The following is a 57,671-nucleotide window of genomic DNA, read 5'->3' as shown; positions in this document are numbered from 1 at the left end:
TCACCCCGGCAGAGGGCATCGAGGCATTGGACTCGCTGCTGGCCGCCGGCCGGGCCCGCACCGGCGTCGCCAGGCTGCGCGCCGACCGGGCTCTGATCGCGTTCCCGGAGATCCGCGGCATCAGCTACTTCACCCGGGTGGTCGACGAGCTGGACTCGGCGGGCGATCTCGGCGACTGGGCCGGACCCGACGCGCTTGCCGACCTCGACGCGGCCGAGGCGCAGCGGGTGGTGACCGAGCGGATGCGCGCGCGGATCGCGGCGGTGATGGGCTACGCTGACCGGTCAGCTGTCGATCCCGCCGTGCCGCTGACGGAGCTGGGGCTGGACTCCCTGATGGCGGTGCGGATCCGCAACGGCGCGCGGGCCGACTTCGGCGTGGAACCGCCGGTGGCACTGATCTTGCAGGGGGCGTCCCTGCACGACCTGACCGTCGACCTGATGCGCCAACTCGGGCTCTCGGGCCCCGACCAGACGCTGGAAAACCAAAAAAGCATGGCCACCGTTCGCGACCGGGCGCAGCAGCGCGCGGCAGCGCGACATGGAGCCGCGATACGGCGGCGGCCCAAGCCTGGACTACACGGAGGACAAGACCTGTGAGCACACCCGACAACGCCATCGCGGTAGTCGGCATGGCCGGCAGATTCCCGGGCGCGAACGATCTGTCGACCTTCTGGAGCAATCTTCGGCGCGGCAAGGAGTCGATCGTCACCCTGTCGGAACAGGAACTGCGCGACGCGGGGGTCAGCGACAAGACGCTGGCCGACCCGGCATACGTGCGCCGCGCACCGCTACTGGACGGGATCGACGAATTCGACGCGGACTTCTTCGGATTCCCCCCGCTGGCCGCGCAGGTGCTCGACCCGCAACACCGGCTGTTCCTGCAATGCGCGTGGCATGCGCTCGAGGACGCCGGGTGTGACCCCGCCCAGTTCGACGGCTCGATCGGCGTGTACGGAACCAGCTCTCCCAGCGGCTATCTGCTACACAACCTGCTGTCGCATCGAGACCCGAACGCGGTGCTGGCCGAGGGGCTCAACTTCGACCAGTTCAGCCTGTTCCTGCAAAACGACAAAGATTTCCTGGCGACGCGGATATCGCATGCGTTCAACCTGCGCGGCCCGAGCATCGCGGTCCAAACCGCCTGCTCGTCTTCGCTGGTCGCCGTGCACCTGGCCTGCCTGAGCCTGCTGTCCGGCGAGTGCGACATGGCACTGGCCGGCGGGTCCTCGTTGTGCATCCCGCACCGTGTCGGTTACTGGAACTCGCCGGGATCGATGGTGTCGGCGGTCGGCCATTGCCGGCCCTTCGACGTGCGCGCCGACGGCACCGTCTTCGGCAGCGGTGTGGCGATGGTGGCGCTCAAGCCGTTGCAGGCGGCCATCGACGCCGGCGACCGCATTCACGCCGTCATCCGCGGATCGGCGATCAACAACGACGGATCGGCGAAAATGGGCTACGCGGCCCCCAATCCGGCCGCCCAGGCCGACGTCATCGCCGAAGCCCACGCGGTGGCCGGCGTCGATTCCTCGACCATCAGCTATGTCGAGTGCCACGGAACCGGCACCCCGCTCGGTGATCCTATCGAAATCCAAGGGCTGCGAACGGCATTCGAGGTTTCTGAAACGGCCCGCCCAGGGCCATGCGTACTGGGGTCGGTCAAGTCGAACATCGGCCACCTGGAGGTCGCCGCCGGAATCGCGGGTCTGATCAAGACGATCCTGTGCCTGAAGCACCGGGCGATTCCTGCGACACTGCACTACACCAGCCCCAACCCGGAACTGCGGCTGGACGAGACCCCGTTCACGGTGCAAAGCAAGTACGGCCCCTGGGAGTCCGATGGTGTGCTGCGGGCCGGGGTCAGCTCGTTTGGGGTCGGCGGCACCAACGCGCACGTCGTCTTAGAACAGGCCCCAAAGGAAGCACCAGCGGTTCCGGCTCACCCCGCGCCGGCCGGGCCGCAAGTGCTGCTGCTGTCGGCGAAAAGCGCGGCAGCGCTTGGGGAGTCGCGCAACACCCTGGCCGCCGCGCTAGAACGGCCGGACGCACCGGACCTGTCCGACGTGGCCTACACGCTCACCCGGCGCCGCAAGCACACTGTCACGATGGCCGCCGTCGTCCACGACCGTGAGCACGCGGTCAAGGTGCTGCGGGCGGCCGAGCACGACAACGTCTTCGTCGCCGAATCCGGCACGGACGGCGCCCCTGAAACAACCACGTCAGACCGCGTCGTTTTCCTCTTCCCGGGCCAGGGCGCGCAGCACGTCGGCATGGCGAAAGGGCTTTACGACACCGAGCCCGTCTTCGCCGAACATTTCGATGCCTGCGCCGCCGGATTCCGCCGCGAGATGGACATCGATCTATACGCCGAGGTGTTCAGCGGGACCGCAACGGATCTGGAGCGCATCGACCGATCGCAACCGGCACTGTTCACCGTGGAGTACGCGCTCGCCAAGCTGGTCGACAGCTACGGGGTGCGTGCGGGCGCCTACATCGGCTACAGCACCGGCGAATACATCGCGGCCACCCTGGCCGGGGTATTCGACGTCGAGACCGCGATCAAGACCGTCGCGTTGCGGGCCCGCCTGATGCATGAGTCACCGCCCGGCGCCATGGTCGCGGTGGCGGTCGGCCCCGACGAGGTCGCGCAGTACCTCTCGCCGGGGGTGGAGCTCTCGGCGGTCAACGATCCCGGCAACTGCGTGGTCGCCGGCCCCAAGGACGCGATCCGCGAGTTCACCCAACGTCTCAACGAGGCCGGGATACCGGTTCGCCGGGTCCGCGCGACCCACGCGTTTCACACCAGCTCGATGGATCCGATGTTGGAAGAATTCCAGGCATTCCTGTCCCGGCAGCAGCTGCGTGCCCCGCGCACGCCGCTGCTGAGCAACCTCACCGGAACCTGGCTGACCGAGCAGCAGGTCACCGACCCGGCCACCTGGGCACGTCAGATCAGCTCCCCGATCAGGTTCGCCGACGAACTCGACGTGGTGCTGACAGATCCGGGTCGAGTCCTCGTCGAGGTCGGTCCCGGCGGCAGCCTTACCGGTTCGGCAATACGGCATCCGAAGTGGTCGGCTGGGCATCGCGCCGTCCGGCTCATGCGTCATCCGATTCAGAACGCCGATGACCGCGACACCTTCCTGCGCGCGCTGGGTGAGCTCTGGTCAGCCGGAATCGACGTCGACTGGACGCCGCGGCGTGCGGCCCAGCCGCAGCTGGTTTCCCTGCCCGGCTATCCGTTTGCCCGCCAACGGCATTGGGTGGAGCCCAAGCACATGGTCTGGTCGCAGGTTCCCGCCGCGAGTAACGGCTCACCGGTAGGTGCGGGGACTGGTGCCGGCACCGTCGAAGTGGCGCAGAACGGAGAGTTGCAGACCGAGACCACGTTGCGGCGCATCTGGGAACAGTGCATGGGCGTCAGCTCCATCGATCGAAACGCCAATTTCTTTGACATGGGCGGCGATTCCCTGATGGCCATCAGCATCGCGATGTCCGCCGCCAACGAGGGCCTGACCATTACACCGCAGGACCTTTACGAATACCCGACCTTGGCCACGCTGGCGGCCGCTGTCGACGCCTCCTTCGCGGCCAGCGGGTTAGCGAAACCCGCTGAGCCCCAGGCGCATCCGGCGGTTCCGCCGAACCTGGCGTACTTCCTCGACCGTGGGCTGCGTGACACCGGCCGCTGGCGCATCCCGCTGATCCTGCGGCTCGACCCCAAGATCGGCCTGGAAGACGTCCGGGCAGTGCTGACCGCGGTGGCCAACCACCACGACGCGTTGCGGCTGCAGCTCGTCGACAAGGCCGGAATGTGGGAGCAGCACATCGCATCACCCGCGGAGTTCACCCGGCTCTCGACCGCGTCACTTCCCGACGACGTGTCCGCCGGCAGCCCGCAGGAGCGGACTGCGGTGTCCGCCATCGTGGCCGAACTGGCTGCCCGCCAAGACCTCTCGGACGCGCCGCTGACTGCCGTGCACATCACCGCCGGGCACGGCGGTCCGCACTACCTGGGCCTCAGCCTGCACGAGACGGTCAGCGACGACGCGTCGCTGCAGATCCTGGGCAACGACATCGTCGCCGCGTTCGGCCGGCGGCTGGCGGGCGAGGAGGTCACGCTGGAGCCGGTCACCACCGGGTGGCGGGAGTGGTCGGTGCGCTGCGCGGCCCTCGCCACCCATCCGGCGGCCCTCGACACTCGCTCCTTCTGGATCGAGAACTCCAGCAAGGTGACCTTGTGGCTGACCGACGCCCTGGGGGCTGCGGAAACCACGCAACCACCGAGCGCCGATGACCTGATGAGGTCGTCGACCACGCTGAACTTCGAGCAGACATCCGAGCTCGATGACGCTCGGCGCCGGTTCCGGCGCTCGATCCAGGAGATCGTGCTGGCCGGGCTCGGCCGAACGATAGCCAAGACGGTCGGTGACGGTGTGGTCGCCGTGGAACTCGAGGGCGACGGGCGCTCGGTGCTGCGACCGGACGTCGACCTGCGCAGAACCGTGGGTTGGTTCACGACGTACTACCCGATTCCACTGGCATGCGCGAACGGGCAAGGCGCGTCGGCGATTCGGCAGCTCGACGCCGTTCACGACACGCTGCAATCCGTTCCGCACTACGGAATCGGATACGGGCTGCTGCGGTACCTGTATGCGCCGACCGGACGCGTGCTCGGTGCGCAGCGCACGCCCGACATCCACTTCCGTTATGCGGGCGTCATTCCCGAGTTGCCGAGCACCGATGCACCGGTACAGTTCGACTCCGACATGACGATGCCCGTACGCGAGACGATCCCTGGGTTGGGCCACGCGATCGAACTCCGGGCTTATCGCTCCGGTGGCTCATTGCATCTCGATTGGTGGTATGACGCCCGCCGCATCCCGGCAGCAACGGTAGAAACGCTGGCGCGGACCTTCCCGGCCACACTGAGCGAGCTGATCCAGGAGGCCATAGCGGCCGATCATGACGAGATCGAAACGGTCGGGGCACCCGAACCGGGCGCCCTGGTGGACTTGTCCAGCCTGGATGCGGGCTGAGGAGGATCGGAATGCGCAACAACGACATGGCTGTAGTGGTCCGCGGGATTCGCAAGGCGTTCGGCTCGGTAGTGGCCCTCGATGACATCAGTTTCGAAGTGGGCCGCGGCGAAGTGATCGGGCTGCTCGGTCCCAACGGAGCCGGCAAGACCACCATGGTGGACATCTTGTCGACGCTGACCCGGCCCGATGGCGGCTCGGCGACGGTCGCCGGCCACGACGTCGTTTCCGATCCGGCCGGTGTGCGCCGCTCGATCATGGTCACCGGACAGCAGGTGGCCGTCGACGACGCGCTGACCGGTGAGCAGAACCTGGTGTTGTTCGGTCGCCTGTACGGGCTGAGCAAGTCTGCGGCACATCGCAGGTCGCAGGAACTGCTCGAGCAGTTCGGGCTCATGCACGCCGCGAAGCGGCGGGTGAGCACCTATTCGGGCGGGATGCGTCGGCGCATAGATATCGCGTGCGGATTGGTGGTCCAGCCGCAAGTGGCGTTCCTCGACGAGCCCACCACAGGGCTGGACCCAAGAAGCCGGCAAGCCATTTGGGATCTGGTGGCCACCTTCAAGAAGCTCGGCGTCGCCACCTTGTTGACGACGCAGTATCTCGAGGAGGCGGATGCGCTCAGCGACCGGATCATTTTGATCGACCACGGCACGATCATCGCCGAGGGCACCGCGAATGAGCTAAAGCACTGTGCCGGCGACACATTCTGCGAAATCGTGCCGCGAGATCTCAAGGACCTGGACGCTATCGTCGCGGCGCTCGGTTCACTGTTGCCCGAGCAGAGCAGGGCCATTCTGACACCCGAATCAGACCGGATTACCATGCCGGCGCCCGGCGGCACGCGCACCCTGATCGAGGCCGCGCGCCGACTCGACGAGGCGAACATCGAGCTGGCCGACATCGCGCTGCGCCGGCCATCGCTCGATGACGTATTCCTGTCCATGACAACAGATCCCAGCGAATCTCTGAGTCATCTAGCGTCTGCGGCCATGCGATGAGCGTCCCCGCGGCAGTTCCGGCCTCAGCACCGGCCTTCGAGGGGTTCAGCCCAACCGTGGGGAAGCTAAACCAGTCGACGCTTCGGCAATGGAGGGTGCTCATAAGCCGCTTGTTCTTGCGCACGAACATCGGCGAGTTATTCACCACCGCCGGCGCGCCCGTGGTTTTCATGGTGGGCTTCTACATACCCTTCGCCATACCGTGGAACCACTTCGTCGGGGGTGCAAGCTCCGGCGTCGCCAGTAACCTTGGGCAATACATCACGCCATTGGTCACACTGCAGGCCATCTCGTTCGCCGCCATCGGGTCGGGCTTCCGGGCGGCAACCGACTCTCTGCTGGGTGTCAATAGACGGTTTAGCTCGATGCCGATCGCCCCGGTGACGCCGGTGCTTGCCCGCGCGACGGTCTCGGTGTACCGGTGCTCCATCGGTTTGGCGGTATCGCTGGTCTGCGGCTATGTGATCGGCTTCCGGTTTCACCGCGGGGCCCTCTATATCGTCGGCTTTTGCCTCTTGGTGCTTGCGATCGGGGCGGTGCTGTCATTCGGCACTGACCTGCTTGGCACAGTTACCAAGAACCCCGACGCCATGCTGCCCCTGCTGACCTTGCCCATTTTGATCTTCGGACTACTGTCGGTCGGCCTCATGCCGTTGAGGCTGTTTCCTCGGTGGATCCACCCGTTTGTCCGCAACCAACCGATCTCGCAGTTCGTTGAGGCGATGCGGGCGCTCGCCGGGGATACCACCAAAAGAGTCTTACCGGTGACGTGGCCTGTCATGGCACCAACGTTGGCGTGGATCGTCGGTTTCACACTGTTCTTGGTGCCCATGTCCATCGTCGTTTTGTCCAGGCGGCGATGATGCCCGTGACAACTGAGGAAGTCGGGCTCGCGCCGGCGCGCTCGCAGGACCCGGAGAACTCTGTTCGCCTGCTCATTGAGCAAACTCTCTTGCAGACCAAACGGTTGCTCATTCGGTGGGCGCGTGACTATGTCACCGTCGTCGGAGCGATCGTGTTGCCGATTCTGTTCATGGTGGTGTTGAACATCGTGCTCGGCAACCTGGCTTACGCCGTGACCCACGACAGCGGGCTCTACAGCATTGTTCCGCTCATCTCGATCGGTGCCGCGATCACTGGCTCAACATTTGTCGCGATAGACCTGATGCGCGAGCGCTCCATGGGTTTGCTTTCCCGATTGTGGGTGGTGCCGGTGCACCGGGCATCGGGCCTGATCGCTCGAATCCTGGCAAACGCGATTCGGACTCTGTTCACCACTCTCGTGATGCTGGGCACGGGGGTTGTCTTGGGTTTCCGGTTTCGCCAGGGCATGATCGCGAGCCTCATGTGGGTGAGTGTCCCGGTAATACTTGGCATCGCAATCGCCGCTATCGTCACCACCGTCGCGCTCTACACTGCGCAGACCGTAGTGGTCGAAGGCGTTGAGCTGGTGCAAGCAATCGCGATTTTCTTCTCCACCGGTCTGGTACCGCTCAACTCATATCCAAGCTGGATTCAGCCGGTCGTCGCCCATCAGCCAGTGAGCTATGCCATCGCGGCGATGCGAGGATATGCGATGGGCGGTCCGGTCCTGTCTCCGATGATCGGGATGTTGTTGTGGACCATAGGTATTTGCGTCGCATGCGCGGTACCCATGGCTATCGGCTATCGACGTGCCAGCACGCACTGACCGAGTGTGCGCTCGCCCGGCATGCAATGACCAGTAGGGGGTCTCGAGGTGTTTTCCGGATCCGTGATTCGAAAGCTGTCACACAGTGAGGAAATCTTCGCGCAGTACGAAGTTTTCACTTCGATGACAATCCAGCTGCGCGGCGCTGTCGACGTCGACGCGCTGTCGGATGCTTTCGATGCCCTCCTCGAGGCCCACCCGGTCTTGGCGGGTCACCTCGAGCCAAGCGCTGATGGCGGTTGGAATCTGGTTGCCGACGACATGCTCCACTCCGGGATCTACGTAGTCGACGGCATCAACGGGGCGTCGTCGGGTAACTCGCAAATCCGGCTCGACCAGAGTGTGTCGTTGATGGATTCGCGGCTGACCCTCAGCGAGGGAGGGGCCGAGCTGACCCTATATGTCCATCACAGCATGGCCGATGGTCACCATGGGGCCGCTCTCGTCGATGAGCTGTTCTCCCGGTACACCGACGCGGTAACTACAGGTGATCCCGGTCCGATAATCCCGCAGTCCGCGCCGCTGCCCATGGAGATCCTGCTGGCGCAGCGGGGCGTCAAAAAGCAAGGGCTATCGGGAGCCGAGCGTTTCTTGCCGGTGATGTTCGCCTATGAGCTCCCTGACACCACCAAGGCGGCTGTTCTCGCCGATCCTGGATCGCCCCAAGCTGTTCCAGTCAGCAGACTCCTGCTCTCCAAGCTTGAGACATCGGACCTCGTTGCGTTCGGCCGTGAGCATCGACTCAGCATCAACGCTGTGGTCGCGGCGGCTATCCTGCTGACCGAGTGGCGGCTGCGCAATACCCCGCATGTCCCGATTCCCTACGTCTACCCCGTCGACTTACGATTTCTACTTGCGCCGCCGGTGGCCCCGACCGAAAGCACGAACCTGCTCGGGGCGGCCTCCTACCTTGCAGAGATCGGCCCGGATACCGACATCGTAGATCTCGCAAGCGATATCGTTGCCACCCTGCGCGCCGATTTGGCCAATGGTGTGATCCAGCAATCGGGGCTCCACTTCGGCACGGCATTCGAAGGAACTCCTGCCGGGCTGCCGCCACTTGTCTTCTGCACTGACGCCACCGCGTTCCCAACTATGCGTACACCGCCGGGTCTCGAGCTGAAAGACATTCGGGGCCAGTTCTATTGCTCCATCAGCGTGCCTCTCGATCTGTATTCGTGTGGCGTCTACGACGGGCAACTGATCGTCGAGCATCATGGGCACCTAGCCGAACCCGAAAAGTCGCTCGAGATGATACGTTCCATGTTGCGCACTGTTCCCTCCGAATATGGCTGGGTCATGGAATAGCCGGAAGTTAACCGCCGCAGATCGATTCGTCAACCACCCTGGGGGCTGGCGTCCTGTGGATGATGCGGGTAGAGCCAGCGTTGTAAGATAGCCGGTTTGCCGACCACGTCGGCTCGGCGCCTGATCTGCCTCATTGAGCCAGTCCAACGGATTGTGTCGACCAATTCCTTTCCGGTGGGGCACAGGAGATCAGCGGGCGCGGTGATGCCGGCGGCAATGGTGTCAGGCTGAATGAAGAGGAGACGATCGCCGCGGCTACCTTCGCTACTGATCCCTCGGGCACTTGACACTGCTGTGGCTCCAGCAGGCGGATTCGATTGGGGGACATGCCATGTCAGTGGACCGCTCCGGCCTACGTCGTCGGACTGGACGAGGTGTTCTTCGACCACTGCGGCTCTAACGGCGAGTGGATGCCTTGCGTCGCAACATTCTTGGATTCCGCATCCCTTTCCATCACCGACTGCGTTCACTACTGCACCGCCGCGGCGCGACGCCGGAAACGGCACTACCTTGTCTGGTGTGCCAAAAAGTTCGGCGTGTCATAACGGCGTCCAGCGTGCTGCATCACGCCGTCGCTTCCTGATGATCACAACGAAGCTCACTTTCATTTGCGGGACGGGCGTGTTCGCTAACGTGGAAAAAGGCCAACGCCAATCGTATTAGCCCGAATTTGCCGCCAATCGTCGTACCAGCGAATGCGGGCATCTGTTACGATCCTGCGGTGCAGTGGCCGCCTCAGAACATGTTGAGCCGGTGGGCCCGGGTCACGCTGACCTGGTAATGAGCCGGAGCGGGCCTGAGGATCGCCACGGCCATACTTGAGTCCGCGCCGACACCATCGGTTCCGTTCAGCGACCGGCCAAATGGCCAATACTTCAATAACCACGGATTGGCTAGTGAGGAGATGACAGGATGGACGTGGCAGGCGCATTCATGCGACTGATGGACGTTTTGCGGAAACTCACGAGCGCTGTAGCCCAACTGATTTACCGACCGACCGGCTCGGCGGCGGAAGAATACCATAAGTGGTACTACAGCAACTTGGTGTGGAATCAGACTACGTGGTTGGGCGTCCAATGCTGGAAGTCCGTGAGCGATATGTGGAATTACCAGGAGATCCTGTTCGACTTGAAGCCCTCGCTGGTCATCGAGTTCGGCAGCCGCTACGGCGGCTCGGCGCTGTTCTTCGCGGACGTCATGAGACACACCGGCCAACCGTTCAAAGTGGTTTCCGTGGACATCTCACACAAAGCCCTCGATCCAATGGCGCGGCGGGATCCCGACATTCTGTTCATTGAGTCCTCATCCACTGTCCCAGCCGTTGCCGAGCACGTCGAACGACTCAAAGGCGAGTACCGCGGAAATATCTTCGCCATCCTCGACAGCGACCACTCCATGGATCACGTACTGGCCGAGATGAAGCTGCTGCGGCCCCTACTCTCCTCCGGCGACTACCTGGTAGTCGAAGACTCCGATATCAATGGGCATCCCGTCCTCCCGGGGTTCGGACCCGGCCCATACGAGGCCATCGAGGCTTACGAACGTGAATTCCCAAACGATTACAAGCATGACGCGGCGAGAGAGAACAAGTTCGGCTGGACATCTGCTCCTAACGGATTCTTGATCCGCAACTAAGCCGTCAGCCACCAGAATTGGATGGCCGAGGCCGTATGCGCGGCACGAGTCGGGCACGCGAGCGACCGGCGCGGCGGGTGATCCGTTCGGTCGCGGACGCCAATTGCGCTGTGCCGAATAGAGCATCCGGGTGCATCGTACGGTCGAGAATAGCGCCGTGGGCATTGTCGACGGGTCTGGGCGCCCTAGCCGAATGCCGTCGACATGCTCGGTCATCGGCTAACCGACCGGCCGACCGGCCGGCTCGCTGGATAGAGCCGGAACGCAACCCGCGTCTCGCAGCGACGCCCTCACGGGCGCAACGAGTTTGTCGCCCACAAACGCGCGGCGCAGACAACCCGAAGCCCCGTGACGCGTGCGGCTGAGGTGATCAGCCGCCGCGGCGCCGAACAGCTGAAGGGCCGCGGTATCAACGGTATCAACGGTATCAACGGTATCAACGGTATCAACGGTATCAATATCGGACATGGCGGCGGAGGCGTGGCGGACCGCTCTGGCGGCGATCGGACTGACCATTTGGATCTAGACCAGCAATCTGTCATGTCATACTCCGCATATGGCATTCAAAGACCGCGTGTACGACGTGGTTCTCCCGGTCGGCTGGAAGCTGAATCAGAAGGCCCAGAAGTATATTTACCCCTCTTTCACCAAACGCGTCGCCACCGATGATCTGGTGTTCCTCAACATGGGCTATGAAGAGGATCCACCGATGACGATACCGCTGGAGCCCTCTGACGAGCCCGACCGGTACTCCATCCAGCTTTACCACCGTGTTGCGACCCAGGTGGATCTCACTGGCAAACGAGTGCTGGAGGTCGGTGCCGGACACGGCGGCGGAGCCTCATACCTCACGCGTACCCTGCACCCGGCGTCGTACACCGGATTGGACCTGAACCCGGCCGGCATTGCGTTTTGCCAGAAGAAACACGACGTTCCCGGCCTCGATTTCGTGCAGGGCGATGCCCAGAACCTGCCCTTCGCCGACGAATCGTTCGACGCCGTGATCAACATCGAATCCTCGCTCTACTACCCCGATTTCCCCCGTTTCCTCGACGAAGTGGCGCGGGTCCTGCGCCCGGGAGGACATTTCCTGTACACCGATTTCCGGCTCCCGTTTGGCATTGCCGCCTGGGAGGCGGCGCTGGCCAACCCGCCGATGCGAATTGTTTCGCAGACCGAGATCAATGATGAGATCCTGCGCGGATACGAGAAATTGTCGCCGTCGTTGAAGGCGCTCTACGATCGCAATACGCCGCGGCTCCTAAGGGGTGTATACGCAAAGCTTTTCGCGGTCGATGGCAAGACCACACATCCCCTGAAAAGCTGGGGATTCTCTTACCGCGTCTATTGCTTAGCCAAAGCCTGAGGCGGCGTCGAAGTCATTGACGCTGGACCAGCGGCTGACCCAGGCTCGTCTTCGAAGCCGCTGATGCTCCGTCGCCGCAACAGCGGCTTTTCTCGGCGGTGACGTCGCGCGCCTGCGATCAGCGCCATGGAGGCATCCGCCGGTAATGTTGTCCGCCAACGCTTTTGGCAGTTCCGGTAAGAGGCGCCGGGGACGACTACCGAGTCGCCCCCGGGCCGACTAAGCTCCGGCCGCTATGCCGCCGGTGTCGCCGCTTCTTCCTGGGCCAGCGTGTCCGCCAGGTGCTGGGCCAAGGCGCGCGCGGTGTTGTGTGTCGCGATGACCTTGGGAGACAGGCGTATCCCGGCCTCGGCTTCAATATGGGTACGCATCTCGAGCATGCCCAGCGAGTCCAGCCCGTACTCGAGGAATGGACGGTCGGCGTCGACTGTGCGACGCAGGATCACGCTAGCCTGCTCGACTATCAGACGCCGCAGCCGGGCGGGCCATTCATCTTGCGGCACCGACATCAGCTCGGTTCGGAATTTGCTTGGGCCCCTTGAGCCTTGGCCAGCGGATTGGAACATTTCACCCCATGGGCTGCGCCGGACGAGGTCGGGTAGCCATGGTGCCCCGATGATGGGGATGTATCCGGTGTATGCGCGGTCATAGCGCAGCAAGGTTTCGAAGGCGTACGCACCTTCGTCCGGGGTGATCATGACTTCGCCACCCTCGGCCAGGAACGTGGCGCGGCCGACCTCTGCCCACGCACCCCACGCGATCGCGCAGACCGGCAGTCCTTGCGCACGGCGCCAGTGAGCGAAGGCGTCGACCCAGCTGTTGGCCGCGGCGTAGGCACCCTGCCCGGGCGAGCCCAACAGGGCCGCGCCCGAGGAGAACAAACAGAACCAGTCCAGCGGCTGCCCGCTCATGGCGCGGTGCAGGTTCCAAGATCCGAAAACCTTGGGGGACCAGTCGCGGTCGATCAGCTCATCGGTGATGTTGGTCAGCGTGGCGTCCTCGACCACCGCGGCCGAATGCAGCACGCCGCGTACCGGAAGCCCGGTGGCGGTTGCCACACTCACCAGGCGGTCACCGGTCTCAGGTTCGGCGATATTGCCGCACTCCACCACGATGTCGGCACCGGCCGCGCGGAGACTCTCGATGGCCTGCCGCGCCTTGGGGTTTGGCTGGGAGCGAGCGGTCAGCACGATCCGGCCGCAGCCCGCCGCAGCCATTTTTGAGGCGAAGAAAAGGCCGAGGCCCCCTAAGCCACCGGTGATGATGTAGGCCCCGTCGCGCCGGAAGACCGGCACCCGCTCCGGGGGCACCACAGCACTGCTGCGCCCGCTGCGCGGCATGTCGAGCAGCAGCTTGCCGGTGTGCTCGGCATTGCTCATTGCCCGGATGGCGTTGGCCGCGTCGGCCAACGGGTAGTGCGTGCACTCCGGTGCGCTCAGCACACCATCTGCGGTGAGTTTGAACACCGTGGTGAGCAACTCGCGCACCCGGTCGGGCTGCAGGACGGACATCAGCGCCAGGTCCAGATAGTAGAACGTCAAGCCGCGACGGAACGGGTACAGACCCAGCCGGGTGTTGCCGTACACGTCGGCTTTGCCGATTTCGACGAACCGCCCACCGAACGCCAGCAGCTCCAGCCCCGCGCGCTGGGCCGCGCCGGTCAGGGAGTTCAGCACGATATCCACCCCGTACCCGCCGGTGTCGCGCCGGATTTGATCGGCGAACTCGACGCTGCGGGAGTCGTAGACGTGCTCGATGCCCATGTCGTGCAGCATGGCGCGCTTGCGCGGATTGCCGGCGGTCGCGAAGATCTCCGCGCCGGCAGCACGCGCAATCGAAATGGCCGCCTGCCCCACGCCACCGGTTGCGGAGTGGATCAGCACCTTGTCACCGGCCTTGATCCCGGCCAGGTCGTGCAGCCCGTACCAGGCGGTGGCGTTGGCGGTGGCTGCCGCGATCGCCTGCTCGTCGCCCAGGCCGGGCGGAAGCGTGACGGCCAGGTTGGCGTTGCAGGTGAGGAAGTTACGCCAGCAGCCGCCTTCGGAAAAGCCGCCGACCCGGTCACCGACCTGGTGGTCGACCACCCCTTCCCCGACTGCCGTCACCACACCCACGAAATCCATGCCCAACTGCGGCTCGCGGTCGTCGATGATGGGGAACTTGCCGAACGCGATAAGAACGTCGGCGAAGTTGATGCTCGAGTGGGTGACAGCCACCTCGATCTGCCCGGGCCCGGGCGGGATGCGGTCACACGCGGCGAGTTCCAGTGTTTGCAGGTCGCCGGGCGTACGGACGTGCAGCCGCACACCGTCGCGTTCATGGTCGACGATGGTGGTTTGCCGCTCGTCATGGCTCAGCGGGCTGGGGTACAGGCGCGCCACATACCAGTCACCATCGCGCCAGGCGGTCTCGTCCTCATCGGAGCCTCCCAGCAGTTGCTGGGCCACCTTTTCGACGTCGGTGTTCTCGTCCACGTCGATCTGGGTGGTCCGCAACAGCGGATGCTCACTGCTGATCACCCGCAGCAAGCCACGCAGCCCGGCCTGTTCCAGGTTCGCCTCGTCGTCCGACCGAACTATCTGGGCTTGCCTGGTCACGACGAACAGGCGAGGAAGCTCACCCTCCAATTCGGCGAGTTCCCGGGTGATCCGAACGAGATGACGCACCCGCTCGCGGCCCTCCAGCAGGCTGTCGTTGTCCGGCTCGCCGCCGCGTGGCCCACAGAGGACCACCACACCGTCGACGGAACGCGCCCGCAGTTGACCGCCGAGCTTTTCGATGCTGGCCGTCAGATCGGCCTCCCTCGGCCAGTGCAGGGTGGCGCATTCGGTGCCTTGGGGGCCATGGGATTTCAGCGCGTCCGTCAATGCGGACGCCAACATGTCCGCGTCGTCGGAGGTGTCGATCAGCAGCCATGATCCCGCCTCGGCCGCGGTGGCCTCGGGCAGGGTCCGCTGCTGCCACGCCAGGGTCAGCAGCCGCTCGCTGAGCACGCGGTTGCGCTCGGCGCTTTCGGACGTGCCGGTTCCCATGTGCAGGCCACGCACGGCCAGCAGGACGGTCCCGTGCTCGTCCAACACGTCGAGGTCAGCCTCGCCCCCAGTGACCCCGGCCTTGGTCAGCCGGGTGTAGCAATAGCGGGCATTGCGGGTTGGTCCATAGATACGCACGCTGCGCACACCCAACGGCAACAGCAGACCACCGCTGCCGGCGGCTTCGACGCCAGCACCGACTGACTGGAAACAGGCATCCAGCAGCGCGGGGTGGACGCGGTAGGCGCCCTGCTGGAAGCGGATCGAGGCGGGCAACCCGACCTCCGCCAACACGGTGCCGGCTCCCGCCTCCGCAGTGTGCGCGGTGGCCAGACCACTGAACGCGGAACCCAACTGAACGCCACGCTTGGCGAACGATTCCCGCATCTCGGCCCCGTTCACACTGGACGGATGCGCCGCCAGCAGGGCGGCCATGTCGTACGCCGGCGTCGGAGATTCGTCCTCGACCGCATGCAGCGTCGCGGTGGCGTGCCGCGTACTCTCACCGTCCTGATTGGATGCCACCGCGAAGTTGACGACACCTGGCGCATCCACCGACGCGATTGCGTCGACCGGGGTCTGCTCGTCGAGCAAAAGCATTTGCTCGAAGGCGATGTCGCGGACCTCCGACGCTTCGCCGAAAACCTCTCCCGCCGCGGCCAACGCCATCTCACAGTAGGCGGCGCCGGGCAGGGCGGCGACGTTATGCACCTGGTGGTCGCTAAGCCAGGACAACGTCGCAGTACCGATGTCAGCCTGCCAGACATGGCGCTCCGGCTGCTCGGTCAGCCGCACATGGGAGCCCAGCAGCGGATGCACGGTAATGGTGCAGGCGCCTTGTGCCCGCTGTTCCTGCCCTTCGCCTTCGATGAACAAGTGCGGGTGGGTCCACGCCGGCAACGGCGTATCGACCAGCCGGCCCGTGGGATACAACACCGAAAAGTCCACGGCGGCACCAGCGCTGTGCAGATCAGTCAGCAACCCGCGCAGCCCCAGGGGCAGCGGCTGCTCGCGCCGCATGCCCGCCAGGGCCGCCGCCGACATGTCGAGACTATGGGCGGTCTGGTCGACGGCGCGGGTCAGCAACGGGTGAGGTGACAGTTCGGCGAAGACCCGGTAGCCGTCCTCCAGCGCAGCCTGCACCGCGGCGGCGAATTGAACCGTGTTCCGCAGATTGTCCACCCAGTACCGGCCATCGCACACCGGTTGCTCGCGCGGGTCGAACAGCGTCGCCGAGTAGTACGGAACCTTGGGTGCCATCGGTTTGAGATCGGCCAATGCTGCGGCCAAGTCGTCAAGGATCGGGTCGACTTGAGGTGAATGCGATGCGACATCGACGGCCACCTCCCGCGCCATCACGTCACGCTGCTCCCACCGTGCGACGAGATCGCGCACCGTTTCGGTGGCGCCACCGATCACCGTCGACTGCGGCGAGGCCACCACCGATACCGCGACATCATCGATTCCGCGCGCCATCAGCTCCGAATTCACTTGCTTGGCAGGCAATTCCACCGACGCCATCGCGCCGGCCCCGGAAATGCGGCACATCAACTTCGAGCGGCGGCAGATAACGCGCGCCCCATCTTCCAGCGACAGCGCTCCAGCGACCACGGCCGCAGCCGCTTCGCCCAGCGAGTGTCCGACCACCGCGCCCGGGCGGACCCCGTAGGACTGCTCCATCGTGGCGGCCAACGCGGTCTGCATCGCAAAGATGGTCGGCTGCACCTTATCGATCCCGGTCACCGTCTCCGGCGCCGTCATGGCCTCGGTGACCGAAAAACCCGATTCTTCGGCGATGACCGGCTCGAGCGCCGCGATGGTGGCTGCAAAAACCGGTTCGCTGGACAGCAGGTCGACGCCCATCGCCGCCCACTGCGACCCCTGCCCGGAAAATACCCACACCGGTCCGCGATCGCCGTGCCCCACCGCGGCCTCATACGGGAGCTCGCCATCGGCCACCTCCCGCAAACCCTGGACCAGCTCGGGCAGACCGCTGGCCACCACCGCGGTGCGCACCGGCCGGTGCGCGCGCCGCCGCGCCAGCGTGTAAGCCACATCCGACGGCACTACGGAGTCCTGGTGTGCTTCCACCCATTCGGCAAGCCGGCGTGCGGTTTGTCGCAGCCCGTCGGTGGAGCTGGATGAGATGGGGAACAGTAGCGGGCCCCCCGCCTCGGCCGCCGGCGCGGAAGCTTCTGCGGGGACTGGTGCCTGTGCTGGTGCTTGCGCTGGTGCTTGTTCCAGGATGGCGTGCACGTTGGTTCCCGACATCCCGAACGAGGACACCGCGACCCGTTTCGGCGCGTGGCCGTCGCCATTGGGCCATGGCGTAACCGCCTGCGGCACAAAGAGTCCCGTCTCGATCCCGGCAAGCTCATCGGGAAGCCGGTTGAAGTGCAGCAGCGGCGGCAGCACCCCGTGCTGCATGGACAGAATGGCCTTGATCAGCCCGATCGCCCCCGCCGCGGCCGTGCTGTGGCCCATGTTGCTCTTGGCCGATCCGAGCGCACAACGGGTGCCGGCGCCGTACACCCGCGCCAGGCCCCGGTACTCGATCGGGTCACCGATTGGTGTGCCGGTGCCGTGCGCCTCCACCGCGCCGACCGTTTCGGCCTCCACGCCCGCCGCCGCCAACGCCGCGCGGTACACGGCCACCTGGGCGTCCTCCGACGGCATGGTGAGCGTCTCCGTGCGACCGTCCTGATTGGTGGCGGTGCCGCGCACCACGGCGAGAATCCGGTTGCCGTCGCGCAACGCATCCGGCAGTCGCTTGAGCAACACCATCGCGCACCCCTCGGAACGCACAAACCCGTCCGCGTCGGCGTCGAATGAATGGCAACGGCCGGTCGGCGAGAGCATGCCCTGACCGGATGCCGCCACGCTGGCATGCGGCTCCAGGAGCACCGCGCAGCCGCCCGCCAACGCGAGGTCGCTTTCGCCGTCGTGCAAGCTCCGACAGGCCAAATGCACCGCCATCAAACCCGACGAACACGCAGTGTCAAAAGTCAACGCCGGACCATGCAAGCCCAGCGCGTAGGCAATCCGCCCAGATGCCACGCTGTTGTTCAGCCCGGTAACCACGTAGGGGCTCGCCAAGCCGCTGGCCCCATGGGTGACTACCAGGTAGTCCTCGTGGGTCAGCCCGGTGAACACCGCTGTCGAGGACCCGGCCAACGACGCCGGGTCCATGCCGGCATGCTCGATCGCCTCCCACGAGGTTTCCAGCAATAGCCGGTGCTGCGGATCGATCGAGATCGCCTCCCGCTCGCTGATTCCGAAGAACTCGGCATCGAACCCGGCGACGTCGTCGAGGAACGCACCCCACCGCGACACCGTCCGCCCAGGCACTCCGGGCTCAGGGTCGTAATAGTCGTCGGCGTCCCAGCGGTCCGGCGGAATCTCGGTGACCAAGTCGTCGCCGCGCAGTAACGACTCCCATAGTTCCTCGGGCGAGTCGATTCCCCCCGGAAGCCGACATCCCATGCCGATGACCGCAATGGGAGTGACACGTGTTTCCATTCGCTCTCTAACCTCGTCTCAGCTCAGCTCAACGGGAGTTACCCGACGACATCCCCGAATTTTTCAAAACAGGCAGCGAGCTGGCCGCAGCGCCGCTCTGCCAGTCCCCAGCCCGGATTTCGACACCAAGGCAGGTCTCGGAGAGACAAGCTTAGACGGCTGTACAAGATTCTGAGGACCAATGTCGCGAATTCTCTGGGTTTCGGTGTCGGTTCGGCGGCTGAGCAGCGCAAACGGAATCGCTGACTGCCGCCAACGCGTGTGCCGAGGGTGGTCCCGGTCCAGCCGGGTTTCGTCTCGGCGCGACGTGGCGTCCACAGCGATGCGGTCCCCGGCGGCCACAGCGCAGAGCCCGGCAGGTCCGCATGGCGCGACTAGCCCGGACTAGCGATGTCGGCATCGCCTGGCTGCACCTGCTTCACCGGCGCATGCCGCTGAATTGGCGGTTGTGACCTTGCAGCCCGCTGGGTCATACCCTGCATATGCCGTCTCACAGCCGTCATGACGGCTGGACGGTAACGTGATAGCTCATGAGTGTGCGTTCCCTGCCTGCTGCGCTCCGCGCGTGCGCCCGGCTACAGCCCAATGACCCAGCGTTTACCTATATCGATTACGAAAAGGACTGGGCAGGTGTCCCGGAAAGCCTGACGTGGTCACAGTTGTACCGGCGAACGTTGAACGTTGCACGGGAGCTGAGTCATTGCGTTCCGGCCGGTGAGCGCGCGATGATATTGGCCCCCCAGGGACTCGATTACATCACCGCTTTTCTCGGCGCATTACAGGCCGGAGTTATCGCGATTCCGCTTGCGGTCCCACAGGGCGGCGCCACCAATGAACGCGTTGATGCGGTACTACAGGACGCGTCGCCGGGTGCCATTCTCACGACATCTTCTGTTATCGACGATGTCAGCCAGCACGTTACGGCGCAGCCTGGTAAGTCCGCGCCCTCAATCATCGAAGTTGATTTACTGGACCTGGATTCTGCGAGTGGATCCAGTGCCGGCGACGATAACCACCCATCGATTGCGTATCTGCAATATACCTCCGGGTCGACCCGTACCCCGGCGGGCGTCGTAATGACACATCAGAACCTTCGGACCAATTTCGAACAGCTGATGGCCGGCTACTTTGCCGACACCGACGGGATCCCCCCGCCAGGTTCGACCCTTGTTTCGTGGCTGCCGTTTTATCACGACATGGGTTTGGTTCTGGGAGTTTGTGCAGCTATTTTGGGGGGGTATTCGTCACTGTTGACCAGCCCAGTCGCGTTCCTGGCACGTCCGGCACGGTGGTTGCACATGCTGGCCAGCACTCCTCACACATTCTCAGCAGCGCCGAATTTCGCCTTCGAACTGGCGACAAAGAGGGTATCTGACGACGAAATGGCCGGGCGTGACCTCGGCGAGGTACTCACCATCCTCAGCGGCAGCGAGCGGGTGCACCCAGCGACGATCAAGCGCTTCGCCGACCGATTTGCGCGCTTCAATCTGCAAGAGAAGGTGATCCGTCCCTCATACGGCCTGGCAGAAGCAACTGTCTTCGTGGCCACCAGCAGGCCTAACCATCCGCCAAAATTTGTCGATTTCGAAAGTGGAAAATTGACCGACGGCGAAGCAAAGCCCTGCGACAACGGAGACGGCACATCGCTAGTCAGCTATGTTTTGCCGCAATCACCGATCGTGCGGATTGTCGATCCGGAGACCCGTACCGAGTGCCGGGACGGAACGGTCGGTGAGATTTGGGTGCACGGCGACAACGTCGCTACCGGCTATTGGCAAAAACCTGAAGAGAATGCACGCACTTTCGGCGCAAAGATTGTGAACCCCCTGGCGGGAACACCCGAAGGTCCTTGGCTGAGAACCGGAGACTCGGGTTTTGTCAGGGAAGGCGAATTGTTCATCATCGGCCGGATCAAAGACCTGCTGATCGTTTACGGGCGCAACCACTCTCCCGACGACATCGAGGCGACGATCCAAGAGATCACCCGGGGCCGCTGCGCGGCGATATCGGTTCCCAGTGATCGCAGCACCGAGAAGCTGGTCGCCATTATCGAACTCAAAAAGCGCGGCGACTCGGATCCGGATGCGATGGCGCGGCTGGGCGCCATTAAGCGTGAAGTCACCTCGGCTTTATCGGCTTCACATGGTCTTAGCGTCGCGGACCTGGTGTTGGTTGCGCCGGGCTCGATCCCGATTACCACCAGCGGCAAGGTCAGACGAGCAGCATGCGTCGAGCAATACCGCCGCGATCAATTCGCTCGCTTAGACGTCTAACAAGGCCGGCCGTCATCCCCAGAATTGGTACATCCGTGTGAAAACGTCGTGCCCGGACACCGACGTCAGTACGATCGCGAGCGTGCCAGGCGACGAGAGCCGTCGGCGATCTCGGCTCGCCCCCCTACTGGTCGTCGCCGCCTGGATTGCGGCAGCGGTGATCGCGAATGTGATTCTTGCGCTGACGCACGCGAAACCCGGCGATACCGCCTCGGCGCTGCTGCCCCCGGACGCCAAGACGGCGGCAGCCACCAACCGGATCGCGCAGTCGTTCCCGGGCAGTGGCACCAACGCCATCGCCTACCTGGTGGTGGACGGCCGCGACCAGCTCGGGCCGGCCGACCAGCATTACTATGACGCCGCGGTGAGCGCACTGCGCGCCGACACCGCCCACGTCGGATCGGTCCTCGACTGGTGGTCCGATCCCCTTACCGCGCCGCTGGGAACCAGCCCTGACGGCCGGTCCGGTGTCGCGATGGTATGGCTGGTGGGCCAAGTCGGTAGCGACAAAGCGCGCGAATCGCTCGATGCGGCCCGATCGGTGGTGCGCAAGCTACCGCCGAGTCCGGGGCTTCGCGCCCGCATTGTGGGCCCGGATGCCATCGACCACATCCCGCTGCGCATGCAGGTGTGGCAGGGTGCGGCGATCGCGGCCGCCGCGGCGGTGCTCGCCGTGCTGCTCCTGCTGCGCTCGCGACAGTCCCCGCGTTCGGTCGCGATGGTGCTGCTGGCCACCGGAATCTCGTTGACGGTGGCGTGGCCGCTTCAGGCCATGGTGCCGCGAAGCAGCACGGCGTTAACGGTGTTTTCCGGGGCACTGGCCGTCGTCTTGACGATCGCCACAATGACCGCAGCCACCCTGCTTGCTGCCCGGCTCAGGCCCGACGGCAGTGTTGCGGTGACGGACCGGCGCGCTTACCGCGAACTGCTGCCCGGGTTGGCCCTGCCCGGAGCGTGCGTCGCACTGGTCACCGGCCCGCTGTTGCTTGCGCAAACGCCAGCGCTGCACAGCGTCGGCACCGCCGCACCGGATGTTGCGGTGGCACTTGCGGTTTCGTTGACACTCCTGCCAACCTTGCTCGGGTTTGCCGGGCCTCGGGGGCTGGCATCGCCGCGAACCGGCGATGTCGGCTGGCCAGGCCGGTTGCCCAAACCCGGCTTCTCCAATCCCATTGCCGTGGCTTCCGTGGTGCTGGCGATCTGCGCGCTACCCATCATCGGAATGCGGTGCGGTATCGGTGAAAGCCGAGCGAACCCGCCCGGGACCAGCGCCGCGCGGCTGCTGCCCGGAAATCCCCTGCCCGACGTGGTGATGGTCAACTCTGCTGCGGACCTTCGCCAGCCGGCCGGACTCATCGCCATCGATCAGCTCAGCCACCGGCTGATGGAGATTCCCGGGGTGCGCAAGGTGGAGTCGGCGGCATGGCCGGCCGGTGTTCCGTGGGCCGACGCCTCGCTCACCTCCGCCGCGGGCAAGCTCTCCGATCAGCTGAACCGAGGGGCCGGGTCGTTCATGCCACAGCTGAACGCCATCAAGTCCCTGGGGGCCACGATCGATCAGGTCGGCGCCGCAATCGACCAGCTGGACAGCAGCGTGAGAATCGGTCTCGCCGGGGCGAACCAGATACAGCAGAACATCAACCGGGTCATCTCCGTGACGCAGAACCTCCGGGGCAGAGCTGCGGAGGTTTCGCAATACCTGAACCCGTTGCGTGACATGATCACCGGCGGTACGTATTGTCCCGACGAGCAACTGTGCTCGGCCGCGCGCCAGCTCGTGGGACCCCTTGACCTGGTGGTCACCGATGTGGCCGCGCTGACCAACGGCGCCGACCGCATGGCCGCGGTATCGAGCCAAACGATGGGCGCCTTCGCCTCGACACCGCACGTGGTGGCGGAAATGCGGTCTACGCTGGGCCAGCTGCGCTCCTTCGTGCCAAAGCTCGAATCGAGTATCCAAGAAATCCTGCCGCAACTCGTGCAGGTGTCGGCGTTCCTGAAAAACATCAGCGTCGATTTCGCCGACACCGGCGAGGGCGGCTTCCACCTCACCCGCAAGGAACTGGCGGATCCGTCGTATCAGCGTGTGCGGCAATCGATGTTCTCACCAGACGGCACGTCGACCCGGTTGTTCGTCTATTCCGACGGTAACGGTCTGGATCTCGGTGCGGCGGCCCGTGTGCAGTCGCTCCGACTAGCCGCGGGCGCGGCGATGAAGTACGGAAGCCTTGTCGACAGCCAGATCACCGTGGCCGGGGCCGCGCAAGTAGCCGCAGCCGTCCGCGGTGCCCTCACCCATGATGCCGTGCTGCTGGCCGTGACGATGCTCGCGGTGGCGGCCCTGATCGGCCTGTGGCGCGGCGCGGTCAGCGGACTGGCGGCCGGCCTGGGGGTGACGGCGTCCTACCTTGCCGCGCTGGGGATTTCGGTGGTGCTGTGGCAATACCTACTGGATCGCGAGCTGCAGGCCGCGGTTCCGCTGGTGTCGTTCGCCATCCTCGCTGCGTTCGGCGTCCCGCGTCTCGTCGCCATTCTTCTCGCCACCGAGTCTGCGGAGACGGAGACGCTCTCGGGCGCCGTCGCCCCACTGACCGGCCTTTGTGCCGTTTTCGCCGGCGGCCTGCTGTTGGTGTCGGCAGCTTCCCCCGGCGCTCTCAGCCAACTCGGTACCGTTGTGCTGATCGGGCTGGGCGTGCTGACCGCGGCGGCACGCGTGTTCATCCCGGCCGCGATCCGCAACAACCCGGCCCAGCAGCCACCGGTCATCGAGCCCGCAATGGACAGCTGAACGTGTTGGCCCCCAGCGAAGCTGGTCGTTGCTAGTCGTTGCTAGTCGAGGTTGAGTGGTTCGTTCCATTTCGACAGGGTGAGCTCGACCGTCCCGGACCCGATGTCGATGTTTGCCCGAACGAGGCGGTGCGAACCGTCCGACGCGATCCACACGGTCGCCGGCCTCGGCTGCTTGGCACCTGACTTTCATCACTGTGCGCGTTGCCCTCCGCTGTATCGCCCTGACTTTGCGGGTTCGGTTCGCACTTGGTGCGGACGCGCTAGGGGCCAACTTCAGAGCGCACCGGCGGCGCGCAGCGGGCGGGCAGTGACGTGCCGGTTGGCCGGGAACCTGATCCGTGTGTGCTCGACGGCATCAGTAACTCGACTGGCTCACGATCCGCGATTTCGAGCAGTGACACATTGCTGAACTGCGCGTTTGCGCCGCGGCCAGTCGAAACGTCCGCACTAAACCAAGGCCGAAAGCGCCACCGTCGACCGTCACGCGCGCTTATCGCAGTCACCAGGATTTCGCCGAACGTGTTCTCAGTGTGAGAAGTTGGCCGATTTTTCGCAGCCATGGCACGCTCGGCGCACCAGGTTGCGCCCGGCGCACTTGTCATTTGCCACGTTCATGGGACCCTTTGAGCCGAGTTTTGCCACGGTCATGGGACCACCTGGTCGCCAGTAATGGGACCACCCGGGGTGTCTGCCGGGCGGTCCTCGGTTTCCCGGTTCGGATCGCTGCAGGTCGATCGATGTGGACGTTTTCGTGGGGATGGTATTCAGGGAGGTTTCGGTGATCGAGATTAGTTAGGTGCTGCGCGCCTGGCTGGCTGGCAAGGGCCCGCGGAAGGTGGCTGAGCAGGCCGGCGTGGACCGCAAGACCGCGCAGAGCTACAGGGATGCGGCGATCCCGGCCAGACTGGTTCGCGACGGCGGTGAAGGGCCGGTTAACCGACGAATTGGTTGGGCAGGTGACCGCCGCGGCGCGTCCGGCCCGGCCGCAGGGCCACGGTGCCGCGTGGGATGCGTTGGAGGGCGAACACGCGCAAATCGTCGACTGGGTTGGTCTGGAGCTGACGGTTTTCAAGATCGGTGATCTGCTTCACCGCCGCGGTCTGCGGGTGCCGCATCGCATGCTGCACCGCTATTGCGTGGATCGCACCGATTATCGGAGTCGATCCGCGCGGGAGACGGTGCCGGTGGTCGACGGTGAGCCGGGAGTGGAGTGCCAGATCGATTTCGCCAGAATGGGTTTGATCTACGACTCGGAGTCGGGACGGCGTCGGGTGGTGCACGCGTTGATCTTCACCGCGGTGTTCTCACGGCACATGTTCGTGTGGCTGACGTTCGCGCAGACACTGGAGGCGATCGTCGCCAGCTGTGAGGCGGCGTGGGTCCGCTCGTCTCAAGACAAGCCCCGCGTCGAGCGAGTGGTGCAGTATGTACGCGGAAACTTCTTCGCCGGTGAGGAATTCATCGATTTGACCGACGCGCAGGGCCGCGCCGAGATCTGGTGCGCGGACACGGCCGGCCAGCGGATTCATGCGACCATCTGAGCGCGCCCGGCCGAGGTGTTCGCCGAACGCGAGGCCGGGGTGCTGCTACCGGCACCGCAATCGCGGTACGCGGTGCCGATCTACACCGAGGTCACCGTTAACCGGATTACCAAGTACAAGTCGGCAAGGCGTTGTATTCGGCTCCGAAACATCTTATAGGTCAACGTGTTCAGGCTGGTGCCGATGATGAGCTGGTCAAGTTATTTCATCGTAGGCAGCTGGTCAAGACCCATCCGCGACAGCTGCCGGGCAGCCGGGTCACCGACCCCGATGATCTGCCCGCCGATAAGACCGCCTGCGCCATGCGGGACCTGCAGCGGCTGATCCGCACCGCCACCTCGCACGGACCCAACGTCGGCATCTACGCCGAGCGCCTGCTCGACCACCATCTGCCGTGGACGGCGATGCGTCAGGTCTACCGGCTACTCGGACTGGTCAAACGCTACGGCGAGGACCCGGAGGACACCGCGTGCTCGCGGGCGCTGGACCTCGACGCCGTCTCGGTGGCCAAGATCGCCTCCATGCTGCAGCGCGCCACCGAGAGCACCCCGGCGCCGCCGCCACAGGCGGCCAGCGGCGTCGTCTCGGCGCGTTTCGCCCGCGACCGGGGCGAATACCGGCGGACCAAACCGTCCTGGACGACCGTCATCGGCGGCGGCGCTACGACAGAGGCTGACAAGTGACGAAACCATAGCGACTCAAACTCGGGCAGATGCTCGACACCCTGCCCGAGCGGCTCACCCTGGCCAAACAACAACACCTGTCGCATGTGGCGTTCCTCGAACTGGTTCTCGGCTACGAAGCCACCCGCCGCGACACAACGTCGGCGACCCGGAGTGCCCACGCCGCCATCCTCGACCCCGGCATGCGCCTGGACACCAGGGCCGACACGGCGGCGGTGCGCTACGACCGCACCCTGTGGAATGAGCTGACCAGCCCGCGGTTTCTCGACGGCCCTCACGGTGCCTGCCTTCTGGGCCCGGTGGGGGTCGGCAAAACGGATCTGGCCACCGCGCTCGGCCACATTGCGGTACGCCGCCGAGTCAGTATTCTCAAGTTGCGCGCCAATGCAATGTTCAAGCGGCCCAACGCCTCCCGCCTCGACAACAGCGTCGAAGCTGAGATACGCCGGCTCGCCCAAGTCCAGCTACTGCTGATCGATGACTTCGCGCACCAGCCGCTCGACGCCACCGAAACCGCCGATTTCTACGAGCTTGTGGTGGCCCGCCACCACAAAGCCGCCACCGTGACGACTTCCAGCCGCGAACCAGATGAGTGGCTGACCATGATGAGCGACGCACTACTCGCCCAAGCGGCTGTCGACGGCCTCACCTCAACCGCACACGAACTCGTCATCGAAGGCGAGTCCTACCGGCGCCGCCAGAAACTCTCACCGGCCGGTTGACACTACCAGCCCAGACCCACATGCTCGACGACCACCGGTGCTCCCATCCTCATGGCAATTCGGTGGTCCCATCCCCGTGGCAAATGATACTCAAACACGCCAGTTCACGAAAAGAACAGGCACACAAGCCAATCCGATCCACAGCCGAAGCCCACACCTACCGACATGCAAAATCGAAGCTAGCCCTTGATCGCCCGCGCTAAATCGTGTGCTTGATCCAGGCGCCTCCGCCGGCAGCGTCCACCGCATTCAGTTGCGAGTTCTGGTACCCGGACAGAGGCAGGTCAAATGTCGAGCCGCCTGCGGTGCAGGCAGCCGGAGCCCCTGCGTACGTTACCGGCGCCGTCACAGACCACGTGCTTCCGTTGAGGCAGGCCGCGGGGTGTGAGTCCGTACACGGTGCGGCTACCCAGTGACCGTCCGCTCTCTGCAGGGTGCAGCTTCCGGCATTGGCGCGCGGTTCGTCGGGTGCCCAGCTCCAAAGCGATGCCTGGATGCGCCCATCCTCGGGCAGAATCTGGTCGAAGCCGAACATCTGGACGCCGCAGTTGGTCATCGACTGCACCTTCGACGGTGAAAGCGCATTTGGATTGATGGGTGGCATGGTGGGGTCGGCCAGACTCGACACAAAGGTGGTGTCCTCGTAGTAACGGACGATCTTCGTGTCGTAGACCGTGCGGTTGAAATTGGGATCGCACGCCGGGTACGGCTGGTAGCCGGAGCTTCTGTTGCTCTCCACCTCCACCGGGTTCCAATTGAACACGTCGGCCGACCAGTCGGGTGCACATTTGCTGACAATGATGACCTGCGCGCCGGCGGCGCGGACCTGGTCACGTGTCACGCTGAGCGGGAGAGTAACGCAGCCGTCGGGGCCCTTGTCGGCAGGGTTGGGGTGGTAGATGAGGCTGGTGTGGTTCGGACGCTGCAGGACGCTGGCCATGGTCGCCACCGCCGAGGCATACGCCGCCGCGTCCTGCAAGGCGTCTTCGAGATAGAGCATGATGACCTGGTCGGGATGGGCGTTGAGCCAGGTCGCGATCTCAGGCAAGACGTGGGCGAAGGTGGGCTCGTTGGTGCAGCCCAAGTTGCCTTGGGCCGGTGAGAGCCCGTGACACACGACCACGGCGCGCGCCCCGAACTGCCACAGGCGTGGGACATAATGCAGGTCCAGCTCGATGGAGCGCATGTCGATGTTCAGCTGCTGAGTCAACGACAGCTGTTGGTTTGAGTCGGCGTGCGAGAGGGTGAACCCTTCGGTGAGGCTGTTGTACGAGTTGTGGGTGCCCAGCCACTGGGCGTTGTGTAGCGACGACGAATCTTGCAGCGCGTACTGGAATTGGGCCGTGCGATGCACCCAGGACTGCAGGTAGGCATCGGTAGCAGATTGGGTTACCCGGTGGGCGAGCGGAAGCAGGCACCACCGATCGGACACCGGGAGGCGGCGACATTCCGCAGCGACGGCGTCGGCGAACTTGCCGGTGCCGACGCAGGGAAAGGCAACCGGACTGTAGGCATCGCAGGGTGCTGTGGGTGCGGGCGGAATAGGCTGGTTATCGGTGTCGGCGGCCGCTGGTGCGGACATCGCCAGCGCCAACACGACCGCGCTGGCTAAGGCCGCACGCTGAAGCCGTCGTGTGTAGGGCACGCGCGCCACCTTGGCACGCCGACACGCGCCGAACCTAGCGATGTTCTCAAAGCGTTGTCATCGAGTAACACCACCGACGCCAGCCTCCCCTACAGCAGCCCGACGGTCCCCTGCATCCCTATGCCAACATCGACCGGCAGCGACCAACGGCGGCTCAGCCTCAACCGCTCCCACCCGCGCCCCCGACGGCCCCGTGGGCTACCGACAGCACAACGCGGCCGGTTTTGAAGGTCGGGACGGTCTCGGAGTCGGCGGGGTTGCGGGTGAATCTGCGCGCAGGCGCCGGCGGCATAGTCCGGCGGTGTGCTGGTTAGTTGCCGTTGAGGCCGCTGGCGCCGATGAGCAGCCCGCCGGCGCCGCCCTGACCAGCCGTGCCAAATGTCACGCCAGCACCGGCGTTGCCGCCGTTGCCTCCATTGCTGATAATTCCGGCGTCGGCGCCGGTTCCACCGCTACCGCCAGTGTTTGCCAGGCCTTCTCCGCCCGCGCCGCCTGCGCCGCCGTTGCCCAAGAGCTGACCGGTGTAGCCGCCGGCGCCACCGAACCCGCCGAAGGAGGCCCCGAGTGCGCCGGCACCGCCATCGCCGCCGTCACCCCAGACCAGGCCGGCAGCGCCGCCGTCGCCACCGCCACCTCCGGTATTGCCATGGCCCCCAACCCCGCCGGTACCGCCGTCACCGACCAGCCATCCGGCATTTCCGCCAGCTCCGCCTTGTCCGCCATACCCGCCGCCTGGGCTGATCCCGCCGGTGCCGCCGGTGCCGCCAGTGCCGAACAGCACGCCGGCAGTGCCGCCGGTCCCGCCGGCCCCTCCGACCGAGCTCCCGGCGCCGCCGGAGCCGCCGAGGCCACCGGGGCCGAGGAGCAAACCGCCGGTGCCGCCGGGCCCGCCGGCCCCGCCGACAGTGCCGCCGGAGCCCCCGACGCCTCCGGGACCGCCGCCAGCACCAGCCAGAACGGCGAGCAGCCCACTATTGCCACCGGCCCCTCCAGTTCCGTCGACACCACCGCCGGAGCCGCCTGAACCACCGGCACCGCCGCCGCCTAGCAGTCCGCCGGCACCGCCGGGTCCGCCGTCGCCGCTGACGATGTTTGAATATCCGCCGGTTCCGCCTGGACCCCCGGCGCCGAGCAACAGGCCACCGGCACCACCCGGTCCTCCGGCTCCGGCGTATCCGGTCGGAAAGCCTCCGCCTGCGCCACCCGAACCGCCGACGCCGATCAGTCCAGCCGCTCCGCCAGCACCGCCATTGACACCAGCCTTGCCGGCCCCTCCAGCACCACCGTTACCGATCAAGAACCCGCCCGGGCTGCCCGCCAACCCGCTTCCCGCGGGCGCGTTGGCGCCGTTGCCGATCAGCGGACGCCCGAACAACCACTCGGTGGGCGCGTTGACCACGTTGAGCACCGTCTGGTTGAACAGGTACCCGTTGGAACCAGCAGCACCACTGTTGCCGCCCGTCGTACCCCCCAGCCCACCGTTGCCGCCGTTGCCGCCGACGCCGAGCAGCAGGGCATTGCCGCCGTTGCCCCCGTTTCCGCCGTTGGCTGCGCCTTGCCCGCCGGAACCGCCGGCGCCGCCACCACCAAACAACAGGCCACCTTGGCCGCCGAAACCGCCGTTACCGCCATTGCCGAGGATGCCCGCACCTCCGGCCCCGCCGATACCTCCGTTGCCGAACAAACTGCTGATGCCGCCGGGCCCACCGGCCCCACCCGCGCCCAGCGCACTGTTGTTGAGGCCACCGGCGCCGCCGGGTCCGCCATCGCCGAACAGCAGGGCCGCGTGACCGCCCGCCCCGCCTGCCCCGCCAGGGCCGCCGTCTCCGCCGGTGCCTCCAGCGCCACCAGCGCCGAAGAGCAGGCCGCCGTTGCCGCCGGTCCCGCCCATCCCCGCGGCCGCGCCACTGAACCCCGTCCCGCCGGTTCCGCCGGTACCACCGTTACCGCCGATCAGACCGGCATTGCCGCCCGCACCACCGGCTCCGGCCGTCCCACTTGACGAGGCGCCGCCGCTGCCACCCGCGCCGCCGCCGGCTCCAACAAGCCCGGCAAGTGCTCCGGCGGCTCCACCGCTGCCACCAGCGCCGCCGTTCCCATTGGGAGCGGAACCGCCGGAACCACCGACTCCGCCGGCGCTGAACAGTCCACCCACGCCTCCCCCACCGCCCTGCCCACCCACGCCTGTCGCGCCGGCATTCCCACCCGAGCCGCCGGCGCCCCCGGGTCCGGACAAGAACCCGCCTCGCCCACCGGGGCCACCGGGCCCGCCGGCCCCGGTGGTTGAGGACCCACCGGCCCCACCCGCTCCGCCCGTTCCGATCAGCCCAGCGGCGCCACCGGCCCCGCCTGCCATACCGGCCTTACCCGACCCTCCGGCCCCACCATTGCCAATTAACAGCCCCCCAGCCCCGCCGGCGTCTCCGGTGCCCGGTGTACCCGGGGCGCCATTGCCAATCAACGGCCGCCCCAACAACGCCTCCGTGGGCGCATTGACCAACGCCAACAACTCCGCCAACGGCGATGCACTAGCCGCCTCGGCTGCAGCATAGGAACGCCCAGCTGCCCCCAGTGCCGACACCAAGTCCTGGTGAAACACTCCCGCCGCGGCAATCAGCCGCTGAAAATCCTGACCATGAGCACCCAACAACGCGGCCAACGCGACTGATATCTCATCCCCACCGGCAGCCGCCACCGCTGTCGTCGGCCCCGCCGCGACCGCGCTCGCCGAGCGCAGACACTGCCCGATATCGTCCAGCTGCCCGGCCGCAGCCACTATTTCCGCGGGGACAGCCCACAACAACACCATCGACGCCAGCCTCCCTGCCAGACATCCCGACGGTCCTTCGTCAGCACCGGCCCACAGCAACAGCCAGCCGCGGCTCAGCCTACCCTGGACTTTTCATGAAACGGCCGAGTGTGGCGCGGTGTTGATAGGCGAAAGTGCCTGTCCTGCAGTGCAGGATCGACTTGACGAAGGTCCGATCGGCGCAACCGGAAAGGCGCTTTGCAGGTGAAGGGTATCGCGGCGGGGCCGCGGGTGAAGTGTCGGCGGACGGGCGCGGCGTGGCGCCGCATGCGTCAGTTCACGAAACGAACACCCACACAAGCCAATTGGGCCACAGACGCAGCCCACACCTACCGGCATCCAAAATCGAGGCTACGGCTAGGCTGATGAAGTCGGGCCCCAGCGAAGTTGGTCGTTGCTAGTCGACTTTCTAGTCGACACTGAGGGGTTCGTTCCATTTCGACAGGGTGAGCTCGACCGTCCCGGACCCGATGTCGATGTTTGCCCGCACGAGGCGGTGCGAACCGTCCGAGGCGATCCACACGGTCGCTGGCCTCGGCTGCCTGGCACCAGGATCCAACATCTTGACGGTGTCCGTCGGGACGGTTCCGCTGATCTTGGTGGTGGGAATTCCGTCGATCACCTCCGAGCCTTGCGACTGCAGATTGGTGATACCCGAGAGCACCTTCGCCACCCCGTTGCTGGGATCAACCACCCGTGAGGCCGCCAAGTCGGAGATGGAGCCCAGGTTGGTCCAGTCATCGAACAACTTCACCGAGATGTTGTCGTCCTTGGTGCGGAACGGGACGTCCGGCTGGCCCTGATAGGTGCACACGCCTTTCGCGGCAAGCGGATTGGCCCGGACATCGACGTCGGCGCTGGTGATACCGAGCAAACTCTCGACTTTCCCGGCCGTTCGGATCGCCACGTGCACACTCGTCAAGGCCTTTGTCGCCTCGAGCGACTGCTTGACCTCGGCCACCAGCGCGGGGTCGCTCGTCGTACTGGCCGAACTGTGCGCCTCGGATTCGGGTTTGTCAGCGGCGCAGCCGGGTAGCCACAGCACCAGCCCAGCGGCCACCGCCATCAGAAGGGCGAAAGTCACCGGCGGTTTCCGATCGTTCATTGCTCATCCTCTCGATGATGTTTCGCCCGAACCGCTCGCGACCCGCGCGGCACCGACCCAACACACAGACCAGTCAAGCCACCACAGCGCAGCAAGACAGCGACGACGTTCACCGGTTCGGCGCCCTGTCCCCGGTCTTGTCCCGACCGTCTCCGGCCCCCGCGATCCGCCGTGTGTCGGCCGATCAACCCGGCCGACTACAGGTCCGGTGCGTCCACACTAGCCCGGTGCGGTACCGCCCGGGTGGCTGTCGCCGGCCCGGCATCCGAACGGCACGACGGGCCGTCGGCACCGCCGTGTCGACCGGCCGATGCCGCAAGCCTGCCGGTGCCGGCCGGACCAGGCTACGCATGGACCGACACTTTCTCTTGGTCTTCTTCGTCGCGTTCGGCAACCGGTGACCGGTCACCATTGGATTCGGGACGTATTTGCCGTGCGATGTAGTCGGCGACAGCGGTCGGGGTGGGGTGGTCCAAGATCACGGTGGGCGGCAGGGTCAGCCCGGTAGCGTTCTTGAGACGGTTGCGCAGCTCGACGGCGGTCAGCGAGTCGAAGCCCAGGTCTTGGAACCCGGCGTCGGGGTCGATGTCCTCGGGAGCGGGACGACCCAGCACCGCCGCGGCCTGCGCTCGCACTATCCCTACCAGCAGGCCGTGTTGTTCGTCGGGTGCCAGCCCGTGGAGGCGTTGGGCGAGCGCCGACTTGGACTGGGTGGCATCTCCGGTGTCGTCGATTTGGCGGCGACGTGGGCGGCGGGTGAGCCCGCTGAACAATGCCGGCAACCCGCCGGCTTGGGCCCGGGCATCGAGCGCGGCCCGGTCCAGGCGAGTAGCGACCATGACGGGGTGATCGATCGTCAACGCGGCGTCAAACAACTCCAATGCCTGCTCCGGGCTCATAGCGACCAGCCCGCTACGGCTCATCCGGGCCAGGTCACGCTCACTCAAATGAGCGGTGATGGCGCTGGTTTGTTCCCACAACCCCCACGCCAGCGACGTCCCCGCCAGGCCCGCGGCCTGCCGGCGAGCGGCCAAGCCGTCCAGAAACGCGTTCGCCGCCGAGTAGTTGCCCTGCCCCGGAGAGCCCACCGTTGCCGCGATCGAGGAGCACAGCACGAACATCGACAAATCCAGACCCCGGGTGGCCTCGTGCAGGTTCCAGGCCGCATCCACTTTGGCCCGCAACACCGTGTCGATGCGATCCGGTGTCAGCGAGCTGATCACCGCGTCGTCGACCACCCCCGCGGCGTGAATCACCCCGCGCACCGGCGGCCACTCCGCCGCAAGCTGCGTGAACAAGCCCGCCACCGCGTCCCGATCGGCCACGTCGCAGGCCACCACCTGCACCCTGGCACCCGCCTCCGCCAACTCGGCGGCCAGCTCCGGAGCCCCCGCGGCGCGATCGCCGCGCCGACTGGCCAGCACCACATGACGCACGCGAAAGGCGCTGACCAGGTGGCGGGCCAGGACCGCACCGACCATCCCGGTGGCGCCGGTGATCAGCACGGTGCCGTCGGCGAGCCCGTCGGCCAACGCCGAGGGCATGGTCAACACCACTTTGCCGATATGGCGGGCCTGGCTCATGAACCGGAATGCCGCCGGCGCGCAGCGCACATCCCAGGTGGTGACCGGCAGCCGATGCAGCACCTGGGTGTCGAACAGCTCCTTCACCTCGCGAAGCATCGCCTGCATGCGCACCGGACCGGCCTCCGACAGGTCAAACGCCCGATACCGCACGCCCGGATAGTTGGCGGCGATCTTCTGCGGATCGCGGATATCGGTCTTGCCCATCTCGAGGAAGCGCCCGCCGCGGACCAGCAAACGCAGCGAAGCGTCGACGAATTCGCCGGCCAGCGAATCGAGCACCACGTCGACCCCGCGGCCGTCGGTGACTGCCAAGAACTTTTCCTCGAACTCGAGCGTGCGGGAATCGCCGATGTGGTCGTCGTCAAAGCCCATGGCGCGCAACGTGTCCCACTTACCACGGCTGGCGGTGACGAAGACTTCGACTCCCCAGTGGCGAGCCAGTTGCACTGCCGCCATGCCCACGCCACCGGTGCCGGCGTGGATGAGCACCGATTCGCCCGCCTTGATCTCGGCCAGGTCCGACAACCCGAACAACGCCGTCAAGAACACCACCGGCACCGCCGCGGACTCCGCGAACGACCAGCCCAGGGGCGCCCGGACAACCAGCCGCTGATCCACCACCGCCAGCGGGCCGGCGCCGCCCAGGAAGCCCATCACCGCGTCGCCGACGGCCACACCGGTCACGTCGGGGCCGGTCTCGATCACCACTCCGGCGCCTTCGGCGCCCAGCGCTGGCGCCTGGCCCGGATACATCCCCAACGCGGCCACCACATCGCGGAAATTGACCCCGACGGCGGCCACGGCCACCCGCACCTGGCCCGCCTGCAGCGGTGCCCGGGCCTCCGGGCAGGGCTGGATCACCAAATCCTCCAGGGTCCCGCCGCCACCGGCGGCCAACCGCCACGCCTCTTCGGCGGGCAAGGCCAGCAGCGGCGGCGCCGAGGCCAGCCGGGCGTTGTGCACCACGCCGCCGCGCACCACCAGTTGGGGTTCGCCGACGGCGGCGAGCGCCACAGCATCCACCCCCCGATCCACCACTGCGTCGGTGTCGACCAACACGATCCGTCCGGGTTGTTCGGCCTGTGCCGAACGAACCAGACCCCACACCGCTGCGGCAGCCAGATCATTGACATCCTCACCGGCCAATCCGACCGCGCCGCGGGTCAGCACCACCAAAGTGCCGGGCCGGTCGGTGCCCAGCCAGGACTGCAATACCCGCAAGGCGGCGTGGGTGGCCGCATACGTCGAGCCCACCGCATCCGCGCCGGCAGAACCGCACTCCCACAGCACCACGGGCGCATCGCCGGCCCCGGCGCCATTACCGTTGGCGCTCGCCGGCATACCCGCATCAGCGGCGCAATAGTCCTCCCAAGACAGCACCGACAGCACCGCGGGCTGGTCAGACTCGTCATTACTGTTGTGGTTCAACGGCATTGGTGACCAGATCACCTCCAGCGGTCCCTGGTCCGGCCCGCGGCCGGCGGCGTTCACCGCGGCGCGCAACTGCTCGGCCGTCGTCGCCCGGGTCACCAGGGCGCCGACCGTCAGCACCGGCAGCCCCTCGGCATCGGCGATCTCGACCGAGATGGCATCGGCGCCTGCCGAGGCCAGACGGGCCCGTACCCGCCCGGCGCCGCCGGCGTGCAGCGACACCCCGCGCCAGCAGAACGGCAGCATCGTCTCGGTGGTTTCGATAGCCAGTCCCAGGGCGTGCAGCACCGCGTCCAGCACGGCCGGATGCATCCCCATCCCATCGACCGCCACCCCGTGCTGCGCGGGAGCAACCACCTCGGCGAACAACTCCGACTCGCGCCGCCAGACCGCCACCAGCCCCTGGAATGCCTTGCCGTAGGCATAACCGCGGGCGGCCAACCGTTCGTAGCCGTCGGAAATGTCGACAATCTCCGCATCTTCCGGCGGCCACACCGACAAGTCCGCCGAGGCCTGCGCGGGGCTCTCCCCGAGCGTGCCCATGGCATGCAGCGACCACTCCCCGTCGCAGTGGTCACCGCGGGAATACACCGACACTGCCCGGGTTCCCGCATCATCGGCGGCGCCGACCACCACCTGCACCTTGACCCCCGCGCCAGGGTGCATCACCAGCGGCGCGGCCAGGATCAGCTCGTCGATGACCGCACAGCCGACCTCGTCCGCGGCGCGGATGACCAACTCCACGAAACCCGCCCCGGGGAAGAGCACCACTCCGCCGACGACGTGATCGGCCAGCCACGGTTGATCGGCCAACGACAACCGGCCCGTCAGCACCACTCCGTCGGAGTCGGGCCGCTCGACCACCGCACCCAGCAACGCGTGCTCGGTCGGGCCCAGACCCAGACCGACCGCGTCGGCGGGCCCGTCCCCGCCCGGCGTCTCCCAAAACCGCCGCCGCTGAAAGGCATACGTGGGCAAGTCGACCCGCCGCCCACCCGAGCCGGCGAACACTGCCGGCCAATCCACCGGCACACCAGTGGCGAACAACTGGCCGGCCGCACCCAGCGCAGCGGCTAATTCGGGACGGTCTTTGCCGAGCATCGACACCACGACCGCCTCAGCCGGGGTCAACGACTGCTCGATGGAGCTCGTCAAACCACTGCCGGGACCGACCTCGAGGAAGTGCGTCGCGCCGAGCTGCTGTACCTGACGCGCGCTGTCGGCGAAACGCACCGGCCGCCGGATATGGTCGACCCAGTACCGCGCCGACCCGAAATCGCCTGTGGCGCTGGCTAATTCACCTGTGACGTTCGACACCAGGCCGATTTGCGGCGTCCGTGGCTCGAACCGGGCCGCTATCCGCGCGAACTCGTCGAGCATCGGCTCCATCAGCGGCGAATGAAAAGCGTGCGACACCGCCAACCGGTGCACCCGCCGACCCTGCTCGGCAAAGCGATCCGCAATCGCGCTCACGGCGGCCTCGGCACCGGAGATGGTCACCGATCCGGGCGCATTGATCGCGGCGATGCCCACCCCCTCGCCCAGCAACGGCATCACCTCTTTTTCAGAAGCGGCCACCGCCACCATCGCTCCACCCGCCGGCAGCGCCTGCATCAACCGCCCCCGCGCCACCACCAACATCGCCGCGTCCGCCAGCGTCAACACCCCGGCCACGTACGCCGCCGACAGCTCCCCCACCGAGTGGCCCATCACGAAATCGGGCTGCACACCCCAGCGCCGCAACACCGCGAACAACGCCACCTCGACCGCCAACAGCGCCGGCTGAGCAAACTCGGTGGTGTCCAGCAAAGCCGCGTCGCTGCCCCAAACAACATCGCGCAGCGGCAATCTCAGATGCTGATCCAACTCATCGGCCACTTCGTCGAACGCTTCGGCGAATATCGGCAGCCGGTCGTACAACTCGCGGCCCATCCCGAGGCGCTGGGCGCCCTGCCCCGGAAACACCACCACCGTCTTGCCCACCGGACCCGCTTGACCCACCGCTACGCCCGCACCCGGGTCACCATCGGCCACGCTGGTCAGCCCCGCGATCAACGCCGGCCGGTCGGCGCCGACCACCACGGCTCGATGCTCGAACACCGACCGCCCGGCAAGCGTGCAGCCCACGTCGAGCGGATCCAACGCCGGGTCGGCCTGCACATGGGCCGCCAATCGGCTCGCCTGCGCCGTCAACGCCTCAGCCGATTTCGCCGACACCACCCACGGCATCACCGACAACCGCTGTCCGCCCCCGGTGGTTTGGTCCGCCGCCACCGGGGCCGGCGCGGGAGCCTGCTCCAGGATCACGTGCGCGTTGGTGCCGCTGATCCCGAACGAGGACACTCCGGCCCGGCGCGGACGCCCGTCAGCGGGCCAGTCCCGGGCCTCGGTCAACACCGACACAGCGCCGCTTTCCCAATCCACCCGCGGCGAAGGCGTATCCACATGCAGCGTCGCCGGCATCAGGCCATGCCGCATCGCCTGCACCATCTTGATGACCCCGGCAACCCCCGCCGCAGCCTGGGTATGACCCATGTTCGACTTGATCGAACCCACCCACAACGGCCGCTGCGCAGGACGACCTTGCCCGTACGTGGCCAACAACGCATGCGCTTCGATGGGGTCACCCAACGTGGTGGCCGTCCCGTGCGCCTCCACCACATCGACGTCCGCCGCGGTCAACCCGGCACTGCCCAAAGCCGCCCGAATGACCCGCTGCTGGGCCAGCCCGTTGGGCGCGGTCAAGCCATTGGACGCACCGTCCTGATTGATGGCGCTGCCGCGCACCACCGCCAGCACCGAGTGCCCCAACCGCAGCGCGTCCGAGAGTCGCTCCAGGACCACCACACCGGCGCCCTCACCCCAGCCCGTCCCATCGGCCGCCGCGGCGAACGCCTTGCAGCGACCGTCGGCAGCCAGCCCCCGCTGCCGACTGAACCCGACGAAGATCGACGGCAACCCCATCACCGTCACGCCGCCGGCCAACGCCAAGTCGCACTCCCCCGAGCGCAACGCCGCCATCGCCCAATGGATGGCCACCAACGACGAGGAGCATGCGGTGTCCACCGACACCGCCGGGCCTTCCAGCCCCAACACGTAGGAAACCCGACCCGAGGCCACGCTAACCGCCGTGCCGGTCAATCCGTACCCTTGCAGCCCCCCGGTTTCCTTGCTGCCATAACTCGGCGCGAAGATCCCGGTGAACACCCCGGTCGCCGACCCCCGCAACGACAACGGGTCAATTCCCGCGTGCTCCAACGCCTCCCACGAAACCTCCAGCATCAACCGCTGCTGGGGATCCATCGCCAACACCTCGCCGGGGGCGATCCCGAAAAACCCGGCGTCAAAACCCGCGGCATCGTCTAAGAACGCACCCCAGCGCGTATAGGTCTTGCCCTCGGCATCGGGATCCGGATCGAACAACCCCTCCACATCCCAGCCGCGATCCGTCGGAAACTCCGATACCAGATCCCGACCTTCGGCGACCACCTCCCACAACTTCTCCGCAGAATCGACCCCGCCCGGAAAGCGACACCCGATCCCCACCACCGCGACCGGTTCGGTGGCCCGGTGTTCGTAATCCCGCAGCCGGGCGCGTGCCTCATCGAGCTCGACAGCAACCTTTTTCAGATAGCGGAAGAGCTTTTCGCTCTGCTGGTCGGCGCCTTCCATGCTCGTCGTCATCGCCACTTGCTCCTCTTCATGATTCGCCCAACTCCGAATCGATCAGCTGGAAAATTTCGTCGGGAGTCGAGGCGTCCTGGATCCGTTTGCCCAAGCGATCCCCGGCGCCGGTGATGGCGCCGAGGATGGCACGCAAACGGTCAGCCACGCGCTGCTTTTCGCCGTCCCCGATCGTCACCACCAGCTCGTCGATTCTTTTCAATTCCTCGTCGACTCGCCCCTTCGCGTCGATACTTGCCGGCAGGGGCATGGCCACCCGGCCCGCCTGCCGGTCCCCGCCGGACAGTTCAGCCTCCAGGTATTGGGCCAGTCCCGATATCGAGCCGTAGTCCCAACCGACCGTTTCCGGCAGCCGCAGGCCGGTAGCCGCGGCCAGCCGATGACACAGTACGACCGTCATCTGGGAGTCAAAACCTAGCTCGGAGAACGCAAGATCCCGATTGAGCGACTGCGGATCCGACTCACCCAGCATCTTGGCGGCCTCGGCAGACACCGCCTCCACCACCAGCCGGTGACGTTCCTGCTGCAACGCGGCCAGGCGTTCCTTCAGCGTCACTTCGCCGGCATGCCCGACGACGGTCCGCACGGCAGTCCGCCCATTGTCGAGCTGAGGGTCCGCGTCGGGCAGGACCGACGAGAGTTCCCAGATCGGTTTCGCCGGGCACTCGGCACGAAGCGCGCTGCGCAACAACTTTCCGTTGGCGGTCCGGGGAAGCCGCTCGACGACGGCAAGTCTGTGCGGCACCTTGAAGGCGGACAGTCTGGTAAGCAACCTCCGGTGGATGTCTCGCATCACCGATTCATCGATAACCGCGTCGCCCGCCGGCACCAGAAATGCCTGCAGTGCCGACGCGCCGGTGGATTCCTTTACTCCGACAACCGCGACCTCAGCCACCGCGTCGTGCTCGACCACGAGTCGTTCGACTTCCCGCGGATTGACGTTGACGGCTCCGACGATTTCCGTGTCGTCCGCGCGGCAACGGTAGGAAACCCAACCCTTGGCGTCGATGCGGACCGCGTCGCGGGTGTCGAGCCACCCGTCAAACTCCACGGTCGGGTCGGGACAATTCCAGTAGCCGGTCGCGATCGATGGTCCCCGCACCCATAGATTTCCGTCCGCCCCGGGTTCTGCGGGTGTGCCATCCGGTGCCAGAACACGAATCTCGTAGGGCGGAAGAACTTTCCCCAGAGTTCCCGGACGCCATTCGCCGACGGTATTCGAGACGAAGGTCTGCCCCACCTCCGTCGATCCAATTCCGTCAAGAATGGGGATACCGCCGAAGAATTCGATGAGCCGCTCGGCGAGTCCCATGTCGAGGGCCTCCCCCGCTGACACGATGCACCGGAGCGTCCGAAAAGACTCGGAAGAACAGGTGTCGACGACTCTGGCAAAGAAATTCGGCACGCCGTAGAGCACCGACGGCTCGAATCTCTCGCACAGCGTGGCAGCCATTTCCGCACCCACCGGCAATGGATTGATGACGGCGGAACCGCCTGTCGCAAGCGGGAACCAGACCGAATTACCCAGGCCATAGGCAAAATACATGCGTGCGGTACTCAGGCCCGTGTCGTGGGCCGTGAGCCGCAGTGCTTGGTGGCACATGGCGTCAACGAATGTCAACGGGTCGGCGTGCCGATGGATGGCCGCTTTCGGTGGCCCGGTGGTACCCGAGGTGTAGGTCGCGTATGCGTCAGCATCCCCTCCGAGCTGCTCGTATTCTGCGGGCTCGGCCCGCGCCGCCGCCGACAACAGCTCGGCGGCATCGACCACGCCCGACGGGCGAAACCGGCCGCACAGCGGGCCGGAGGTGACGACAAGCGCCGGCTTGGTGTCGCGCTCCAGAAACGCGTGGTCGTCGCGATGCAGCTCCGGATTCGCCAGGAAAGCCATGACGCCGCGAGCCAGGCACGCCAGCAATAGCTGCACCAGCTCCGGTGAATCCGGAAGGCACAACAGGACGCGATCGGCGGGGCCGAGGCCCCGGTGTCGCAGCACTTGCGCAAGCCGCGCGCCGCCGTCATGGATTTGGCCATGCGTGACGATCTGCGGGGCATAGTAGGCGGGCCGGTCGTACCATCCCGCTTGCGATGCCCGCTCAGCCAGCAGCCGTGCCAAGTTGCCATTCCGCATTACTGGGTGACCGCCCTAGCGCGCCGCGGTGATGACATTCGAAAACTGGCGGCGATCGGCTTCTTCATGCGGGACATCTTGGAATACGGTGCGAAGAAAATACTCGGTGATGACCATGATGGGCTGCCCGCCGGACAAAATGCGGTAGCGGCGCGAGACGGTTCTCCGGCGGGAGTGCTGGTATCCGTCGAGAGCGAGCCAGCGGGGCGATGCTCCGACCCAGACTTTGGCCGCCTCCTTGAATGTCTCGATGTAACTGGCTGCCATAACCTCGCCAATAGGGTGGTCCGTCCTGGTCAATCGCGCCACTATTTCGGTGGGCAGCAGATCAATGGCGACCAACGACTCCGCGGCCACGAACACGGTCCCTGAATTTCGGCCCTTGAGCAGGATATTACGTTGCAGAACCCGGCTCGCCGCCGATTGGCCGAGCTCGACCATTTTCGGTGCGGCCTGCCGAATATGTTGATTGACGATCTGCACGACGATCTCTTCGTTGGCCACCACGTTGAGAATCCGGGTCAGGGTGCCATTGGTTGCGATGAGTATCCGAAGATCGCGATCGAGGTGTCGGATCTCTTCATCAGACAGCGTGCAGTCGGTCATATTCCGTGTCTCGGGTAACGCGCAAACCCCCATACGTGCGCCGTCATGCGGCACCGTCCACGCGGGTGAATTCCTGGTTCAGATAACGCTCGACGCAGGTTGAACGTCGGACCTTACCGCTGGTAGTGACGGGAATCGAGCCCGGAGCCACCATAACGACATCCGCGACGCGCACCCGGTGCAAACGCGAAATCGCGGACGTGACGTCGCGTTTGACCGTGCGCAGCCTATCCGATGCCTCGTCGGCGGGGTGACCCCACGTCGTGACCTCGATGATGGTGACCAGCTGCTCGGTGCGATCGTCGGGCACCGCTATCGCCACCACCCGCCCGCCGGTGATCTCCTGGATCGTCCCCTCGATGTCGTCGGGATAGTGGTTGGACCCATCCACCACCAACAGATCCTTGATACGGCCGGTGATGAACAGCTCGCCTTCGAACATGACGCCTAGATCTCCGGTCCGCAGCCACGGACCCACCGGCGTGCCGGCCGAGGGATCGACGAGCCTTGCCCCGAAAGTCCGCTCGGTGAGTTCGGGGTTTCGCCAATAGCCCATGGCAACGTTGTCGCCCTGCACCCAGATCTCGCCGACGGTTCCCTCGCGGGTCTCCGTCCTGGTGTCGGGGTCGACGATCCGCACAGTCGATGCCCGCGGCGTACCGTAGCTGACCAGCTTGGCGCCCTCATCGGCGTCGCTCTCGCAACGCTTCGCCCGACCGGCCGCCAAGTGCTGGTAGTCGAAACAGACAGTCTTGGGCCGGCGTCCCGGTCCTGCGGTCGCCACGTACACCGTCGCCTCGGCCAGCCCGTACGACGGTCGGATCGCAGTCTGGCTGAGGTTGAACTTGGCGAACCGGTCGATGAAACGCCGGACCGTGGCGGGGTTTACGCGTTCGGCGCCGGTGGCGATCGCCCGGACGTGCCCGAGATCGAGACCGGCCATATCGTCATCGGATGTTCTGCGCACCGCCAAGTCGAAGCCGAAATTCGGTGCGCTGGAAATCTGTCCACGATGTCTGCCCAGCAATTGCATCCAGCGGGCCGGCCGCTGCAGAAATGCCATTGGGCTTAGCAACACTGCGGTGTCCTGGTTGATCATCGGGAGAACGACGCCCAACATCAAGCCCATGTCGTGATAGAACGGCAGCCACGACACCGCCGTTGACGGAACCTTTTCCGTGTCCCCGAGGTAATCGGACATCAGCTGTACGCAATTGGTGATGACGTTCTTGTGCGATAGGACAACGCCGGCCGGCGAGCGGGTCGACCCCGATGTGTACTGGATGTAGGCCGTGCCCGGACGCGCGGGCGCGGCGGGGGCCAGGTCTCCCGGCGAGTCCAGGTCCAGCGAGTCGACCGCGACGACAACCGGTTCCCGGCCCTGCGCGGCGCGCGCATGGGGCACATACTTGGCGACCTCGTCGACGACCGACGATGTCGTCAGAATGACCGTCGGCAGAGAATCGCGCAGGGCCGCGGAAATTCGTTCGTCATGGATGCCGAACTGCGGTACCGGCAGCGGAACGGCGATCAGACCGGCCTGCAGCGCGCCCAGGAAGGCAACGATGTATTCCAGCCCCTGCGGGGCCAATATCGCAACCCGATCACCGCTCGCTCCGCAGATCCTCAGCTCGTCCGCCACGATCGCCGCGCGCCGATAGACCTGCCACCAGGTGAGGGTTTCGGTAAATCCCTTCGGATCCACCTCGTAGTCGATGAACTTGTACGCGGCACGGTTGGGGTACTGGCTGGCTGCCTTCTGCAGCAGATCACTGAGCGACGATTCGCTCATCGCGAATCGCGTTGCGGTCCCATTCGGCGGTTGCACCGCTTGCGGATCCGCGATCCGTTCGGTTTGCGTTGCCACCTCGCCCCCAGCCTGAAATGACAAGTTCGTCTGCATGATCATCCTTCGGCTCTTGACGGAAGAGAGTACGGACGTTTTGCTGCCGTGTCCTTCGAATCGGAATCGGCGCACATACGGCTCGTAGCTTGGCCCGGAATCGCAACGCCACATCGATGAGGCCCCACGACAATAACAGGTCCCGGCCACTGTGCCCGCCGCACAGAATTAACCCGGTCGTCAGCTGCGGGTCGGCGAGCGGACGCCCAGCTTCTTGAGCCCACGCAGCACCTTGGCGTGCGGCAGGCTCGCCGCGACCGCCTTGCGCAGCCTCGGGTTGACCAGACTGCCGTTGATCACCAGCAGGTATTCGAGGCCGTGATCTCGCCATTCGGCTACTTGGTCGACGACTTCCTCGGGGGTGCCGCTGAAGACAACCTCTTTCATGAGCGCCGGCGGGACTTTCGCGGTGTATGACACGACCGTCTGCTCATCCATGGTTTGGGGAATCACATCCTGGACCCCGGCGAAGTCGGCTCCCATCGGATGCTCGACACCGTGACGGGCCCAGGCTGTACCGGGTACCCCCAGCGCGGTCATCTTCACGATGACAGAGTCCAGCGCCTCCTCGACGTCGTCGCGGTCTCGGCCGGTGATCACGCCGCGCACCGCCGAGGGGATGATCGACATCGGGTCACGACCGGCGTCGGACGCCGCGGTGCGCACGGCTTCGAGCGCGCTGCTGTAGTCGCCGGGACGCACCAGCACAATCGGAACCCAGGCGTCGGCGTAGCGTCCGGTTGCCCGCAGCATCCGCGGCCCGTGCGCCGCGATCCAGATTTCCGGCCATTTTCCCCGGTATGGTGGCAGCTCGAACGCGGCATTATGCAGCGGAAAGTACGTCGATTCGCGCGAGACAAGCTCCCCGTTCGAATTCCACAACGCGCGTATTGTGGCCAGCGCTTCTTCAAACCGCGCCACCGGTTTGGTCCACTCCACCCCGTAGGGTTCATTACCTTCGCGTTCCCCGACACCGATGCCAAGGATGGCGTTGCCCCGGGTAAGCAGCTGCAGGGTCGCGGCGGCCTGGGCCGTGACCGCCGGGTTGCGGCGACCGGCGTCGGTCACGCATATGCCGAGCCGCAATCGCTTGGGCCTCCCGTAGGCGAGGTTTCCCAGCATCGTCCAAGGTTCGTAGTTCGCGTCGACGCTGGGCACCAGTTTCGCCGCGATTCCCAGATATTCGGGCGTCGCGATCGAGCGCGGCACCAGCCCGTTCAGATGGTCGCCCACCCAATAGGAATCGGCGCCGGTCAGCGTGGCCGCCACCATACTGGACCGCGCCAGCCAGCCGGGCCGAAACCGCGAGTGCACCAGCGAATCGACGAAGCCGAACCGAAATCCTCTCCCGCTCACTGCCGACATTCCGCGCTGTTGATCACCGACATGCCCGGGACGCTACCGCAGCCGGCCGCGTCCGGCGGGCGGGGCGGCGACGTCAGAGCCGAAGGCGGACAACGGTCCAGAGCTCAACGCGGTCGCCGCTTTTCCCGCGATGGCTCGCACGTCTTCGGCGTCTGCCATACTGCTTGCCCATGCCCTTCAGTCCCACCCACAGCCTGCTTGCCCGCGTCGGGAGCACCCCGATCTACAAGCGAGTTTGGCGGTTCTGGTATCCACTGATGACGCGCGGGCTCGGTGCCGACGAAATCGTGTTCATCAACTGGGCCTATGAGGAAGATCCGCCGATGGCCCTGCCGCTGGAGGAATCCGACGAGCCCAACCGAGCCCACATCAACCTGTACCACCGCACGGCGACCCAGGCGGACCTGAAGGGCAAACGGGTGCTGGAGGTCAGTTGCGGCCACGGCGGCGGAGCCTCCTACCTGACACGCACCTTGGCGCCGGCCTCTTACACGGCGCTCGACTTGAACCCGGCCGGTATCAGACTTTGCCAGAAGCGACACCACTTGCCGGGTCTTGATTTCGTGCGAGGTGACGCCGAAAACCTGCCCTTCGACGACGAATCCTTCGACGTGGTTCTCAACGTCGAAGCCTCGCACTGTTACCCGCACTTCAGGCGTTTCCTCGCCGAGGTGGTGCGGGTGCTGCGGCCGGGAGGGTACTTGGCCTACGCCGACCTGCGCCCCAGCAACGAGATCCCCGACTGGGAGGCCGACCTGGCCGACGCCGCGCTGCGGCAACTGTCGCAGCGGGAGATCAACGCCGAGGTCTTGCGGGGCATTGAAAGGAATTCGCAGAAGTCACGGGAGCTGGTCGAACGCCATCTGCCGGCCTTCCTTCGTTTCGCGGGGCGCGAATACATCGGGGTGCAAGGCACCCAGCTGTCGCGCTACCTGGAAAGCGGCGACATTTCCTACCGGATGTACTGCTTCGTCAAGGACTGAGGCGGCCACCCGCCCGGGCCGGGGCGCCGCGATGCTCCGGTAGTGTCACCCGGATGAGTCCGGCCGAACGCGAGTTCGACATCGTCGTGTATGGCGCCACCGGATTCTCGGGCACGTTGACCGCCGAACACCTGGCGCGCGCCGGGTCGAGCGCCCGGATTGCGCTGGCCGGCCGCTCCAGCGAACGGCTGCGGGCCGTGCGGGAAACGTTGGCCCCTGCCCGGGACTGGCCGCTGATCGTCGCCGACGCGTCACAACCGGCGACGCTCGAGGCAATGGCCACCCGGACTCGGGTAGTGCTGACCACCGTAGGCCCCTACACCCACTACGGCCTGCCGCTGGTGGCGGCCTGCGCCCAGGCCGGAACCGACTATGCCGACTTGACCGGCGAATTGATGTTCTGCCGCAACAGCATCGACCTGTATCACAAGCAAGCCGCCGACACCGGCGCCCGGATAGTGCTCGCCTGCGGATTCGATTCGGTGCCTTCGGATTTGAGTGTCTACCAGCTGTACCGCCGGGCGGTCGAAGACGGCACGGGCGAACTCTGCGACACAGACCTGGTGCTGCGCTCCTTTTCCCAGCGCTGGGTCTCCGGCGGCTCGGTTGCAACGTATTCCGAGGCGATGCGCAGCGCATCCAGCGACCCTGACGCCCGCCGGCTGGTCAACGACCCGTATACCTTGACCACCGATCGCGGCGCCGAACCCGAACTGGGTCCGCAGCCGGACTTTCCCCGCCGCCGCGGACGCGACCTGGCGCCCGAACTTGCCGGCTTCTGGACCGGCGGGTTTGTGCAGGGCCCATTCAACACCCGAATTGTCAGGCGCAGCAATGCATTACAGGATTGGGCCTATGGCCGGCGATTCCGCTACTCGGAGACCATGAGTCTGGGACGGTCGTTCGCGGCGCCGATCGCATCCGCCGTCGTCACCGGCGCTGTGGCGGGTGCCATCGGATTGGGCAACCGATACTTCAGTCGACTGCCCCGCCGGTTGGTGGAGCGTATCACGCCGAAGCCGGGCACCGGTCCAAGCCGAAAAGCCCGGGAACGCGGCCACTATCGATTCGAGACGTACACCACCACCACGACCGGTGCCCGCTACCTGGCGACGTTCGCGCACGATGTCGACGCCTACCAGTCGACCGCGGTGCTGCTGGGGCAGTGCGGTCTGGCGCTGGCACTCGATCGCGCCAGGCTTTCCGAATTGCGGGGCGTCCTTACCCCGGCGGCGGCAATGGGCGATGCACTGCTGGTACGGCTGCCGGGGGCCGGGGTTTCGCTGGGGACGGTCCGGCTGAACTGACGTCGCCCCGGGTGGGACGCCTACCGCGGCCCGCCGACCGGCTCGGGGCATCCCCAGCCCATCGTGCCGATGAGCGAGAACTCCGACAGCGTGCTCGAAAGGTTCTGGCGCAAGTCGTCATTCGAGTTGGACCGGCCCGGCTGATAGGCGAGGACCGACACGAAGATCTCGGCAGACGTTCGTCCCGACAGCAATCCCAGATATCCGCCGCTGCGGTCCATGACCGATGTGCTCACCCCCCAGGACCCCGTTACGGCGAAATGGTCGGCGTCCGTTCCGTCCGGCCGGCAAGCGGCGGGGTTGACCACCCCGATGTTGGATGAGACATTGCCGGCCGCCACGCCGACCGTTCGCCGGACCAGCCACCGCGGCAACAGCGGCACCAGGGGCAGCAGCACCGACTGCTCGCTGGGGAGCTGCTGACGGCGGATCAGCGCTTCCTTAGTGGCGGCGCGGATCTGGCGCAGGTCCGTCGCCGCGGAAGCGGGGTCGACGGTGATGTCGACCTTGGTGACCGCGTTGGCGCGAGTATCACCGGCGCTACGTTCACTGACGGGCATACCCACGGTGATCGAGCCGTCCGCGGTGACCCGTCCCAATCGCCGGGCGAGGCGAACCGCCAATCCGGCGAGTAGGGTGTTGCTGGTCCCTCCCAGCGACTGTGCCCGGGCATCCCATTCTTCGGCATCGACCAAAATCGTCGCCGCCGGGAGCATGATGGTTCGGTCCGCTCCCGACAGCGCTGCGACGGTCCTGATACGTGGCGGCGCCGCCGGCTGCGGATGGCCGCGGTGACGGCGGGCCGACCGTGCCGCGTCGACGACGGCGCGGGCGATACCCGGGATGTCACGCGCGGCTTGGCCGCCGTCTTCGCGCAACGCTTCCCAGCGCCGGCGTGACCCGGGTGCCGGCCAGCTGATCTGCTCGTCGCGGCCGCAGGCCGCGTCCGCCACCGCCTCGCACAGCCCGACGGCATCGGTGAGGCAATGGGAGATGACCAGGCTGACGCCCGCGCCGCCGCCTACGAACGGGTGCACCGCGAGTCGCCATTCGGGTCCCCGCTCGGCGTCCAGGGGCGCGCTGGCCTGCTCGTTGACCCAGGCGTCGAATTCTTCACGGGGACGCGGCACCGCAACGATCTCGAGGTCGGTCGGGCCAGTGGACGAAACCCAGCGATGACGGCCGAACGGCAGGGGTGAGCATTGGATTCGGCGGGCCAACCGTCCCCGCTGCAGATGGTGATGAAACTGCCGCAGCCGGTTGATGTCGACCTCGCGGTTGTACACCCAGACGCATTGCAGCACGTTGAAGGTTCCAGTCGCTCGCTCGGCGGCAAAGAACGTCTGGTCGAGCAGATCGACCACGTTGCTCACTGCGACAAGTCCCTTCGTTGTAGCCGCACGCGGTGCGGGCCGGTCCTTACCCGCCCGAACCCCGGCGCCCAACCGTATCCCCGCCCAAGCGGGCGCCGCGCGGAAGCCTAAGAACCACACCATGATTAAGCGACATGCGGGCGGTCCTAGGCCGCGTGATGCCGTGTCGCCAACTCGAGGGCAAGCTCGCAACCTCCTCGCGTTGCCGCGCTGTAGTCTAGCGCGCCTGGCTGCTCGAGCTGTTCGCCATCAACGGGTCACCGTCCTTCGGCGTTCGTCGACAAGAAACCCGATCACCGGCCGCACAGCCCCGGCGCCGGCCAGACGGATCGGGCCGACGGGCATGTTAGTGTCACACGGTGCATTTGTCGGACCTTGCTCGATTCATCGTGCGCAGCGCTGCCTTTGAGGTGCCGCGCCGTTATTCCGAGCGCGACCTGAGGCACCAGTTCGTGAAACAACTCGAATTGCGTCGGGTCGATGTCGTTTTCGATGTCGGAGCCAACACGGGGCAATACGCCAAAGGGCTCCGACGAGCGGGATACAAGGGCCGTATCGTCTCGTTCGAACCGCTATCCCGGCCATTTACCACTTTGGAAAGAAAAACGGCAACCGATCCGCTTTGGGATTGCCGGCAGTGTGCGCTGGGCGATGCCGACGGGACGGTCTCGGTCAATGTCGCCGGAAACGCCGGTCAAAGCAGTTCGGTGTTGCCCATGCTGACGCGTCACCAGGAGGCCTTTCCCCCGGCGAACTATGTCGGCACCGAGGAGGCGCCGATTCACCGACTGGATTCCATGGCGCCGGAATTTCTCCGGCCGAACGGCGCGGCTTTTCTCAAGGTCGACGTGCAGGGATTTGAAAAGCAGGTACTCGACGGCGGCAAGTCAACGGTCAGTGACCATTGTGTCGGGATGCAACTCGAACTCTCCTTCGCACCATTGTACGAAGGTGGCATGCTCATTCCGGAAGCACTCGATCTCGTATATTCATTGGGCTTCACATTGACCGGTTTACTGCCCTGTTTCATCGACGCGCGTAATGGTCGAATGTTACAGGCCGACGGTATCTTCTTCCGCGATGCCAATTGAGTGGAACCGCTACGCGAGGCCGGCTTGACCGCTGCTGAAACAACGAAAGCCGCCATGGCCGCACCAATGTTTTCCATCATCATCCCCACCTTGAACGTGGCCTCGGCGCTAGGGGTTTGCCTCGAGAGCATCGCCTGCCAAACCTTCCGGGACTTCGAGCTGGTCCTGGTCGACGGCGGCTCGACGGATGCCACCCTCGATATCGCGAACAGCTTCGCCCCCAACTTCGGCGCGCGCCTGGTCGTCCGTTCCGGCACCGACCGGGGGGTCTACGACGCGATGAACCGGGGCGTGAGCCTAGCTACCGGAACGTGGTTGCTCTTTCTGGGCGCCGACGACGCGCTGTACGAGGCGGACACCCTGGCCCGGGTGGCTACCTTCATCGGCGAACATGAGCCCAGCGATCTGGTATACGGCGACGTGCTCATGCGCTCAACCAAATACCGCTACGGTGGCGCCTTCGACCTCGATCGCCTCCTGTTCAGGCGCAACATCTGTCATCAGTCGATCTTCTATCGCCGCGAGCTCTTCAGCAGCATCGGCCCCTACAACCTGCGCTACCGGTCGCTGGCCGACTGGGACTTCAATATCCGCTGCTTCTCCAACCCCGCACTCGTCACCCGGCACATGGACGTCGTCGTCGCACGCTTCAACGAGTTGGGCGGACTCAGTAATACTCACGTAGACAAGGCTTTTCTCAAGCGGCTGCCGATCACCACCAGATTCGGCATCAGGGTGGTCATCATTACGGCGCGCTGGTGGCTGAAGTGGCGCGCCCGAACAGGATAACAGTCACAGCGACGTTCCCTGGCGCCTGGCCTCTCTGAATCATGCTGTCGGCCAAAATCTTCCATCGCTATCGATAATCGGCATTATCCATGAAATCAACCGTGCCAGGCTGCCCCGGCCCTTACTCCCTGCGTTTAGCGCGGCCGCCGTCCTGGGCTTCGGGAGCCGTCAAAGCGGGCCCTGTGGGACAGGACGGTGACCGAGGTCCTGGGGCCACGAAGATGGGGGCCAACCTGCAACGAGAGGGCATCGAGGTGGCCCGCTGCACGGTGGAGCGCCTCATACGGGCCAACGGCTGGCAAGGCGTGGTGCGGACCAAGAAGGTCCGCATCACCGTCGCCGATCCGGAGGCGACTCGCCCGCCGGACCTGGGGGACCGCCAGTTCCAGGTGCCGGCCCCAACATGTTGGTGGTGGCCGACTTCACCTACGTGCGGCTGTCCACCGGGGTGTTCGTCTACACGGCATTCGCCATCGACGCGTTCGCCGGGCGCATCGTCGGCTGGCAGTGCAGCGCCAGCAAGCACACCGCGTTCGTCGGGTCGGCGATCCGCCAAGCCGCGCACCTGAGGTGGATGGAAGGTAATCTCTTGACGGGCAGCACAATTCACCACTCAGATTACGCCGAGATTTGTGTTAAGCCGAGGATTTGTGAGGAGGGCCTGCTCTCGCGGGATCTAGTGGCGGATTTCTCGGCTTAACGTTTCGGGGGTGATCAGCGTCCGTCGTATCTCAACGTCTGTGGAAGGAGACGGTTATGGATACGACGGTCAGCGGGATCGGCGCGGTTGTCGTGGCGGAGCTGCGCGCGGCCGGTTATATGGAATCGACAGTTGGTCAGTACGCGAAGACAATCAAGGCTCTGACTGAATTCGCCTCGGGTGGGCTTGACCCCGTTTGGTGGACACAGGGTCAGGCGGCTTGTGCCGTCTGAATGAGTCGGTCTTCGAACTCGACCGGCCTCATCATAGCGAGGGCGGAATGACGTCTGCGTCGGTTATACGCGCGTTCAATCCAATCGCCGACGGCGAGTTTGGCGACCGTCTGGGTCGGCCATAGGTATCGATCGTAGAACTCGACTTTCAGTGTGGCCCAAAACGATTCCTGCTGGGCGTTATCCCAACACACCGCGGCGCGGCCAACTGACCGGGCCAGGTTGCGCTCGGCCGCGAACCGCGCGAGCTGCGCCGAGGTGTACTAGCTAGCGGACCGAAACGGTCAATCGGATCGGTGGGCCACGCTTCGACAACGCCCTCGCAGAGACCACGATAGGTCTCCACAAGTGTGCACCAAACCCGGGGCGGTTCATGATTTGGAAGCTAGGGTAAGCGACTGGCGCTTACCTTTTATGCGTTGGCGGGCACGTACCGGGTGGGGTCGGCGTCGTAGCTGTTCAGGCATACCTTGGAGCAGAAGTACTGCCTGTGCCCGTCGACGTCGCGGTGCCCGGCGGCGCGGTCGATCACAAGCTCCATTCCGCATACCGGGTCGGTTGTGGTGGCGACGGCTATTCGGCCGTCGCCCAGGTGCCAGCGGGCGGGCTGCGGCTGGGTGATGCCGTAGTCGCGCGCCGTCGCGTCAGTGCGCGCTCGTCGCGCCGGATCACGCGTGGGCGGTCGCAAGCGCCGTGTCTCCACCTCCCACACCCAGCCGCTGACGGTCACGTCGTCGGGAATGAGCGGATGGTTCTCAAACACCTCGATCGTCTTCAGCAACGCCTCGTCGACGTCATCGGTCATCCCGATCCACTTGGCGAAAGAGCCCTTGTCAAGCTTTAACTCGGGCAGCGTCGGATCCAAGATGGGCTCATCGGTGTCGATACCCTTGGCCTTGAAATAGGCCTCCAGGTCGTTGGCGTTGGCTGACAACATCCCGCACTGGGTGTGTTGAACGATGACAATCTCGTTTGTGCCAAAAAAGTTCGTCGACAACATCGCTGATCGGATCGCGTCGTCAGTGACCACCCCCCCGGCGTTGCGGAAGCAGTGTGCATCCCCATGCCCGACCGGCGAATCAACCTGGATACCCAGTGCTTCGTTAATCGGCAGGCGCTCGTCCATGCAAGCTAATACCCAGAGTCTGCGATCGGTAGGACCAAAGCGGCCGAAGCGACGGCGCTTGGCCCAATGCTCATATGCCACGACCTTGGCGGTCAGTTCGTCCTTCAATGTTTCCACCGTGACTTCCTTCCTTCGGTTGGTCCGCACAAGACGTTGCGGGGCAGTAGCAACCGCGATCCAGTAATCCACCTTTGCCGGCCTGTGTGCCAGCGTGTGCCACCATTCACCGTTCCACTCTTATACCCTGTGGGGGTAGGGACCTTAGCCACCGCACGCAAGAGCAAAAGGTCTCTACCGCTGGCACCGGCCAACAACGACAGTGGTTAGCGCGGTGCCGCACAGTATGATCGTCGGCTGCTGGTTTTTTGCAGCCGCGGCAGCACAGCCCGCGTACGGGATCGGCATGGCGGTGACGCGGCCGGAAAGCCGCTGTTTGGACACGTTGAGCGCAGCGAACTAACCCAGAGGCCACCCGTCGCGGCATTGGCCGATAACGGCACCAAGGTCATGCGGCAGGAATAAAGCCCCTCACGGCGCAGCACCGCGCCCTTCTCACCGTCACGTGCCCGTCGTAGGCAGCGAGGACCTCCAGCCTGCTCTTCGCGGTGAACGTCGGTCGCCGGACGCGTTCGGGCATGCAGAGGCAGTCGACTTATGTACCCCCACGGGGTACATTGACCACCAAAGATGTCATTTGGTGGCCGGCCCCGCTCGTCCCCATGCGGCAACGCCGAGAACGACTCGACGACGAACAGGTTGGGAGGTCAGGTGGAAGCCTCATACGGATATGTAGCGCACAAGGACAGCTACGCTAAGCGACTGCGCCGCGTCGAGGGTCAGATTCGCGGCATTGCCAAGATGATCGATGAGGACAAGTACTGCATCGACATCCTCACCCAAATCAGTGCTGCCAGCAGTGCTTTGCGCTCAGTGGCGTTGAACCTGCTTGACGACCACCTTGACAGCTGCGTAAGCCAAGCTATTGCCGAGGGCGGAACCGAAGCTGACGTGAAGTTGGCCGAAGCCTCGGCAGCCATTGCCCGACTGGTTCGCTCCTGATCAATACGGCATGGACGGCGATCTGGGACCTCGGCTATGCACCGACACAAACACTTGACGCATGTACCCTACCTGGGTAATTTACGTCTGGCAGTTGGCCGGCCCCTCCCCTTCAAGTGCAATGACTGATCACTTTTCGGCCCAGACGCCGACACCGCCGTCCAGGCCCTGGTCGGTGTCGTGGAATGGGACCCACAACCCAAGCCGGCCGGGCAGATAACACCGATAGCCGAGAGCACGATATGACGACGGCCACCAGTTGCCTCACGCCAGTTGTGTGGCTGGGCCCCTGGCGGCAAGAGATCAAGAGGTCCGATCCGCCGCTGGGATGGCAGTACTCCGGAGGCGAACGTGGTGGCAGGGTGTGGCTGTCCGCAACCTGTGACGAGTCATCTATCAAGGAAGGAAGTGTTCGGGATGGCGTGGCAGGGACTATTGGCGAAGGCGGTGCCCACGGTGGTGACCGGCGCGGTGGGTGCTGCGACGTATGAGGCGCTTCGCTGGGGGGTGGCGAAGTTTCCGCTGCGCGAGGCGAGCGTCACCGTAACCGCATGGGGGATGCGTGCCGCCCGCGGCGCCGAGCGCAAGACGGCGACGAGTGCTGAGCAGGTTCGGCTGACGGTCGCCGACGTGATGGCCGAGGCAAGGGAGCGCGTCGGGGAGCCAGTTTCACCGCTGGTGGTGGCGGACTCGTACCACGACCATGACCACTGACACTCTCCCTGACGCCGACCTCAGGCTAGACGTTCTGTCCGACGCGGCGGGGCGGATGCGGGTGCGCGCCAGCGGGTTTGAGTTCGATACGGTGCGGGCCGTCGCTATCGAAGATACGGTCATCAAGGTGCCCGGTGTGCATACCGTGCGGGCCTATCCGAGAACCGCATCGGTGGTGATCTGGTATTCGCCCGGCCACTTCGACACCGCTGCCGTCCTGTCGGCGATCGCCGATGCCCGCCTCATCCCGGCGGAGTTGGTGCCCGCGCGCTCCCCGCACTCGGCTGATGCGCCCAGCACCGGTGTGCTGCAAAAGATCAGCGGCGGGCTCCGTCGCTTGCTGGGCCGCTCACCGGTTGCCGACACGCTGAACGAGGCAGTTACTAGCGGCTGCCACCAAGGGCCAGCCGCCGCGTGCCATGCGTCGCCGAGCCAGGATGGTCAGGGCGAGCAGCGGCGGTGGTTGCGGCGGGTGTGGCTGGCCTTGCCATTGGGGCTGCTGTCGCTGGCGGCGCCGATGTTGTTCGGCGCCTATCCATGGGCGGGGTGGTTGGCGTTCGCCGCGACAGTGCCCGTGCAATTTGTGGCCGGGTGGCCGTTCCTTAAGGGGGCCGTGCAGCAAGCGCGGGCACTCAGCGCGAACATGGACACGCTGATCGCGCTGGGCACGCTGACCGCATTCGGCTACTCCACGTATGAGTTGTTCGCCGGTGGCCCGCTGTTTTTCGACACCGCGGCATTGATCATCGCGTTCGTGGTGCTGGGCCGCTACTTCGAGGCCAGAGCCACCGGCAAGGCATCGGAGGCGATCAGCAAGCTGCTCGAGATGGGCGCCAAGGAAGCCTGCCTGCTCGTCGACGGCCAAGAACTGCTCGTGCCGGTGGACCAGGTGCAAGTCGGCGACCTGCTGCGGGTGCGGCCCGGGGAAAAGATCCCGGTCGATGGCGAGGTCATCGACGGACGCGCCGCCGTCGATGAGTCGATGCTCACCGGCGAATCGGTCCCGGTCGAAAAAACCGTGGGTGACCGCGTTGCCGGGGCAACCGTCAACACCGATGGGCTGTTGACGGTGCGCGCCACCGCGGTGGGCGCCGACACCGCCCTGGCCCAGATCGTGCGGCTGGTCGAACAGGCCCAGGGCAGCAAGGCCCCGGTACAACGGTTGGCTGATCGGGTCTCGGCAGTGTTCGTGCCGGCCGTCGTTGGTGTCGCCGCTCTGACGTTCGCCGGGTGGACAGTGCTCGCAGCCAACCCGGTCGCCGGCATGACCGCGGCGGTCGCGGTGCTGATCATCGCCTGTCCGTGTGCGCTGGGCCTGGCCACCCCCACGGCGATCATGGTCGGCACCGGCCGGGGCGCGGACCTGGGGATTCTGGTCAAGGGCGGCGAGGTGCTGGAGGCCTCGAAGAAGATCGACACCGTCGTTTTCGACAAGACCGGCACCCTCACCCGCGCCCAAATGCGGCTCACCAATGTGATTGCCGGCAAGCGGCAAAAGCCTGGCCTGGTACTGGGTATCGCCGCCGCGGTCGAGTCGGGCTCCGAACACCCTATCGGCGCGGCGATCGTCGCCGGCGCCCGCGAGCGGGAAGTAGAGATTCCGGCCGCCACGGGGTTCGCCAACCTGGCCGGACACGGAGTGCGGGCCGAGGTCGATGGTCAAACCGTGATGGTGGGGCGCCGCAAGCTCGTCGACGACCACGATTTGGCGCTGCCCGACAACCTGGCGGCGGCGGCCACCGAACTCGAGGAGCAAGGCCGCACGGCGGTGTTCGTTGGCCGGGACGGGCAGGTGGTGGGTGTGCTCGCGGTGGCTGACACCGTCAAAGACGACGCCGTCGACGTGGTCCGGCAGCTGCACGCGATGGGACTGCAGGTCGCGATGATCACCGGCGACAACGCCCGCACGGCCGCGGCGATCGCCAAGCAGGTCGGCATCGACCGGGTGCTGGCCGAGGTACTGCCCGACGACAAGGTCATCGAGGTGCGCCGGCTCCAAGGTGAAGGCCGGGTGGTCGCCATGGTGGGGGACGGTGTCAACGACGCGCCCGCGCTGGTGCAGGCCGACCTGGGTATTGCGATAGGAACAGGTACCGATGTGGCCATCGAGGCCTCCGACATCACCTTGATGTCGGGCCGGCTCGACGGCGTCGTGCGTTCAATCCAGCTCTCCCGGCAGACCCTGCGCACGATCTACCAGAACCTCGGCTGGGCATTCGGCTACAACACCGCCGCGATACCGCTTGCCGCGCTCGGCCTGCTTAACCCGATTATTGCGGGGGCCGCGATGGGATTCTCCTCGGTCAGCGTGGTGACCAATTCCCTGCGGCTACGCCGCTTCGGCCGCGACACATGACCAGAACTCATATCGCCCGAGAATCTGTACGGCGCGACAGCACCCGATCGGAGCACCCCGGTATCGCATGATCCAGCACCTGATGCTTCGGTGGGTGGTCACCGGACTGTTCGCGCTGCCCGCTGTCGACTGTGGTCTCGCGATCATCAGAAAAGGCCGACCGTGGACGTCAGTTGTGGGCCACGGACTGCATTTCGTCATGGCGGTGGCGATGGCGGTCATGGCCTGGCCGTGGAGCATGCAGTTACCGACGACCGGACCCGCGGTGTTTTTTCTGCTGGCGACCGCGTGGTTTGTGACAATGGCTGTCGTTGCGGCCCAAACGGCCGTCCCGCGAGTGTGGTATGGGTATCACAGCCTGATGATGCTGGCGACGGCCTGGATGTATGCCATCATGAACGGCTACCCGCTCCCCATCGGATGGAGCACCCAGCACCACCCACAGCCGGATACGTCGGTGCCGGGCATGGATATGGCTGGCATGAAGATGCCAGCAACCGGCAGTTCGCCCACATGGTTCAGCGCAGTGAACTGGATTGGCATCGTCACCTTCGCGCTCGCAGCAGCATTCTTCACAGGCAGGCACTTCATCGAGCGCAAGCATCAAGCACCACCATCCAAATCGCTGGGAACGTTGGGTCAGGCGATGATGGCTGCCGGTATGGCAATTCTGTTTGTGGCTACGCTATTTCGAATCTAGGCTCGGGCGTCTCAAGACTTCACCGCGACACCAGGCCAGGGAAAGTCATGCCTGTCGTGGGTGGGGCCAAATTTGTCGCCAAATTTGTCGTAGGCATCTAATGACACGGGGCCAGCCGTGCCACCACGATGGTCGACGCGCAATCATCGCACCATAATCCGGTGCCGGCTACACCTCTGAAGGAGAATATTCACCCCATCCGCGGCCCCTGCCCTGGCCATAGCGGATCGGCGATCGCGCCGGTGCGAACCGGGCTTGGTGAGAACGCTTTCCCGTCGGCGGTTTGACCTGCGTACGTGGCGTGATGCATCAAGTCAAGATGCCCGCGAGATCTGATCCATGCATCAGGTAAGGAATGCCCGCGAAAATGGGTCTCC

At 65.6% G+C, this 57,671-nt stretch carries 32 protein-coding genes and 4 pseudogenes (1 of these 36 running past the window's edge); 23 read left to right on the top strand and 13 right to left on the bottom strand.

Annotated features, from left to right (window positions below):
• The 8 genes from AWC07_RS14290 to mtf2 form a co-directional block, all read left to right on the top strand.
• Positions 1–599: the end of a type I polyketide synthase gene (locus AWC07_RS14290; RefSeq protein ID WP_085105113.1), read on the top strand. It extends 4,864 nt beyond the left edge of the window; 599 of the gene's 5,463 nt are visible here — the last part of the coding sequence; its start codon lies beyond the left edge, outside the window; the stop codon is at positions 597–599.
• A complete protein-coding gene (locus AWC07_RS14285) occupies positions 596–5,038 on the top strand; it encodes a type I polyketide synthase (protein ID WP_085105112.1) in 4,443 nt (1,480 codons plus the stop codon). Before AWC07_RS14290 ends, AWC07_RS14285 begins: the two co-directional genes overlap by 4 nt.
• An 11-nt stretch (positions 5,039–5,049) precedes the next feature.
• Complete coding sequence (locus AWC07_RS14280) at positions 5,050–6,039, top strand: ATP-binding cassette domain-containing protein (protein WP_085105111.1); 990 nt, start codon at positions 5,050–5,052, stop codon at positions 6,037–6,039.
• Complete coding sequence (locus AWC07_RS14275) at positions 6,036–6,902, top strand: ABC-2 transporter permease (protein WP_036419924.1); 867 nt, start codon at positions 6,036–6,038, stop codon at positions 6,900–6,902. Before AWC07_RS14280 ends, AWC07_RS14275 begins: the two co-directional genes overlap by 4 nt.
• On the top strand, positions 6,899–7,729 hold the full coding sequence (locus AWC07_RS14270) for an ABC transporter permease (protein WP_036416239.1): 831 nt from the start codon (positions 6,899–6,901) through the stop codon (positions 7,727–7,729). The genes AWC07_RS14275 and AWC07_RS14270 overlap by 4 nt, the downstream gene beginning before the upstream one ends.
• Before the next feature lie 48 nt (positions 7,730–7,777).
• Complete coding sequence (locus AWC07_RS14265) at positions 7,778–9,037, top strand: phthiocerol/phthiodiolone dimycocerosyl transferase (protein ID WP_036416241.1); 1,260 nt, start codon at positions 7,778–7,780, stop codon at positions 9,035–9,037.
• A gap of 912 nt (positions 9,038–9,949) precedes the next feature.
• A complete protein-coding gene (locus AWC07_RS14255) occupies positions 9,950–10,672 on the top strand; it encodes a rhamnosyl O-methyltransferase (RefSeq protein WP_425271247.1) in 723 nt (240 codons plus the stop codon).
• Between the two features lie 556 nt (positions 10,673–11,228).
• Positions 11,229–12,038, top strand: coding sequence for a fatty-acid O-methyltransferase Mtf2 (gene mtf2 / locus AWC07_RS14245; RefSeq protein WP_051507868.1), 810 nt, complete (start codon positions 11,229–11,231; stop codon positions 12,036–12,038).
• Positions 12,039–12,271: 233 nt separating this feature from the next.
• Here the strand turns inward: mtf2 and pks2 are convergent, their stop codons facing one another.
• On the bottom strand, positions 12,272–18,589 hold the full coding sequence (pks2, locus tag AWC07_RS14240) for a sulfolipid-1 biosynthesis phthioceranic/hydroxyphthioceranic acid synthase (RefSeq protein ID WP_036411010.1): 6,318 nt from the start codon (positions 18,587–18,589) through the stop codon (positions 12,272–12,274).
• A 530-nt stretch (positions 18,590–19,119) separates the two neighbouring features.
• Between pks2 and fadD28 the strand changes: the two genes are divergently transcribed.
• Both fadD28 and AWC07_RS14230 read left to right on the top strand, forming a co-directional pair.
• Entirely contained in the window at positions 19,120–20,862 is a 1,743-nt protein-coding gene (gene fadD28, locus AWC07_RS14235) for a fatty-acid--AMP ligase FAAL28/FadD28 (protein WP_036411008.1), read from the top strand.
• Between the two features lie 82 nt (positions 20,863–20,944).
• Positions 20,945–23,650: an MMPL family transporter gene (locus tag AWC07_RS14230; RefSeq protein WP_139829699.1), complete on the top strand. Its 2,706-nt coding sequence runs from the start codon at positions 20,945–20,947 to the stop codon at positions 23,648–23,650.
• A 41-nt stretch (positions 23,651–23,691) separates the two neighbouring features.
• Here AWC07_RS14230 and AWC07_RS14225 read toward each other — a convergent pair.
• Positions 23,692–23,829, bottom strand: a pseudogene (locus AWC07_RS14225) (LppX_LprAFG lipoprotein); the annotation flags it as partial.
• Between the two features lie 779 nt (positions 23,830–24,608).
• Between AWC07_RS14225 and AWC07_RS28775 the strand changes: the two are divergent.
• The 3 genes and pseudogenes from AWC07_RS28775 to AWC07_RS14215 all read left to right on the top strand — a co-directional run.
• Positions 24,609–25,193: a hypothetical protein gene (locus AWC07_RS28775; protein WP_244187589.1), complete on the top strand. Its 585-nt coding sequence runs from the start codon at positions 24,609–24,611 to the stop codon at positions 25,191–25,193.
• A gap of 131 nt (positions 25,194–25,324) precedes the next feature.
• Positions 25,325–25,876: a Mu transposase domain-containing protein gene (locus AWC07_RS28770; protein ID WP_244187588.1), complete on the top strand. Its 552-nt coding sequence runs from the start codon at positions 25,325–25,327 to the stop codon at positions 25,874–25,876.
• 11 nt (positions 25,877–25,887) lie between these two features.
• Positions 25,888–26,598, top strand: a pseudogene (locus AWC07_RS14215) (ATP-binding protein); the annotation flags it as partial.
• A gap of 199 nt (positions 26,599–26,797) precedes the next feature.
• On the opposite strand, the gene AWC07_RS14210 reads toward AWC07_RS14215, so the two are convergent.
• The 8 genes from AWC07_RS14210 to AWC07_RS14175 form a co-directional block, all read right to left on the bottom strand.
• Positions 26,798–28,243 carry a phosphoinositide-specific phospholipase C-related protein gene (locus AWC07_RS14210; protein WP_036411006.1) on the bottom strand — a complete coding sequence of 482 codons (1,446 nt, stop codon included), beginning with the start codon at positions 28,241–28,243 and terminating at the stop codon, positions 26,798–26,800.
• Positions 28,244–28,553: 310 nt separating this feature from the next.
• The gene (locus AWC07_RS14205; protein WP_036411005.1) at positions 28,554–31,052 is read right to left on the bottom strand and encodes a PE family protein; all 2,499 of its coding nucleotides are present in this window, start codon (positions 31,050–31,052) and stop codon (positions 28,554–28,556) included.
• Positions 31,053–31,461: 409 nt separating this feature from the next.
• A complete protein-coding gene (locus AWC07_RS14200) occupies positions 31,462–32,157 on the bottom strand; it encodes an LppX_LprAFG lipoprotein (protein ID WP_036411004.1) in 696 nt (231 codons plus the stop codon).
• A 344-nt stretch (positions 32,158–32,501) separates the two neighbouring features.
• Complete coding sequence (locus AWC07_RS14195) at positions 32,502–38,858, bottom strand: type I polyketide synthase (protein WP_036411013.1); 6,357 nt, start codon at positions 38,856–38,858, stop codon at positions 32,502–32,504.
• Between the two features lie 16 nt (positions 38,859–38,874).
• A complete protein-coding gene (locus AWC07_RS14190; RefSeq protein WP_036411003.1) occupies positions 38,875–40,989 on the bottom strand; it encodes a p-hydroxybenzoic acid--AMP ligase FadD22 in 2,115 nt (704 codons plus the stop codon).
• Between the two features lie 15 nt (positions 40,990–41,004).
• Positions 41,005–41,595 (bottom strand): chorismate--pyruvate lyase family protein, encoded by a 591-nt coding sequence (locus AWC07_RS14185; RefSeq protein ID WP_036411001.1) that lies wholly within the window; start codon positions 41,593–41,595, stop codon positions 41,005–41,007.
• Positions 41,596–41,638: 43 nt separating this feature from the next.
• Complete coding sequence (locus AWC07_RS14180) at positions 41,639–43,387, bottom strand: AMP-binding protein (protein WP_208622421.1); 1,749 nt, start codon at positions 43,385–43,387, stop codon at positions 41,639–41,641.
• A 291-nt stretch (positions 43,388–43,678) separates the two neighbouring features.
• On the bottom strand, positions 43,679–44,854 hold the full coding sequence (locus AWC07_RS14175; protein ID WP_244187587.1) for an LLM class flavin-dependent oxidoreductase: 1,176 nt from the start codon (positions 44,852–44,854) through the stop codon (positions 43,679–43,681).
• A 179-nt stretch (positions 44,855–45,033) separates the two neighbouring features.
• Between AWC07_RS14175 and AWC07_RS14170 the strand changes: the two genes are divergently transcribed.
• Both AWC07_RS14170 and AWC07_RS14165 read left to right on the top strand, forming a co-directional pair.
• Positions 45,034–45,846, top strand: a complete 813-nt coding sequence (locus AWC07_RS14170; RefSeq protein ID WP_036414888.1) for a phthiotriol/phenolphthiotriol dimycocerosates methyltransferase — start codon at positions 45,034–45,036, stop codon at positions 45,844–45,846.
• A gap of 53 nt (positions 45,847–45,899) precedes the next feature.
• Complete coding sequence (locus AWC07_RS14165) at positions 45,900–47,153, top strand: saccharopine dehydrogenase family protein (RefSeq protein ID WP_036414890.1); 1,254 nt, start codon at positions 45,900–45,902, stop codon at positions 47,151–47,153.
• 20 nt (positions 47,154–47,173) lie between these two features.
• On the opposite strand, the gene AWC07_RS14160 is transcribed toward AWC07_RS14165, so the two are convergent.
• Entirely contained in the window at positions 47,174–48,526 is a 1,353-nt protein-coding gene (locus AWC07_RS14160) for a condensation domain-containing protein (protein ID WP_036414892.1), read from the bottom strand.
• A 359-nt stretch (positions 48,527–48,885) separates the two neighbouring features.
• Here AWC07_RS14160 and AWC07_RS14155 point away from each other — a divergent pair, with 359 nt between their 5' ends.
• The 4 genes and pseudogenes from AWC07_RS14155 to AWC07_RS26925 all read left to right on the top strand — a co-directional run bounded on the left by AWC07_RS14155 (position 48,886) and on the right by AWC07_RS26925 (position 51,339).
• Complete coding sequence (locus AWC07_RS14155) at positions 48,886–49,617, top strand: FkbM family methyltransferase (protein WP_051508054.1); 732 nt, start codon at positions 48,886–48,888, stop codon at positions 49,615–49,617.
• Between the two features lie 54 nt (positions 49,618–49,671).
• A complete protein-coding gene (locus AWC07_RS14150; protein WP_036414901.1) occupies positions 49,672–50,406 on the top strand; it encodes a glycosyltransferase family 2 protein in 735 nt (244 codons plus the stop codon).
• Positions 50,407–50,562: 156 nt separating this feature from the next.
• Positions 50,563–51,025 (top strand): annotated as a pseudogene (locus AWC07_RS26930) (DDE-type integrase/transposase/recombinase); the annotation flags it as partial.
• 137 nt (positions 51,026–51,162) lie between these two features.
• The gene (locus AWC07_RS26925; RefSeq protein ID WP_208622419.1) at positions 51,163–51,339 is read left to right on the top strand and encodes a hypothetical protein; all 177 of its coding nucleotides are present in this window, start codon (positions 51,163–51,165) and stop codon (positions 51,337–51,339) included.
• On the opposite strand, the pseudogene AWC07_RS14140 reads toward AWC07_RS26925, so the two are convergent.
• Together AWC07_RS14140 and AWC07_RS14135 are read right to left on the bottom strand one after the other, a co-directional pair.
• Positions 51,318–51,602: pseudogene (locus tag AWC07_RS14140) on the bottom strand (integrase core domain-containing protein); the annotation flags it as partial. The gene AWC07_RS26925 and the pseudogene AWC07_RS14140 sit on opposite strands and share 22 nt — an antisense overlap.
• A gap of 149 nt (positions 51,603–51,751) precedes the next feature.
• Positions 51,752–52,654 carry a YHS domain-containing protein gene (locus AWC07_RS14135; RefSeq protein ID WP_244187586.1) on the bottom strand — a complete coding sequence of 301 codons (903 nt, stop codon included), beginning with the start codon at positions 52,652–52,654 and terminating at the stop codon, positions 51,752–51,754.
• A gap of 579 nt (positions 52,655–53,233) precedes the next feature.
• On the opposite strand from AWC07_RS14135, the gene ricR reads away from it, so the two are divergent.
• The 4 genes from ricR to AWC07_RS14115 all read left to right on the top strand — a co-directional run bounded on the left by ricR (position 53,234) and on the right by AWC07_RS14115 (position 57,294).
• A complete protein-coding gene (gene ricR / locus AWC07_RS14130) occupies positions 53,234–53,524 on the top strand; it encodes a copper-sensing transcriptional repressor RicR (protein WP_036416450.1) in 291 nt (96 codons plus the stop codon).
• 417 nt (positions 53,525–53,941) lie between these two features.
• Positions 53,942–54,238, top strand: coding sequence for a DUF1490 family protein (locus AWC07_RS14125; RefSeq protein ID WP_036409304.1), 297 nt, complete (start codon positions 53,942–53,944; stop codon positions 54,236–54,238).
• A 55-nt stretch (positions 54,239–54,293) separates the two neighbouring features.
• Entirely contained in the window at positions 54,294–56,594 is a 2,301-nt protein-coding gene (locus tag AWC07_RS14120) for a copper-translocating P-type ATPase (RefSeq protein ID WP_139829703.1), read from the top strand.
• Between the two features lie 67 nt (positions 56,595–56,661).
• Complete coding sequence (locus tag AWC07_RS14115; protein WP_036409298.1) at positions 56,662–57,294, top strand: DUF5134 domain-containing protein; 633 nt, start codon at positions 56,662–56,664, stop codon at positions 57,292–57,294.
• The last annotated feature ends 377 nt before the right edge of the window (positions 57,295–57,671 follow it).

This window comes from Mycobacterium gastri, from assembly GCF_002102175.1.
In the GTDB taxonomy this organism is placed as follows: domain Bacteria; phylum Actinomycetota; class Actinomycetes; order Mycobacteriales; family Mycobacteriaceae; genus Mycobacterium; species Mycobacterium gastri.
The sequence above is the reverse complement of the archived record's forward strand: the minus strand, read 5'-3'. Positions and strand labels throughout refer to the sequence as shown.

Bases quoted from the DNA above. Each gene is read 5' to 3' on its own strand.
- AWC07_RS14280 (WP_085105111.1), top strand. From the start codon at position 5,050: ATGCGCAACAACGACATGGCTGTAGTGGTCCGCGGGATTCGCAAGGCG.
- AWC07_RS14275 (WP_036419924.1), top strand. From the start codon at position 6,036: ATGAGCGTCCCCGCGGCAGTTCCGGCCTCAGCACCGGCCTTCGAGGGG.
- AWC07_RS14270 (WP_036416239.1), top strand. From the start codon at position 6,899: ATGATGCCCGTGACAACTGAGGAAGTCGGGCTCGCGCCGGCGCGCTCG.
- AWC07_RS14255 (WP_425271247.1), top strand. From the start codon at position 9,950: ATGGACGTGGCAGGCGCATTCATGCGACTGATGGACGTTTTGCGGAAA.
- mtf2 (WP_051507868.1), top strand. From the start codon at position 11,229: ATGGCATTCAAAGACCGCGTGTACGACGTGGTTCTCCCGGTCGGCTGG.
- pks2 (WP_036411010.1), bottom strand. From the start codon at position 18,589: ATGGAAACACGTGTCACTCCCATTGCGGTCATCGGCATGGGATGTCGG.
- fadD28 (WP_036411008.1), top strand. From the start codon at position 19,120: ATGAGTGTGCGTTCCCTGCCTGCTGCGCTCCGCGCGTGCGCCCGGCTA.
- AWC07_RS14205 (WP_036411005.1), bottom strand. From the start codon at position 31,052: ATGGTGTTGTTGTGGGCTGTCCCCGCGGAAATAGTGGCTGCGGCCGGG.
- AWC07_RS14200 (WP_036411004.1), bottom strand. From the start codon at position 32,157: ATGAACGATCGGAAACCGCCGGTGACTTTCGCCCTTCTGATGGCGGTG.
- AWC07_RS14195 (WP_036411013.1), bottom strand. From the start codon at position 38,858: ATGACGACGAGCATGGAAGGCGCCGACCAGCAGAGCGAAAAGCTCTTC.
- AWC07_RS14190 (WP_036411003.1), bottom strand. From the start codon at position 40,989: ATGCGGAATGGCAACTTGGCACGGCTGCTGGCTGAGCGGGCATCGCAA.
- AWC07_RS14185 (WP_036411001.1), bottom strand. From the start codon at position 41,595: ATGACCGACTGCACGCTGTCTGATGAAGAGATCCGACACCTCGATCGC.
- AWC07_RS14180 (WP_208622421.1), bottom strand. From the start codon at position 43,387: ATGAGCGAATCGTCGCTCAGTGATCTGCTGCAGAAGGCAGCCAGCCAG.
- AWC07_RS14170 (WP_036414888.1), top strand. From the start codon at position 45,034: ATGCCCTTCAGTCCCACCCACAGCCTGCTTGCCCGCGTCGGGAGCACC.
- AWC07_RS14165 (WP_036414890.1), top strand. From the start codon at position 45,900: ATGAGTCCGGCCGAACGCGAGTTCGACATCGTCGTGTATGGCGCCACC.
- AWC07_RS14150 (WP_036414901.1), top strand. From the start codon at position 49,672: ATGGCCGCACCAATGTTTTCCATCATCATCCCCACCTTGAACGTGGCC.
- AWC07_RS26925 (WP_208622419.1), top strand. From the start codon at position 51,163: ATGGATACGACGGTCAGCGGGATCGGCGCGGTTGTCGTGGCGGAGCTG.
- AWC07_RS14125 (WP_036409304.1), top strand. From the start codon at position 53,942: ATGGCGTGGCAGGGACTATTGGCGAAGGCGGTGCCCACGGTGGTGACC.
- AWC07_RS14120 (WP_139829703.1), top strand. From the start codon at position 54,294: ATGCGGGTGCGCGCCAGCGGGTTTGAGTTCGATACGGTGCGGGCCGTC.
- AWC07_RS14115 (WP_036409298.1), top strand. From the start codon at position 56,662: ATGATCCAGCACCTGATGCTTCGGTGGGTGGTCACCGGACTGTTCGCG.